The sequence below is a fragment of the Roseovarius sp. MMSF_3350 genome, assembly GCF_030733425.1.
In the GTDB taxonomy this organism is placed as follows: domain Bacteria; phylum Pseudomonadota; class Alphaproteobacteria; order Rhodobacterales; family Rhodobacteraceae; genus Roseovarius.
In genome coordinates, this window is record NZ_JASHIZ010000009.1 from 110,189 (window position 1) to 152,746 (window position 42,558).

Sequence of the window (42,558 nt, forward strand, 5' to 3'; positions counted from 1 at the left end):
GATAGCACGAAAAGCACGCGCTTCTTGTCGGCCTCGGGGCGGCGGGCGTCCTCGATGGCTGTCTGCATCTCGGCCTCGACCTTGGCGGCGAGCGCATCGGCCTGCTCAGGCACGTCGAGCGCCTCGCCCACGATGTCGATCTTGCGCAGGATGCCGTCGGTGGTCAGGGCGTCGGGTACTTCGACGAACGCGACATCTGCGGCGCGGATCACGTCCAGTGCTTCGGGCGGGCCGGCACCTTCGCCCGATATGATGAGCGTCGGGCCCACCGACAGGACGCCCTCGGGCGAGAGCGCGCGCATGTAGCCGACATCGGGCAGGTCCTGCATCGAGGGCGGGTAGGTCGATGTGGTGTCACGCGCCTTTAGCCGGTGGTCCTGCCCCAGCGCGGCGACGATCTCGGTCACCGCGCCGCCGATGGACAGCACCTCGGCATGTGGATTGGCGGGGGTCTCGGCCTGCTGCGCGCTGACGGCCAGCGCGACGAAGGCCCCGACCATCGAGGTGCAGAGCGCGGCAATCGCGGCGCCCGTCGATTTGCTGCACATCATGCCGGCACCTCTTCAAGCGAAGGCAGATCCGCGACGATCCGGCCCCATTCGGGCCGCGAATCGCGCCCTTCCTTGCCCAGCCCGAAGGTCTGGAAGATCAGGCCGCCCTCGGCATCGAATGCCTCGACCGAGATGGCGGGGCCGCGTTGGGTGGGTTTTTCGACCGCCCAGACTTCGGCCACCTTGTCGCGCCGCAGGTGCAGGTTGAATCCGGGGTCCATCACGTTCTGCCACGGCCCCATCGGGCGCAGGGTGCGGATCGGGCCGGAATGGATCTGGATGCAGCCGCGGTTGCCGACGAAGAGCATGATCTCGATCCCGGCATCGCGCACGGCGTGCAGCATCGCATCGACCGCGGTGGGATCGAGCTGTCGCACGAAGGGCGCGCCCGCGATGCGGTAGGCGCCGAGGCGGTTCATCTTCAGCTTGGAACACAGGCGCAGGAATTGGTGCGTGTCGGTCAGACGCGCCCATTCCTCGCGCAGGATGTCGAGCTTGTCGGGCCGCGATTTTGGCGCTTCGACGGGTTGGCGCGCGGTGACCGTCTGACCTTCGGTCTGGTTCTCGTGTGCAAGGTCGGCTGTGATGCCCGCCCAGGCGTCATGGTGCGAGGCCTCGCGCAGGTGGATCTTGTGCACGGCATCGCCGGCGGCGTCGAATACCTGGAGCGACCGGCGCGGGCCGTCATCCGACGGGGTTTCCACGGCGAAGGCGTGAACCCAGTGCGACTGGAAGATCCGCAGGTCGATATCCTCGGTCAGGGTCATCGCGGCATGTTCGCCGGGATGGTAGTTGCCGTATTCGCCCACCTTCTCGTGCACGCAGGCGTCGACCCGGGTCAGAGCCATGACCTCGCCCAGCTTCTCGGCGGCGGGAATGATCCGGTCGGGATGCGCGGCAATCCGCGTAGTGCCGCGACCGACATGGGCGGCGACAAGCTGAGCCTCGGAGATCCCGAGCGCGTCGGCCTGGTCGCGGGTCCGCATTTTGGGGTTCTCGGCCTGGAAGACACGAATCGTTTCGGGGGTCGGTTCAGATCGCTCGCTCATTGGGCATCCTCGGAATGACGTGGGGTCCGATGGCTTGGCTCGCAGAGTCGGGGAGCGTGGCTCTCGCAATTTACTTGACTGTTTTAGTCGGTTAAGAGTATCGGTGCAACCCATCGCGATGATGTGCATCGCAATCAATCAATCTACCGCGCCAGCCCTTCGCAAGCACCGGTGAAAAACGTGCAAGAAGGATGGCGTTCATGCTTACCACATTCATGCGTGGGACGACCGCGCTCGTCTGCCTGTCCCTGGCCGGAACGGCCATGGCGCAGGAAGAGCCCGGCTTTCTGGGGACCCTGGTCCTGACCCCCGGCAAACGGGACCTGACATTCGGCACGGCGCTGCCTCGGACCGTTGTCGACGAAGAGGAAATCAAGGACCGGCAGGCCAGCACGGTCGCGCAGCTGATCGACTCGGTTCCCGGCGTCACGCTGGTGAACGGTACCACGCCGCAGGGGTCGGGGATCAATATCCGCGGGTTCGGGGCCAATACCACTTACGGCTCGGATCAGAAGATCGCGGTGCAGATCGACGGCGCTTCGGTCGGGTCGGAAGAGATCTATCGGCTGGGAACGCAGCTGTTCACCGACCCGCTGCTCTACAAGGAAGTCGAGGTGATCCGTGGCACGATCGGCAGCTTCGCCTATGGGTCGGGCATCGTTGGCGGCGTCGTGAAGCTGGAGACCAAGGACGCGTCGGATTTCACCGGCGGGGTGCCCGGCTTTGGCGGGTCGCAGACGCTGGAGTTCAGCTCGAACGGACATGGCTTCACCAGTTCGACGAACCTTGCGTGGATGCCCGCCAAGGGAGCCGAGTTCCTGCTGAACTATACCTGGCGTGACCAAGGCACGCTGGAAGCCGGCGACGGCACGAAGATCGGAAACAGTTCCTTCAATACGCCGTCTTTCCTGGCCAAGGCCCGGTTCACTTTTGGGCAGGAAGACGCGCATTCGCTGATGTTCAGCCATTCGCGGACCGAGGCCGACGACAAGGACGTGCCCTATGATCAGTTCGAGACGACGGCGGGCAGCTTTGGCCGGGTCGATCGCATCACCGACACGAAACAGACGACCGTCGAATATCGCTTCAATCCGCTCAGCGACCTGATCGACCTGCGGGCGAACCTGTCCTATGCCGACCAGAAAATCGACACGACCTATATCGACGGAAGCTCGCCCTTCCAGGGCGGGCAGCCGGTGGACGTGTTCTGCGCCAGCCCGTTCTTTGGTGTGATCTGCGCAGACAACCGCTACGAGACGACCAAGCTGACGATTTCCAACCGGGCGCTTTTCACGACGGGGCAGGTCGAGCACGACATGCTGGCGGGGATCGAAGGCATTCACAAGAAGCGCCTGGATGCGGCCGCCGCGCCGGGCGGCACCGACGACCGCTTTGCCGCGTTCATGGTGAACGAGATGACGATCGGGCCGGTGACGGTAACGCCGGCGGTGCGCTATGAAAGCTCAAAGATCGAAAGCTCGACGCCGCTGGCCGGGGTGCCCGACAGCTACAGCAACGACGCGCTGATGGGGGGGCTGGCGCTGGCCTATGACTTCGGCAACGGGTTCTCGTTGTTCGGCAGCGCGGCTTATACCGAAGGTCTGCCGCTGATTGACGACCTTGATGCCACGCCCACCTCGCAGCGGCGGCTGGCCATGACGGAAAAGTCGCATACGTTCGAGATCGGCGCCGCCTATACCGGCACCGACGTGTTCGCGGCAGGTGACTCGTTCACCGTGCGCGGCAACCTCTACCAGACGAAACTGTGGGATATCACCACCTATACCGTACCCGGTGCGACCGGGACCGATCTTGACGGCGTAACGACCGAGGGGCTGGAACTGGAGGCGTCCTATGGCACCGCGGGCGGCTTTTACGTCGATTTGGCGGGGCATGTCGGCGAGGGGCGGGAATACAACCCCGACGGCACCTCCGATACCTGGCGCAACAGTGCGGCCGACCGGCTGCAGCTGACGGTCGGTCAGCGGGTCGGTGACGACCTGGACCTGAGCTGGGAGGTGGTGCACGCCGCCGATCGGTTCGACGCGCTTGGCGCGGATCTGGGCGACACCACGGTACACAACCTGCGCGCCACGTGGAGGCCCGAGACCAATTGGCTGGAAGGCACCGAGGTGCGGTTCGGGATCGAGAATGCGTTCGACAAGGATTATGTCGGGCACCTGTCCTCGCCCACGCGCAAGGCGCCGGGGCGGACGTTCAAGGTGTCGCTGACGCAAGCGTTCTGAGACGCGGCCTGCGTCTCGGGTCAGGCGGTTCGGCGGGGCTTGTGTGGCCAGCGCGCGCCATGCCGCGGTGACGGTCCTTGGTGGGATCGTCACCGTGTCTGGTGACACGGCTCTATCGGGGCATGGCGTCATTGCCGCGCGGGTTTCCGCTGCGCGGCTGGAAAGATATCCCTCTGTATATATGATCGCCCGGCCGAAACCCTGGTTCGGAGGTGACGCGCGCGGGGGATAATGCTACTCGGTAGCAGATGCGGTTGAAAAACCCTTGGAAACCGAGGGAAATCTTCGGGAACCACAGGAAATCACTGCCGGTGAGTTCAAGCTGAGATATGATTTAAGCATATGACGCCAAACGCAAAACATGCCTCTCGCCTCTCTGTCGCCCCGATGATGGACTGGACCGACCGTCACTGCCGGTTCCTGCATCGGCAATTGTCGAGAAACGCGTTGCTTTACACCGAGATGGTGACGGCGCCCGCGCTGGTACGCGGTGGGGCGCTGCACCTGTTGGATTATGCGCCGGAAGAGCATCCGGTGGCGCTCCAACTGGGAGGATCCGAGCCGGAAGAACTGGCGGCGGCCGCGCGACTGGGGGCGGAGGCCGGTTATGACGAGATCAACCTGAACGTAGGCTGTCCAAGCGACCGGGTGCAGTCGGGTACCTTCGGGGCGGTGCTGATGAAACAGCCGGAACTGGTGGCGGACTGCTGCGCCGCGATGAAGGCGGCGGTGGCTGTCGAGGTGACGGTGAAATGCCGGATCGGGGTGGACGACCAGGTGCCCGAGGCGGTGTTGCCGGCGTTCCTTGAAACGGTCAGCGCGGCGGGGGTGCAGCGGTTCGCCATTCATGCGCGCATGGCGTGGCTGCAGGGGCTGAGCCCCAAGGAAAACAGGGATGTTCCGCCCCTGGATTATGACCTTGTGGCGCGCATGAAGGAGCAGTTTCCGGAGTTGCATATTTCGCTGAATGGTGGGGTTGAGACGCTGGACGGGGCGGTGGCCCGTCTGGAGGCCGGGCTGGACGGTGTGATGCTGGGGCGGGCGGCCTATCACCGGCCGGTCGATATCCTGGGCGCGGTTGACCGGCGGGTGTTCGGCGAACCGGGGCCGGACCGGACGGGAGAAGAGGCAGTGAAGGCCATGCTGCCCTACATCGAAAACCATTTGATTTCAGGCGGTAAGCTGCATCAGGTGACGCGGCACATGCTGGGGCTTTTTGCCGGGCAGCCGGGGGCCCGGGCGTGGCGGCGGGTGCTGTCGGAACGCGCCACGAAACCGGGCGCCGGAACGGCGCTGGTCGAGGAGGCGCTGGCGCAGGTGACGGGGGTCGCCGCGTGAAGGAATTTCTTGAGAGGGGATGGGCGCGGTTCGCGTATGAACCGGCCGTGAAGGCCTGGGTCGAGGCGGCGTTTTCCGTTGCGAAAGAGAGGGTTAGAGCGCCTGAAGAACAACGCTGGATGTATTGCGAAGGGACGTGGTTCGTGGGGGTGGAGACCCTGCCCAATGCGCCTGACGGGGCCGTGGGCGAGGCCGGGTCGCTGACGGGACAGGCGTGGGAGGCGGTGTCGGCGCTTTATGGGCGGCTTCCGCTGCACCGGGGGCAGGTGTCGGTGATGTATCCGGGCTATCCCCGACCCAAGGCGGGCGAGGAGGACGCGGCATTCGGATACAGGCTGCGGCGGGACGCGGCGCATGTGGACGGGCTGTTGCTGGAAGGGCCGGACCGGCGGCGGTTCCTGAAGGAGCGGCACGCATATATCCTGGGGTTGCCGGTGACGGAGTGCGGCACTGGCGCCAGCCCGCTAAGTGTCTGGGAAGGCAGTCATAAAGTGATGCGAGCGGCCTTTGGCGAGGCGCTGGAAGGCGTGCCGCCGGAGGCGTGGGACAGGGTCGATCTGACGGATATCTACAAGGCCGCACGGCGGGAGGTGTTCGACACGTGCGAGAGGGTTCTGCTGCCGGCGAGACCGGGGGAGGCTTATGTCGTTCACCGGCTGGCCTTGCATGGCGTGGCACCGTGGGAGGACGGCGCGGAGGCACCGGACGAGGGGCGGATGATCGTCTATTTCAGGCCCGAATGGCCGATCCTGGGCCATCAGTGGCTGACTGCGCCCTGAGGGTCGGGCGACTCGACGGTTAACGCCGGGAAAACCGTGAATTCCGTGTCGGTATCGCGTCGGTATCCGGGTGGTATTCCGTCGGTGCCATTGGCCGAAGGGTGAAATGAACAGAGCGTACGGTGCGTTTGCCGGGGCGCAATAGTTGCGGCGTTATCCTGACGGGTTGCTTTGGGCGTGACGTCGGAGCGGGGTGCGGAATTTTGCAAAATTCCGGGCCGAAAAATTGCAATTTTTCGGTGCGCCGAGGGAAACCGTCCGTGCGGGCGGTTTCAGCCGCGCTTCAGCCGGGCGGCGCGGCCGCCGCGGCGCTTGGTGAGGGTGGCGGCGCGGTCGGGCAGGTCGGCCATGATCTCGCGGCGCTCGTCGGGCGTCATCCTGGACCAGCGGCCGATCTCGTCGATGGTGCGATAACAACCCGTGCAGATCCGCGCCTCGGGGTGGACCACGCAGATGCGCACGCAGGGGCTTTCGATCTCGTTGCGGTTCCAGACGGGGTTGTCGTTCATGTCTCGGCTTTCAGGTGGCGGATTCGGTCCAGCGCTCCTTGCAGGATATACGCGGCGGCCACGGCATCGATCACCTCTGCGCGACGCTTTCGGGTCAAATCGGCCTCGATCAGTGCTCTTTCTGCCGCAACGGTGGACAGGCGTTCGTCCCAGAAACCTATTGCGAGGTCGGTGCGCGCCGCCAAGTTGCGGGCGAAGGCGCGGGTGGATTGGCAGCGCGGACCCTCGGAGCCGTCCATGTTGCGGGGCAGGCCGAGGATGATCCCGGCGGCGGTGCGGTCGGCGGCAATGGCCAGCAGGCGGTCGGCATCGGCGGTGAACTTGGTGCGCTTGACGGTCTCGACCGGGTTGGCGGAGGACAGCAGCGCATCGGAGGCGGCGACGCCGATCGTCTTGGTGCCGAGGTCGAGCGCGAGCAGGGGCTGGAAGCCGGGCAGAGCGGCGGCGAATTCGGCGAAATCCTCGATGATCATTCGGAGTAACCGGCCTGCTTGGCGGCGTTGGTGATGGTGTCGATCACCATGGGGTCGTCGAAGCGGTCCTGTGCGCGGGCCAGCAAATCGCGCACCGCGTCGAAATCGCCCAGCACGGCGTAGGCGTTGGACAGGCGCACCCATTCGCCTTCGGTGCCGCCGGTCTCTTCGATGCGGGTGGCGAGGCGATCGACCATGCCGCGGATCATGGCGGCGCGGTCCTCGGCGCTCATGTCGCCGGCGGCGTCGATATCGCCCTGCGAGGGGCCGGGGGCGGCATTCTCTGCGGGAGGCTCGTACCGATTAATGCCGGCGCGCCAGGCCAGTTCCTCGATCCTGGGGCGGATGAGGGCGGTCCAGGGGGCGTCGGGAGCGCTTTCGCGCAAGAGGCGGTCCCAGGTGCGGAAGGCGATGTCGGGGCGGTCGACCTGGATCATGTAGAGACCCATGTAGTAGCGTGCGCGCGGCTCGGCCGGATCGTGGGCGAGGGCGGCGCGAATGGCCTCGGCGGCGTCGGCGGAGACGTAGCCCCCGGCGGCGGAGATCATCATGTCGGCCAGTTCGGCATAGTCGCCGGCGGTGGCGGCGTCGCCCTTCAGTTCGATGACCCGGCCCTTGGCCTTGGCGGCGGCGGAAAGGTTGCCGAGCGCGGCCTCGTTGCGGGCCAGCAAAACGTAGCCCTGAAGCTCGTCCGGGCGGCTTTCGACGGCTTCGCGCAGGCGCTCCATGAGTTCCAGATATTGCGGATCGACCTTGTCCATATCAGGGCTGACGGGCTGGGAGGCCTCGAAGCGCGCTTCGGCCTCGTCCTGGGGCAGGCGGTTGGCGCGGGCCGTGTCGGAGGCGGCGAGCCGCGCCGTGCGGGGCATGTCGGCATAGCCGGGCGCGCCCATTTGCGTGTAGAGCCAGCCGGCGCCTGCGACGAGGCCAAGAAGGGCGAGGGCGGCGAACAGCTTGCCCGGAAGGGCGGGCCGGGCGCCGGCCTGTCCGGTCGCCTGAAGTTGGGCGTCGGCGGCGAGGATGCGGCGGGAGACTTCCGAGCGGGTCCGCTCGGCATCCTCGGGTGTGATGACGCCGCGGGCGAGGTCGCGGTCGACCTCCTTGAGCTGGTCGCGGTAGACCTGAAGGTCATAGGCGGCAGGCGGCGCGTCGCCGACACGGCCACGGAACAGCACCAGCCCGAGAACGGCGGCACAGGCGAGGCCCAAGGCGATGGCGAGCACCCAGAATGTCATGTGAACTCCCTGTCTTCGGGGGTGATTTAACGATTGGGCGGCCAAACCGAAAGGGGCAAGTGGTCGCCCTTGGTGTCGCAGGGGCGGATGGGCGGCGGCATGTCGCAAACCGGGCCTTTCGTGCCGCATCAGGTGTCGGCGTTCTGGCCCGTCTGATACATACGGGGGCAATGATGCGGCGCGGGGGCGAATCTGTGCCGCGCCGGACCCATTCTGTGCCATGAGCGAGACCCGCCTGATGAAACGTTATTCCGCCTTTGCCGTCGCGAAAGAAGCGCTGAGATATCACATGGGCTGGGAGCGGGCCTGGGCCTCGCCGGAGCCGAAGAAGAAATACGACGCGATCATCATCGGCGCGGGCGGGCATGGCCTGGCGACGGCGTATTACCTGGGCAAGAACCACGGCATTAGGAATGTGGCGATCCTGGAAAAGGGCTGGCTGGGCGGTGGCAACACGGGCCGGAACACGACGATCATCCGGTCGAACTACCTGCAGGATGCCTCGGCCGCGATGTACGAGAAATCGCGCAGCCTCTATGAGACACTGAGCCAGGACCTGAACTACAACGTGATGTTCAGCCCGCGCGGCGTGATCATGCTGGCGCAGACCCAGCACGAGGTGCGGGGGTACGAGCGGACGGCGCATGCCAACGCACTGCAGGGCGTGAAGACCGAGTTCATCAGCCCCAGCCGCGTCAAGGAACTGTGCCCGATCATCAACCTGGAGGGTCCGCGCTATCCGGTGCTGGGCGGGCTGTGGCAGGCGCGGGGCGGCACGGCGCGGCACGATGCGGTGGCCTGGGGCTATGCGCGGGCGTGCTCGGCCATGGGCATGGACGTGATCCAGAAATGCGAAGTGACGGGTATCCGCAGTGAGGGCGGCAAGGTCACGCGCGTGAGCACCAACCGCGGCGACATCGCCTGCGACAAGCTGGGTATCGTCGTGGCGGGGCATTCGGGGCATCTGGCCGACATGGCCGGCTTCCGGTTGCCGATCGAGTCCGTCGCGCTGCAGGCGCTGGTGAGCGAGCCGATCAAGCCCTGCATGGACGTGGTAGTGATGGCCAACACGGTGCACGGCTACATGAGCCAGTCGGACAAGGGCGAGATGGTGATCGGCGGCGGTGCGGACAACTACAACAACTATACCCAGAGGGGCAGCTTTCACCATATCGAGGAAACGGTCAGGGCGCTGATCGAGACCTTCCCGATGATCAGCCGCCTGAAGATGCTGCGGCAGTGGGGCGGGATCGTTGACATGACCGGCGACCGCTCTCCGATCCTGTCGAAGACGCCGGTGGAGAACGTGTTCATCAACTGCGGCTGGGGCACCGGCGGGTTCAAGGCGATCCCGGGCTCGGGCTGGGGCTTTGCCGAGTTGATGGCGAAGGGGTATTCGCCGCTGACGGCCGAATTCGGGCTGGAGCGGTTCTACGAAGGGCGGTTCATTGATGAGAGCGTTGCCGCCGGGGTCGCGCACTGATGGGGAACCGCCGAGCCATATTGGGCGTTAGGGTGTCGGATTCCAGAAGGAACGGAGAACCGAGATGTCCGATTACAATACAAACAATACGACACCCCCGCCGCAGCATTCCGGTGGCGGAGGCGGCGGTGGCGGCGCAACCATGGCCTTTATCGTGGGCGGCCTTGTCATCGCTGTCGGCATCATCGCATGGATCATGTTCGGTGGCGACGGCGCCGACACCGCGGGCGACGGTGGCGAAGCGTCCGATGTCAATGTTTCGGTCGAAACGTCTGACGAGGCAGCCGACGGCGTCGCCGACGCGGCCAACGACGCCGCCGACGCTGTCGAAGGCGCGGCTGAAGAAGTCGAAGGCGCTGCCGAGAACGTCGAGGGCGCTGCCGAAAACGTGGAAGGCGAAACCCAGCAATAACGGTTTCGGGGCCGTAACCGGCCCCGACCAGTTTGCGTGGCTCGGCGCAGGGGTGTGTGACGCCCCTGTGTCGGTATGCCCACACTTGGCGGAAAGCGGCCCATCCCTTCCCGCGAAAGTTGCAGGAACCGGCCCAAACCCTGCGCGGGGTTTTGCCGGTGCTTCCGCGCATCACCTGACAGGCGCATGGTTGAACTCCGACCATGAGGAGTTCGAGAGATGTCTGACCACGAACAATGGCAGCAGAGGCGCGGATACGGCATGCCTGTCCATGACGCGGGCAGTGCAGGCCTCTTCTGGGTCCTCGTCGTCGTCGTCGCGCTGGGCGCGCTGGTCTTTGCCGGGTCGCTGGGCAACGGCACTGTGCCGGACCTGTCCGACGTGCCGGACGGCTTCATCGTGCCGGACACGCCGGCGGACGGCGTGGCAAGTACGGGCGCTGTCGCAGAATAACACGTTCCGCGTCGGCGGAACCGATTGCAATTGCTTGGGCGGGTGCCATGTGGTGCCCGCCTTTGTCGTGCCTGGCGCAGACAACATGGAAAGGTGGATGGCATGCTGATCCTGGAATGTCCCTATTGCGGGGTGAAGGGCGAGGAAACCGAGTTCGCAGGCGGCGGCGAGGCGCATCTGAAGCGGTTCGGTCCCGGTGCGAGTGACGACGATTTTCACGGCTACCTGTTCAAGCGCGAGAACCCCAAGGGCGTGCACCTGGAACGCTGGCGGCACAGCAACGGCTGCGGCAAGTGGTTTCACGCCGCGCGCAACACGGTGACGCTGGAGGTTTACGGGACCTATTCGGCGCAGACCACCGAGCCGCCGAAGGACATCAAGGACAAGATCTCGGCGAAGGTGCCGGGCTGGAGCTGGAGAGAGTTTTCATGAGCACGCGTCTGGCAACGGGCGGGCGTCTGGTCAACAAGGCGCACGCGATGGAATTCGCCTTCAACGGCAAGCGGTTGAAGGGCTTTGAGGGTGACACGCTGGCCTCGGCCTTGCTGGCCAACGACCAGATGCTGGTGGGCCGGTCCTTCAAGTATCACCGCCCGCGCGGGATCGTGGCGTCGGGCGGGGAAGAGCCCAACGGCCTGGTCAACATGGGCCGGGGCGAGACGTTCGAGCCGAACCAGCGGGTGACGACCACCGAGCTTTTCGACGGGCTGGAGGCGACGAGCCAGAACCACTGGCCGAGCCTGGAGTTCGATGTGGGGGCGGTGAACGCGAAGCTGTCGCGGTTCCTGCCTGCCGGGTTCTATTACAAGATGTTCATCCATCCGCGCCCGCTGTGGAAGCACGTCTACGAGCCGTTCATCCGGCAGTCCGCGGGCCTGGGAAAGGCGCCCAAGGACAAGGATGGCGACAAGTACGAGCATCTTTACGCGTTCTTCGACGTGGTGGTGATCGGCGGCGGTGTCGCGGGGCTGATGGCGGCCCGTGCGGCGGGGGCGTCGGGTGCCAAGGTGCTGCTGATGGAGCAGACCGCCGTCTGGGGCGGACGGACGCCGGTGGATGGTCCGCTTTACGACGCGACTGTCAACGATGGGCCTGTGGATAAGTTCGTGGATGAACTGCTCGCCGAGCTGGGCGAAATGTCCAACGTGACCATGCGGTTGCGCATGATGGGGGCCGGCGTTTACGACCACGGCTACCTTCTTGGCTATGAACGGGTGAACGATCACAAACCCAAAGCCAAGGGGCCGCGGCACCGTTTGTGGCGAATTCGTGCCGGCCGGATCGTGACGGCGACAGGGGCGATCGAGCGGCCCCTGAGCTTTGCCGGGAACGATGTGCCGGGGGTGATGCTGGCCTCGGCCGTGCGCGATTACGTCGTAAACTATGGGGTTTCCGTCGGGGACCGTACGGTCGTGGTGACCAACAACGACGACGCCTACCTGACCGCGCTGGCGCTGAAGGCGGCGGGCCTCGACGTGCCTGCAATCATTGACGCGCGGGCGGCGGGCGCGGGCGCGCTGGCCGAGAAGGCCAAGGCGGCGGGCATCCGCGTGGAGACCGGCAAGGGGATTGCATCGGTCAAGGGCGGCAAGCGCGTGACCGGCGTGGGTATCTGTGCACAAGCCGGCGAGGGCGCGGTCACGGAAGAGATCGCCTGCGATGCGGTGGCGATGTCCGGCGGCTGGTCTCCGGTGGTGCATTTGTGGTCGCATTGCGGCGGCAAGCTGTTGTGGGACGAGACACAGGCGATGTTCCGGCCCGACCCGGAAAAGGCCCCCACGGGGGCGGCGGGCGAGGCGTTCGTGTCGACCGCCGGTACCGCGAGTGGCGAGATGGAGTTGGGCGCGGTGCTAGCCGATGCCGAAGATGCGGGCCGTGCGGCGGCCAAGGCGGTGGGCAAGACCCCGAAGAAGGCCGAGAAACCGAAGGCGGAGGGCGTGCAGAGCAACGTCATTCAGCCGATCTGGATGATGCCGCAGGGCGCCAACGTGAAGCTGCGGATGAAGTCGTGGCTGGATTACCAGAACGACGTGAAGGTGTCGGACGTGCAGCTGGCGGCGCGCGAAGGGTATGAAAGCGTCGAGCACGCCAAGCGCTATACCACGCTGGGCATGGCGACGGACCAGGGCAAGCTGAGCAATATCAACGGCTTGGCGATCCTTTCTGATGCATTGAATCAACCGATTCCGCAGACCGGGACGACCACGTTCCGCCCGCCCTATACGCCGATTTCAATGGCGTCGATTGCGGGCGAGGCGCGGGGCGAGATCTTTCAGCCGCTGCGCAAGACGCCGATGCATGACTGGCACGAGGCGAACGGCGCCTACTGGGAGCCGGTGGGCCATTGGCGGCGTCCCTATACCTTCCGCCAGTCGCCGGGCGAGGAGATTGGTGCGGCCGTGAAGCGTGAGATCAACCAGACGCGGGGCAGCCTTGGGCTGCTGGATGCGTCCACGCTGGGCAAGCTCATTGTGAAGGGGCCGGATGCGGGCAGGTTCCTCGACATGCTCTATACCAACATGATGAGCACGCTGAAGCCGGGGCGCTGCCGCTATGGGCTGATGTGCAACGAGAACGGGTTCCTGATGGATGACGGCGTGGTGGCGCGGCTGGATGAGGACACGTTCCTGTGCCACACCACCACGGGCGGTGCCGACAGCATTCATGCGCATATGGAGGAGTGGTTGCAGACCGAGTGGTGGGACTGGAAGGTCTATGTCGCCAACGTGACCGAGCAGTATGCGCAGATTGGTGTGGTGGGCCCGAATGCCCGCAAGACGCTGGAAAAGCTGACCGATGCGGACCTCAGCGCCGAGGCGCTGCCGTTCATGGCGTGGCAGGATATCGAGTTTGGCGATGTGAAGGCGCGGGTGTTCCGGATCTCGTTCTCGGGCGAGCTGAGCTATGAGATCGCGGTGCCGGCGAGCCAGGGCCGGGCGTTCTGGGATCAGTTGCTGGAGGCCGGGAAAGAGTTCGGCGTGATGCCTTATGGCACCGAGGCGCTGCACGTGATGCGGGCCGAGAAGGGGTTCATCATGATCGGGGACGAGACGGATGGCACGGTCATTCCGCAGGACCTTGGCATGGACTGGGCAATCTCGAAGAAGAAGGACGACTATATCGGCAAGCGGGCGCAGCAGCGCAGCCATATGGCCGACCCCGAGCGGTGGCAGCTGGTGGGCTTGCAGACGGTGGACGGATCGGTTCTGCCCGATGGCGCCTATTGCGTGGCCGAGGGCGACAATGCCAACGGGCAGCGCAACGTGCAGGGGCGGGTGACCTCGACCTATTATTCGCCGACCTTGGATCGTGGGATTGCCATGGGTCTGGTCAAGCATGGCCCGGACCGTATGGGCGAGGTGATCGAGTTCGCCAAGGTGGACGGCACCACGGTGCCCACCAAGATCGTCAGCGCGGTCTTTTACGACCCTGAAGGGGAGAAGCAGAATGTCTAAGGCTGTCAGTGCTTTGCAAGGCGCAGTTTATCAAGGCTATGTCGAGGTCCGCGAGGTGGGCCTGGTGGGCATGATCACGCTGCGCGGGGATCTGTCCTCGGCCAAGATGAAGAAAGCCGTCAAGGATGCCTGTGGCGTGGACCTGCCGGGGCAGCGCGAGATCGCGGTCGCGGGCGACAAGGGCGCGGCGTGGATGTCGCCGGACGAGCTTTTGCTGATGGTGCCATACGAGGGCGTAGGCGACGCGCTGGCGGCGATCGAGGCGGCGCTGAGCGGCGAGCACTTCCTGGCCGTGAACGTGTCGGACGCGCGGGCGGTGTTCCAGGTGCAGGGCAAGGCGGCGCGCGAGATCATCGCCAAGCTGTGCCCGGTGGACATGGCACCCGGCGCGTTCGAGCCGGGGATGATCCGGCGCACGCGCATGGCGCAGATCGCGGCGGCATTCTGGATGGTGGATGCCGAGACGATCCGGGTGGTCTGCTTCCGCTCGGTGGCGGAGTACGCGTTCAACCTGCTCAAGGACGCGGCGGAACCGGGTGGCGAGACGGGGCTTTTCGCGTAAGGATTTGCACGGGATTCCAGCAACGCGCGCGTGGTTTCTGTTGTGCGGGGCGGTGGGTTGGAAACCCACCCTAGGTAGGTCTGACGATCGTGCGGTTTTTCCAGGCTCTGCGCCCGCGCACAGCCCGCCCGCAGCGCAGGAACAAAACAACAGCCTTGACGTTGATCCCCGAAGGCTACCATGTAGTCGCGCAATATCACCTCAAAGAACAGGGGGCCCCAAATGGCTTTTGAACTTCCCGATCTTCCTTATGCACATGACGCGCTGGCCAGCAAAGGCATGTCGAAGGAGACGCTGGAGTACCACCACGACATTCACCACAACGCCTATGTCACCAACGGCAACAAGGCGATCGAGGGGACCGAGTGGGACGGCAAGTCTCTGGAAGAGATCATCAAGGGCACCTATGACCCCAACGCTGTCGCGCAGTCGGGTATATTCAACAACATCAGCCAGTTGTGGAACCACAACCAGTTCTGGGAGATGATGACGCCCGAGGACAACAAGATGCCGGGCGAGTTGGAGAAGGCGATCAACGACAGCTTCGGGTCGGTCGACAAGTTCAAGGACGAGTTCAAGGCCGCCGGCGGCGGTCAGTTCGGCTCGGGCTGGGCATGGCTGGTCAAGGACACCGATGGCAGCCTGAAGGTCACGAAGACCGAGAATGGCGTGAACCCGGTCTGCTTCAACCAGACCGCGCTCTTGGGCTGTGACGTGTGGGAGCATTCCTACTATATCGACTTTCGCAACAAGCGGCCTGACTACCTGTCGAACTTCCTCGACAAGCTTGTGAACTGGGAAAACGTCGCCAGCCGCATGTAGGTGCCAGCGACCTCCAATCATCTGATTTCAGCCCCCGGCCGCTTGGCCGGGGGTTTTCTTGTCGGAGCCACCCTGCATGACCGAAACCGCCAAGGGCGTCGGCGCCATCATCCTGGCCTGTACCATCTGGGGACTTTCGGGCCTGTTCTACAAGCTGCTGGCGGGGCTGCCGGTGCTGGACATTCTGGCGCATCGCACGCTCTGGGGCGCGGTGTTCTTCCTGTTGGTCCTCGGTGTGCAGGGCCGGGTCGGTGCACCGCTGCGCGTGCTGCGCGGGCGCGGGACGTTTCGCATTCTGGCCGGAGCGTCGGTTCTGATCGCGCTCAACTGGATGCTGTTCGTCTGGGCCATCAAGTCGGGGCAGGCGCTGGAGGCGTCGCTGGGATACTACATCTTTCCGCTGGTGGCGGTGCTGTTCGGGCTTTTGTTTTTCGGCGAACGGCTGCGCCGGGCCGAAGCGCTGGCGGTGCTGCTGGCGGCGCTGGCCGTCGCCGTTCTGACCGCGGGCCTGGGTGTGGCGCCGTGGATCGCGCTGAGCATCGCGGCCAGTTTCGGCGCCTATGGCGCGTTGAAAAAGCACCTGGATGTGGGCCCGGTCGTATCCGTGACGGCGGAATCGCTGCTGCTGGCGACCCCGGCACTGGCATGGCTGGTTTGGTCGGCGGTGCAGGGCGGGGCGGTGATGGGGGGATCCTGGGCGCTGGCGCTGACCCTGATGCTTGCCGGGCCGATGACGGCCACGCCGCTGATCCTGTTCAGCTATGGCGCGCGGCGGATCGACCTGGCGAGCGTGGGCGTGCTGTCCTACCTCAATCCCAGCCTGCAATTCGCCGTCGCGGTTCTGATATTTGCCGAGGCTTTCACCGGCTGGCACATGGTCGCCTTCGCCATGATCTGGACCGCGCTGGCGCTCTACAGCCTGGCGCGCTGGCGTTACCGGCCGGTGGCACCAAGGCCCTCCATCAGGTCCTGAACGGTGTCGACGACGGTGGTGTAGTCGCGTAGGGAGGTGTCGGCGAAACCCTCATTAATGACGTGGTCGATAAGCTGGATGAGCTTTGTCCAGTAACCCTCGGTATTCAAAAGGAAAACCGGCTTTTCGTGCAGTCCGATCTGGCGCCATGTCAGGACCTCGAAATACTCGTCGAGCGAGCCTGCGCCGCCCGGCAGGACGACCACCGAGTCGCAGTTCATGAACATCACCTTCTTGCGCTCGTGCATGGTCTCGGTGACGATGTAGCGGGTGAGGTCGGTCTTGCCGACTTCCCATTTCACGAGGTGGTCGGGGATGACGCCAAAGGTTTCGCCCCCGGCGGCCTGGGCCGCGCGCGCCACGGCGCCCATCAGGCCCACGTCGCCTGCACCGTAGACCAGCCGCATGTCGTGTTCCGCAAGGGCGGTGCCAAGTTCCGTCGCCGCGGCCTCGTAGGCCGGGTTTTGCCCTTTGCGTGAGCCACAAAAGACACAGACGGAACGCTTGGACATGAAATCACCAATGGCTGGAGGGGCTTGTTTTGACCGTTCTAGCCGGTGTTGCTAAACTCCTGCAACCGCAGAGCTGTCGGCGCGGTCGGGGGATAACGGGATATGAGCAAGCAGTCTGGCATGGCCGGAGGATACGGTACCGCGATCGCGGGGGCGGTCGGGGCGTTGGTTGTCGTGGTCGGACTGTACGTTGCGGGCGTCTTCGATTCTGATCTGGACGCACCGGAGCGGGGGACGGGCGGCGCTGGCGACAGTTCCGACGCGCCCACGGCGGAGACCGCAACGGCGGAGAGCGGTGCGGGCAGGGCTCCTGAGACCGACGGGATGGCGCCGGCCGATAGCGCCGGGAGCCAGGCTGGGCAGACGGCGAAGACCGGAACCAGGGAGGCGGAGGACGCGGCAAAGGCCGAGGCCACAGATACAACAGAGGCTGACGCGGCAGAGCGCCCGGAGGCCGAGACCGCCGATACGGCGTCGGAGATGCCGGCGCCGCCCAAGGTCAACACCTTTCGGCTGGACCCGGATGGCCGGATGCTGGTGGCCGGGCGGGCCGAGCCGGGCTGGGAAACCGCGATCCGGCTGGACCGCGACGTGCTGCGCAGTTTCGTGCCCGAGGGCAATGGCGAGTTCGTGGAGTTCGTGACGGTCGACCCGAGCGAGGAGCCTCGGGTACTGTCGCTGAGCATGCGTTCGCCGGAGACGGGCGAAGATGTTGTCAGCGAAGGGGAAATCATCATCGCGCCGCTGCGGGCGCCGAGGCAGCCGGACGTGGCCGGCGGGGATGCGGTCGCGGCGCTGGAGGCCTCGGGGCCGGAGGGTGCGACGTCTGATGACGAGGCGCAGGCCGTGGCGCCTGCCGACACGACAACGCAGGCTGCCGAGCCGGTAGAGGCCGTGGAGCCGGACGGGACGAGCGCAGACACCGTGGCTGATGCTGTGGAGGAGGAGGAGGCTGCGCCCGAGATCGAGACGGCGGCGTTGTCTGACCCCGCGGCACCGGCGCGCGACGGTGAGACGTCGCAGGCCGCGCAGGAGACCGAGGCGCGGGCCGCTGCGCCGGAGGCAGAAGCCGAGGATGGAGAGACCGGGGCGCAGACCGGGACTGCGCCCGAGTTGCAGTCGGACACTGCGGCTGACGCGAGCGGGACTGCTGCTGCCACCGAGGCCGAAGGGGACGACGTGGCTGCGGACGAGGCCGGTACGGAGCAAGCCGCCACCACAGGCACAGGAGGTGACGCCACGGCGCCGGACAATGCGGGGACGGATCAGGCCGCCGTTGCCATGCAGACCGAAGACGGCGACGCGGCGACAGGCGCCGCCGGAGTGGATCAAGCCGCCGCCGCCACAGGGGGCGAAAGCGAAGACGCGGCCACGGGGGCGGCCGGCACGGAGCAAACCGACACCACGGGCGCCGGGGATGGCGAGACGGTGACGGCTGCGGTGACGGGGGAGGCCGGGACGAGGCAGGACAGCGATAAGGCGAACGAAAGCCCTGCCGCCGAAGGCACTGGCGATGGCGCGAGCGGCGTCAGCGATGATGCGCCGGGGGCGGCGGTGCTGATGTCCGACGCGGATGGCGTGCGCGTGATCCAACCCGCGCCGGGCGATGCCAGCCCCGACGTGATGTCTGTCGTGGCGCTGGACGCGATCAGCTATTCCGACACCGGCGAGGTTGAACTGTCCGGCCGGGGCGCCAAGGACGGGTTCGTGCGGGTCTACCTGGACAACACGCCGGTCACGACCTCGCGGATCGAGGCGGATGGCAGCTGGCAGTCGGACCTGCCGGAGGTGGATACCGGCGTCTATACGCTGCGGATCGACGAGGTGGATGCCGACGGCAACGTCACCAGCCGGGTCGAGACCCCGTTCAAGCGCGAGGACGAGACCCTGCTGGCCGAAGCCACGCAGGCGGGCAAGCTGGTGCAGGCGGTGACGGTGCAGCCGGGATACACGCTGTGGGGGATTTCGCGACGCAACTACGGCGAGGGGATCGAGTATGTGCGGATCTTCGAAGCCAACCGCGACCGCATCCGAGACCCCGACCTGATCTATCCGGGGCAGGTCTTTACCATACCCGACCATGCGGAGTAGGCCCGGCAAGGAAAAACCCCGACGCGGGATGCGCCGGGGCCTTTGTAACTTTCCTTGGCAAACGCCGTAATAAAGGTTGGATCGGGGATCACGACGCCACCTGAAAGAGGGCTCAATCGTTTTCTTCGGCCTCTTCCTCGATGCTGTCGCCGAGGTTGGACAGGTCGTGCCCGAACCCTTCGGTCGTCTCGCACGCGGCGAGGGCGAAAAGGGCAGTGAGAGCTGCGATGAAACGCATGTTCTTTCTCCGTTTACCGAGGCACGTTGCCTGCGCTTGGCACGGAAACGCGGGACGCCGGGTTTGGTTCCGGGGCAAATGCAAAAACTGCGACACTCCTGTGCGGCGGTGCGTCTGGCCTTGGGAACGGGCTTGGCCTATGTGACGCACAAGCGAAGGAGACCAGATGCGGCGAAGACCCACGACAGCGACGGAAATGCCTGAGAACGGCTTGCAGGTGATCCGGCGCGTGGCGCCGTACCTGTGGCCCGAGGGGCAGACCTGGGCCAAGCGCAAGGTGGTGCTTGCGATGATCGCGCTGGTCATGGCCAAGGTCGTGGCCGTGGGCACGCCCTTTTTCTACAAGGCGGCGGTGGACAAGCTGGCCGGGGAGGGCGAGACGGCGGCGTGGATGCTGGGCGCGGGCGCCATCGGTCTGACCGTGGCCTATGGCATGGCGCGGCTGATGAACGTCGGCTTCCAGCAGTTGCGCGACGCGATTTTCGCCCCTGTGGCGCAGCGCGGCCTGCGGCGGCTGGCGCTGGAGACGTTCGAGCATGTGCACCGGATGTCGATGCGCTTTCACATGACGCGCAAGACCGGCGGGTTGAGCCGGATCATCGAGCGCGGGGTGAAGAGCGTCGAATTCCTGCTGCGGTTCCTGCTGTTCTCGGTCGGGCCGCTGATCCTGGAGTTGTTGATGATTGGCGTCGTGCTGTGGACGCTGTTCGACTTTTCGTACCTTGCCGTGGTCATGGGGGTGATCGCGGCCTACACGATCTTTACCTTCAAGGTGACGGAGTGGCGGGTGAAGCTGCGTCGGCGGATGAACGAGCAGGACACCGACGCCAATCAGAAAGCCATCGACAGCCTGTTGAATTTCGAGACGGTGAAATATTTCGGCGCCGAGGGGCGCGAGGCGGCGCGGTATGACCGCGCGATGGAAGGCTACGAGACGGCGGCGCTGAAGACATCCTATTCGCTGGCCTTCCTGAATGTCGGGCAAAGCTTTCTGATAACCGGCGGGCTGGTGGCGGTGATGGTGATGGCCGCGATGGGGGTGCAGAGCGGCGCGTTGACGGTGGGCGATTTCGTGATGGTCAACGCCTACATGATCCAGATCACCATGCCGCTGAACTTTCTGGGCACGGTATACCGCGAGATTCGGCAGAGCCTGGTCGATATGGCGGAAATGTTCGATTTGTTAGAGAAAACGCCGGATGTGACCGACGATCCGGATGCAAAAGGTTTGAAAATCGAAGGCGGGGCAGTGCGATTTCGGGGCGTTTCGTTTGGTTATGACCCCGAAAGACCGATCCTGCACGGCATCTCTCTGACCGTGGCGGCGGGCGAGACCGTGGCGCTGGTGGGGCCCTCGGGGTCGGGCAAGTCCACGATCGGGCGGCTGCTGTTCCGGTTCTATGACGTGAGCGGCGGGGCGCTGGAGATCGACGGGCAGGACGTGCGCGGCGTGACACAGGAAAGCCTGCACGCGGCCATCGGCGTGGTGCCGCAGGACACGGTGCTGTTCAACGACACGATCGGTTACAACATCGCCTATGGCCGCGAGGGGGCCACGCAGGCCGATATCGAGGCGGCGGCGAAGGCGGCGCAGATCCACGAATTCATCGAGAGCTTGCCCAAGGGGTACGAGACGCAGGTGGGCGAGCGCGGGCTGAAGCTGTCGGGTGGCGAGAAGCAGCGGGTTGGCATTGCGCGCACGCTGCTGAAGGACCCGCCGATCCTGCTGCTGGACGAGGCCACGTCGGCACTGGACACAGAGACCGAGCGCGAGATCCAGGACGCGCTGCGCCGGGCCGGCGAGGGGCGCACGGTGATCACCATTGCGCACCGGCTGTCGACGGTGGCCGATGCCGACCGGATCGTGGTGCTGGAAGACGGACGGATCGTCGAGGAAGGCACCCATGCCGAGCTGTTGGCGCGTGAGGGTCGCTATGCCGGCCTGTGGGCGCGGCAGGCCAGCGAGCGGGAGCGGGCGGCCTGAGTCGCCAAAGAGAGCACGGGCCGGGCGCATGAGGCGCGTCGTGGAGGACAAGGCGGCCCGCACCGGCGAAAAACCGCGCGTCGCGCCCCGGTCCGGCGGACGAATTTCCCTTGTTTGAAGGCTTGGATTTTCTTTGCTGGATACGTCGCGTCATCCGGCTATTTTCCTGTGGAACAGTTTGGGCGACATGCGGTAGAGCGCGAGTCCCTGGCCGCGTTTTTACGAGTTACTTCTGGTTTTGGTGCGAACGGCCGACGCTGACGGCGCGCTGAGCAAGAGGTGACATGTACCGCGGGACGATTCTGTATTTTTCGGAAGATGGAGATGTCGCGCATATCTGGTGCGCGACGGCCGCAAATCCCCTGTTCCGGGCGAGGAAGTCCGATTTTCCCGGGCTTCGGCTGGCATTGCAGGTTGGCAAGGAAGTGGTCTTTGATGGCGAGACGTCTGACGGACAATGGGTCGTGTCGCTGCACCTGGCGTCGGCGCATGAAGCGTGAGGGGACGTGGGTTTTCACCCACCCTACGCAGGGTCACTCGGCGGCACGGAGGGATTTGTCCTTGGGCGTGTCGTCCTGGTAGGCGACATCGGAAACGCTTTCCGTCCAGATGATCTCGGGCGCGCGGACGCGGGCGGCCTGGCGCGAGAGGGCCCAGTCGCGTGCGGCGCGGCTGGTGCGGCCGAAGGAGAGCTTGGCCAGAAGCTGGGCGCCCCAGAGGACGTAGGTGGTGGCCCAGATGCGCAGGGCCAGCATGGAGGGGGTGAAGACCAGCGTCAGCACCGTGGCGATGCCGAGGCCGAAGACCACCGCGGTCGCCAGCTGTTTCCACCAGAGCGCGGTGGGGCTGTTGAACGTGTAGCCGCCGGCGAAGAAATCGAGGCTGAGGCCGAACATCATCGGGGCAAGGCCCGCCATGGTGGTGATCGTGGTCAACAGGACGGGGCGGATGCGCGCCTCGGCCGTGCGGGTGATCGCCTCAATCCGCGGCATGTAGCGGGAATATTCCTGGTAGGTGTCGATCAGCACGATGTTGTTGTTCACTACGATGCCCGCGAGCGCCACGATTCCGGTGCCGGTCATGATGATGGAAAACGGCTGGTTCATGACGAGCATCCCGATCAGGACGCCGGTGGTCGAAAGCACCACCGCGAGAAGCACGAGAATGGCGTTGTAGACCGAGTTGAACTGCGCCAGCAGGATGATGAACATCAGCCCCAGGGCGCCGAGGAAAGCCTGTTGCAGGAAGGCGCCTGATTCCTCCTGGTCCTCGGCGTCGCCGGTCCATTCATAGGAAATGCTGCGCGGCATGTCGGTGGTTTCGAGCCACTGGGTGAGGGTCTCGATCCGCTCGTTGGCGGTGAGGGGGACCTGGGTTTCCTCGCCGTTTTCGCCGGTGGTGGTGACGGTCAGGCCGTCCGTCACGGCGGCCTTGACGTCGAAATAGCGGGTCTGGTCGACGCGGTCGATCTGGGCCAGTTTCGGCACCGGCTGGCGGGTGATGAAGTTCGACAGCGGCACGAGGCCGTCATTGGTGCGGACCTTGAGCGTGTCGAGGGTTGAGAGCACACGGTCCTCCTCGGGGAGGCGGACGCGGATGTCGATTTCCTCGTCCGAGGAGGGCACGCGCATGGTGTCGAGCAGGATGCCGCGGGTCACCAGCTGGACCATCGCGCCCACGGTGGCCACGTCGGCGCCGAAGCGGCCCGCCTTTTCCACGTCGACGTCGATCTGCCAGTCGATGCCGGGCAGGGGAAGCGTGTCCTCGATCAGTTCCAGCCCGCGGGTGCCCTCGAACTTCTCACGGGCCGCGGCGGTGAAGGCTTGCAGTTCTTCCCAGTTGTCGCCCTTGAGGCGCAGGTGCACGGGCTTGGCCGAGGCGGGGCCCTGTTCGAGCGACAGGATCTCGACCTTCATGCCGGGGATCTGTTCAAGCTGCGCGGTCAGCTGGTCGATGGTGCGTTCGCCGTCCGCCACGGGGTCGTTGACGCGGCGCTGCACGTCATAGTCGAGGACCGGGATGGTGAACCACGTCTCATAGGTGGTCGGACGGTCCTCCCACTTGATCAGCTCGAACTGGACCTGGCCGATGGTGTCGAGCGGGGGCTGCGCGCCGCCGGTGTTGTTGTTGAGCCCGCCATCGCCGGCGAAGGAGAAGGCCGACAGGACGTTGGGATGGGCCAGCACGACCGCTTCGGCCTCGCGGACCAGCGCGTCTTTCTGGCCGATCGAGAGGTTGCCGCGGGCGCGGACGTAGACGATGGCGTTCTCGGGCTCTGATTCCACGAAGAACTCGGTGCCGTTGTTGTTGTTCACGTAGTACATCAGCACCGAGCCGACGAGTACGAAGATCGCGCAGAAGGCCACCAGCGGCATGATCGGGTTGGCGGCGATGGCATGGATCACCCAGCCGAAGGGCGAGCGGCGGTAGCCCGCGTCGACGCGCCGGGCGCGGTGCAGTCGGGTGTATTGCCCGATGGCGATGGCGCCAAAGACGATCAGGGCGACGACAATCGCGGCGGTCCAGCCGATGCCCGAGGCCCAGGCGACGCCGATGGCGGCGGCCGCGAAGATCAGGCCACGGGCCACCGGGAAGGGCAGCTTGCGCGCCTGCCAGGTGTCGAGGCTTTGCCACAGCAGCGACAGGCGGCGGAAGAAAGCCAGCACGCACAGGAGCGCGGTCAGCGCGCCGGCGAGGGCCACGCCGCCCGCGATGACCATGCCCAGACCCAGCCCGAATGCGGTGAGCAGCGACGGGATGACCGAGCCGAGAATGTTGCCGCCGTCCATGCCCGCGAACTGTGCCCCGGCCTGCTGGGCGAGGGGGCCAATGGCCTGACCGGCCAGCATCAGGCCGCCCAGGGCGAGCACGGCGAGCGCGATATGGAGATACCAGCGTGTGGTGGCGATGGAGTCGATCCGCTGGGTGAACCAGCGTTCGATGCGGCCCGTGACGCCGCCCATGACGGGCAGGTAGACCAGCGCCACCAACAGCGAGGCCGACAGCACGAAGATGAGCGTGACGGGCAGCATCATCATGAACTGCCCCGGCACTCCGGGCCAGAAGAGCATCGGCAGGAAGGCGCAGAGCGTGGTGGCGGTGGAACTGACCACGGGCCAGAACATGCGCTTGGCGGCGGCCACGTAGGCGTGCATCGGGCCTTCGCCCTCGGCGATGCGCTTGTCGGCGTATTCGACCACGACGATGGCGCCGTCCACCAGCATGCCCACGGCGAGGATCAGGCCGAACATGACGATGTTCGAGACCGGCACGCCCATCACGGCAAGCAAGGCAAAGCAGAGCAGGAACGAGGTGGGGATGGCGAACCCCACCAGAAGGGCGGGGCGGATGCCGAGAGCGGCCAGAGTGACGATCATCACCAGCGCGATGGCGGTCAGCACCGAGCCTTCGAGTTGCGAAACCATCGAGGCGATGATGCGCGATTGGTCGTTGGACGTGTCGACCTGTACCGCGACCTGGAGTTCGCTGGGCCAGTTGTCCTCGGCCTCGGCCACGACCTCGCGCACCAGCGCGGCGGTGTCGATGATGTTGAAGCCCTTGCGCTTGACGACTTGCAGGGCAATGGCCGTCTCGCCGTTGAAGCGGGCGGTGCCGGCGCGGTCCTCGAAGGTGAGGTTGATACGGGCAAGATCGCCCAGCGTCACGACGCGGTCGCCGTTCGTCTTGACCGGCAGGTCGTAGATGTCGCGCGTGTCGTCGAAAGAGGAGGGGATCTTGACCGAGAAGGCACCCTGGGCGCTGTCGACCTCGCCCGCGGCAATGAGCTGGTTGTTGTTCTGGACGACGTTCAGAAGCTCGTTCGCGGTGACGTTGTAGGCTTCGAGCCGCAGAGGGTCGATGACCACTTCGACCATCTCGTCGCGGTTGCCGGCGATGCCGGCCTCGAGCACGGGCTCGAGCCCTTCGAGCCGGTCCTGAAGGTCCTTGGCGATGCGCGCCAGCGTGCGTTCGGGCACCGGCCCGGAGAGAGACACGATGATGATGGGGAATTCGGAGAAGTTGATTTCGTTGATCGTGTATTGCTCGGCGCCTTCGGGAAAATCGGCCTCGGCGGCGTTCATGGCGTCGCGCACGTCGGCCATGATCTGGGTCTTGTCCCAGCCGAATTCGAATTCCAGCGCGACACCGGCGTAGTTCTCGGCCGCCGTGCCGGTCATTTCCTTGAGACCGTCGAGGTCTGAAAGCTCGGTTTCCATGACCTTGACCAGCAGTTTCTCGGAATCCTCGGCCGAGATGCCGGGAAAGTTGACCGAGACGAAGAGGGCCGGGATCTCGATATCCGGTTCGCCTTCCTTGGGCAGGGATATGTAGGCTGTGGTCCCGGCGACGATCGACAGGATGATGAAGGCGATCACCATCCGGGCGCGCTGCGAGGCCCAGTCGACGATTCCGGTCATTGGATCGCCTCGCGGTAGGCGGGTTTCACCGGCACGCCGTCGGCGACGAATTCCTGACCGATGATGATGACGTCGGAGGTGTCGTCGAGGCCGGTGACGAAGACACCGGTGGGGCTGTCGCGCAGCAGGGTCACGGGCTTGAACCGGGCCGTCTTGTCCGGGGTCACGATGCGGACCCCGAGAGCGCCGTCATCGTCGAGCGTGAGGGCCGATTGCGGCAGGAGATGCGCCTTGACGCCTGCGGAGTCGATGCGGATCTCGGCGGTCTGGCCGTCGCGCAGGGAGAGATCCTCGTTCGGGACGCGGATATCGACGCGGAAGGTGCGGGTGGTGGGATCGGCGGCGCGGGAGATGAAGGTAACGGTGCCTTCGACGGTGCCACCCGAGGCCAGCCGGGCGGTGGCGGGGGCGTCGAGGCTGACCTTGCCGATCTCGGTTTCGGGGACGTAGCCCACCAGCATGATCGGATCGAGCTGGATCACGGTGGCGCAGAGCGTGCCGGCCTGAAGGAAGCTGCCAAGCTCGGCGGTGTCGGACTCCAGCAGGCCGGAGAAGGGCGCCTTGATGGTCAGCCGGTCGATTTCCTTGCGGGCGGAGGCCACGGCGGCCTCGGCGCTTTGTACGCCGGAGCGGGCCGCCTCGATGCCGGCGGCGGCGGTTTCCTGTCGGGATTGTGCCGCCTTGAGTGCGGCCTCGGCGCTGGTGATCTGGGCCTTGGCGCCTTCGACGGCGGCCTTGGTCTGGGCCACGCGGGTCTGCGAGGCGAAGCCGTCGGTAGAGAGTTTGTCGGCGGCGTTGGCATTTATCTCTGCCTCGCTGAGCACGGCGCGGGCCTCGACCAGGCGGGCGCGGCTTTCCTCGATGCGGGCCTCGGCCTCGGGTACGGCGGCCTCGGCTTCGGGGATGCGGGACTTGGCCTCGGCCAGGCGGGCCAGCGCCTCGGCCAGGTTGGCCTCGCGCGTACCGGGGTCGAGCTGGCAGAGGGTCTGGCCTTCGTCCACGAAGGCGCCCTTGCGGATCGGGTCCGAGACGATCTGGCCGGCGGTTTCGGCGCGCAGTTCGACCTGGCGGGCGGCCTCGGTCTGGCCTCTTACAGTGACGGCGCTGTCGATGGTACGGGCGGTGGAGCGCAGGGCCACGACGCCGACGGTGCCATCGCGCTCTTCCTCGGTTTCGGCCAGCGGGTCGGCCTCTTCGGTGCCCGGCGTGACCGCCTCGGTCTGTTCGGTATCCCCCTCTGCGGCGAAAAGTGCCGCAATGCGCTCGCGTTCCATCACGAGGGCATAGATCATTGCGCTGACCAGAATGGCGGCGAGAATGGGAAACAGTCGCATGAAAAGGCTTTCTGAGCGTCGTCTACATGTGTTTACAGGCACTTGGCCCGCAAGGCCATGCGTCTTGGTGCGTTATGCGCTGAACTATCGAGTTCAGATTAGTTCTTTTCAGCGGAATGATCAAGCCGGTCTAGGTGTCCGTGCGGGCGCTGGCCGGCAGAGCGTGCCGCGCGCCCCTTGGCAGGGCCGGAACGACACGGTAAGAGGGGCGAAATCGCAAGGAAAGGCAGCCCGGAGTGAGCCAGTCTGACAGTTTCATCGACGAGGTGACCGAAGAGGTCCGCCGCGACCGCCTGTACCGGAATTTCAAGCGGTACGGATGGATCGGCATTCTGGCGGTCCTGTTGCTGGTGGGCGGCGCGGCCTACAACGAATGGCGCAAGGCGCAGGAGCGGGCCGAGGCGCAGGCGCTGGGCGATGCGATCATCGCGGCGCTGGGCGAGGAGGACCGCGCGGCCCGCACCGCGGCGCTGGACGCCATCCAGCCCGAAACCGGCGGGGCGAAGGCCATTGTCGGCCTGCTGGCAGCGGGTGAGAGCGGGGCGGAGATCGCCCCGGAGTCGGTCGAGCAGCTGTTGACGCTGGCGGATTCGCCCGATGTGCCGCTGGTCTATCGCCAGATCGCGACCCTCAAGGCCGTGGCCCTGCCCGGGTCGGGCCTGAGCAACGAAGACAAGCGCGCCCGGCTGGAAGGCATGGCGGCGAGCGGCGGGATCGTTCGTCTGCTGGCCGAGGAGCAGCTTGCGCTGGTCGATCTGGAGGCCGGCGACCGGGACGCTGCGCTGGAGCGGCTGCGCGGGATCTACGAGAGTGCGGAAGCCACAGCGGGCTTGCGTCGGCGTGCCGAGCAGTTGATTGTTGCGCTGGACGGTGACATTGAAGAGGAGCCGGGCGGCACGACCGACGGCAACTAGGCGTGACCCAGGCCCGGACCCGGGCCGACGCGAGGACAAGTACGGGGGCGACAGCGGTGAAGACGTTAGCGGGAGTGATTGGCCTGAGTGCGCTGTGCCTCGTCGCGGCCTGTACCAAGAAGGAAAACATCCTGACCGGCGAACGCCAGGAGATCAGCGAGATCCTTCAGACCGAGCAGGGCGAGCCGGATCTGGCGGCGCAGACGGTGACGGGCAGCGTCCCGCCTCTGGCCCTGCCGGCGGCCCGTAGCAACGCCAGCTGGGCCCAGAGTATTTCCAACGCCCGCACCCGCGTGGCGCATCCGGCGCTGCTCGGCACGCCGCAATTGGCCTGGACGGCCAATATCGGGCAGGGCGACGGGCGCAAGTCGCGCATCACCGCCGACCCGGTGGTGGGCGGTGGCATGGTTTACACGCTCGATGCACGAGCGCAGGTCTCGGCCTTTACCACCGCGGGCCAGCAGGTCTGGACCCGCGACCTGGTGCCCGCGAACGACAGCAGCATCGATGGCAGCGGCGGCGGTCTGGCCTATGACAACGGGCAGCTTTTCGTGTCGTCCGGCTTTGGCCTGCTGACCGCGCTGGATGCTTCGACCGGCACCCAGCAATGGCAGCAGAACCTGCGCGCGACCGGATCGGGCAGCCCCACGGTGGCGGGCGACCTGGTTTACGTGGTGGCGGGCGACGAGCTGGCCTGGGCGCTGGACCGCACCGACGGCCGCATCGCCTGGCAGCTGGAGGCGACGCCGGACATCCAGAACGTTCTGGGCGCGCCGTCGCCTGCGGTGACGGACAAGTACGTGGTCTTCGGTTTCGGCTCGGGCGAGGTGCAGGGCGCGTTCCTGAAAGGCGGGCTGCGGCGCTGGACGGCGCAGATCGCGGGCAGGCGGCAGGGCTATTCCAGCGGGCAGATCGCCGATGTCACCGGCGACCCGGTGATCGACGGCAACACGATCTTTGCGGGCAATCATACCGGGCGGACCGTGGCACTGAACCTGGGCAATGGCGAGCGACTGTGGACTGCAGCGGACGGACCGCTGAACCGGGTGTGGCCGGCGGGTGATTCCATTTTCATGGTGTCGGACCGAAACGAATTGTTGCGGCTGGCCAAGTCCGACGGGCGGCGGCTGTGGGGCGTGAAACTGCCGTTCTTCACCAAGTCGAAGCCCAAGAAGCAGGCGCGGATATTTGCCCATCACGGGCCGATCATTGCCGGTGGCCGCCTGATCATCGCGTCGAGCGACGGGTTGATGCGGTTCTATGACCCCACGAACGGCGCGGCGCTGGGACAGGTGCAGATGCCGGGCGGGGCGACGACCAACCCGGTTGTGGCCGGAGGCACGCTTTATGTCGTGTCGTCCAAGGGCCAGTTGATGGCTTTCCGTTAAGCCGGACATGGTGTAACTGGGCGGCCTCAAGGGCCCTGATGCGCAGGGCGCGGTTCATCCGATCCGGAGCCTGACAAGATGAGTTTCACACTGGCAATCGTGGGCCGCCCCAACGTGGGCAAATCCACGCTGTTCAACCGGCTTGTGGGCAAGCGGCTGGCGCTGGTCGACGACCAGCCCGGCGTGACGCGCGATCTGCGGGAAGGGGATGCACGGCTGGCCGACCTGCGCTTCACGGTGATCGACACCGCCGGGCTGGAGGATGCCACCGACGACAGCCTCGAGGGCCGGATGCGCAAGCTGACCGAGCGGGCGGTGGACATGGCCGATGTGTGCCTGTTCCTGATCGACGCGCGGGCCGGGGTGACGGCGCTGGACGAGATGTTCGCCGAGATCCTGCGCAAGCGGGCGGATCACGTCTTTGTCGCCGCCAACAAGTCCGAGGGCAGCGCCGCCGATGCCGGTGTGCTGGAGGCCTATTCTCTGGGCCTGGGCGAGCCGATCCGCCTGTCGGCCGAGCATGGCGAGGGGATGCACGACCTTTACACCGCGCTTTTGCCGCTGGCCGACGGCTATGCCGAGCGGGCCGAGGCGGAAGCCCCCGAGGTGGACGTGGCCGTGGACGAGGATGGCGAGGCCGATCCCGACGGTGTGCGCAAGCCCACCAAGGCGCGGCCTTTGCAGGTGGCGGTTGTGGGGCGGCCCAACGCGGGCAAGTCCACGCTGATAAACAGGATCCTGGGCGAAGATCGGCTGCTGACCGGACCCGAGGCGGGGATCACCCGGGATGCGATTTCGTTGCAGACGGACTGGGACGGGCTGCCGATGCGGGTATTCGATACGGCGGGGATGCGCAAGAAGGCCAAGGTACAGGAAAAGCTGGAAAAACTGTCGGTGAGCGACGGGCTGCGGGCGGTGAAGTTCGCCGAGGTCGTGGTGGTTCTGCTGGACGCCGCCATTCCGTTCGAGCAGCAGGATCTGCGTATCGCCGACCTGGCCGAGCGCGAGGGTCGGGCGGTGGTCGTGGCGGTGAACAAGTGGGATATCGAGGACGACAAGCAGGGCAAGCTGCGCGACCTGCGCGAGGCGTTCGAGCGGCTGTTGCCGCAGCTGCGCGGCGCGCCGCTGGTGACGGTCTCGGCCAAGACGGGCAAGGGGCTGGACCGGTTGCGTGCCGCGGTCGAGAAGGCCTATGACGTGTGGAACCGGAGGGTCAGCACCGCGCGGCTCAACCGCTGGCTGACGGGGATGCTGGAGGCGCACCCTCCCCCCGCGCCGGGCGGGCGGCGGATCAAGCTGCGCTACATGACCCAGGCCAAGACACGGCCGCCCGGGTTCGTGGTGATGTGCAGCCATCCCGACAAGATGCCGGCGAGCTATTCGCGCTATCTGGTGAACGGGTTGCGCGACGATTTCGACATGCCGGGCACGCCCATCCGCCTGACCCTGCGGTCACAGTCGGACAAGAACCCCTACAAGGCAAAGAAAAAGGCCGGGCCGTCGAAGCTGCGCAAGCACATCAAGGGGCGCGGGCAGGGCTAGGCGCGGGACGTGCGCAGGGCCAGCACCGACAGTGCGACGAGGCCCGCGGCGCAGAGCGCCAGCACCGGCCAGTTGACGGGGTCGACATTGGCGACACCGATGCCGATCAGGGCCCAGACGACCGCGACGGCGTATTCCGGCGTGTCGGGGCGCAGCGTCAGCAGAATGGCGGCCAGCACGAGGGCAAGCGCGATCATGGCGAGGGCGGCGGTCTGTTCAGAGATATAGCCATAGCCCGCCAGAAAGAGGCCGAGCGCCACGCAGGATGCCGCCGTGAGCCAGCCGGTATAGAGGGCTATCGGCGCGCGCAGCCAGATCCGGTCGCGGTGCCCCATGCGCAGGAAGGCCAGCGCTGCGGTGGCCCACATGATCCAGATCAGGACCGTCGCCCAGGCGGGATTGATATTGGCCACCGGGATCCAGGCCGCGCCGATGACAAGGCTGGCGATATAGGGCCAGCGCATGGTGTCCCAGGCGGGATCGTCGTGGCGGTTCAAGAGCCCGAAGAGCGCCCCGGCCAGAAGCCAGATATAGATCAGCCCCCAGATCGAGAAAGCATAGCCCGCGGGCTGCACCGGGGGGGTGTCCTGCGGGATCGGGAACTGGTCGGCGCTGAACCCGTTGAAGCCGGCGCTGTAAACCGGGGACAGGGCGAAGAGGATGGCGGCGACGAGCGCGAAGACGGCCTTGACCTTGAACATGATGCCTCTCATTTTTCGCTGCGGGAGGCGGCCTGACGGAATTTCGCTGCCGACTCTTGCAAATGACTGAAATAGTTTCAAATTGAACCTGTAAAGGGTGTTTCTGGTTACGTTTTTTGACGGATTTCCTGCCTGTGGAGGCGTTTCGCCATGACAATCCGCGATTATCTGAGGGATTACACGCGCAAGTCCGATGCGATGGGCGCGCTGAGCTATGGCGCGAGTTTCGCGGCCTATTTCGCCGCCTTGGGCCTGGGCGCGTGGGCATGGCCTGCATGGTGGGCGGTGCTGCCCTGCGTGGTCATCCTGGCCTTCGCGTCGGTGCGGCTTTACGTGTTGCAGCATGATTGCGGGCATTACTCGCTCTTCGCGACGCGGTGGCTGAACGACGTGGCGGGGCATGTGTTGTCGGTGTTTTCGCTGACGCCCTACCGGGTGATGCAGTTCAATCACAACCAGCACCATGCCTATCTCGGCAACCTGGAGCACCGCGAGACCACCGAGGTCTATACCATGACCTTGCAGGAATGGCGCGAGGCGGGGGTCTGGACGCGGACGTGGTACCGGATCTATCGCAATCCGGTCGTGATGCTGAGCCTGGGCGGCATCTACGCTTATTTCATCGCCTATCGCTGGCCGGTGAACACCATGAAGGTGGGTCCGTGGGGCGTGGTTGCGCACAACCTGGCCGTCGCCGCATATGTCGCCATTGTCTGGACGTTCTTGGGCGTGCCAGGGCTGGTGGTGCTGGGCACGAGCGCATTGCTGGCCGGCGTGATCGGGGTGTTCCTGGTCTACTTGCAGCACAATTTCGAGGACACCTACTGGGACCGCAAGCCCGACCTCGATTTCCGCAAGGCGACGCTGGAAGGCTCGTCGAGCCTGGACCTGGGGCATTGGTGGGATATCGGGACGGGCAACATCGCCTATCACGATCTGCATCACTACAACCCGCAGATCCCGTCCTATAACCTGCGCCGGGCACAGAAGAACCTGCCCGACGAGTTGCGGGTGCATGACGAGATCCGCTGGCGCGAGGCGCTGGCGAGTTTCCGGCTCAAGCTGTGGGATGAAGAGAGCGAGAAGCTGGTGCCGTTCCCCTGCCGACGAGCGCGGCGCGGTATGGTCGCGGGGGCCTGAAATTCTTCGTACGAAGAATTTCAGGTAAGATTATTCGTACGAATAATCTGGCGCGTCAGACCTTTTCCACCGTCACGTCATCGGAAGAGTAGAAGGCGAGGTGGTCCTTTATGCGGGCCACGTCGGACTTGGGGTCCTCGTAGCTCCAGGCGGCGTTTTCCAAAGTCTTGCTTTTGGTGACGATCGAGAAATAGCGGGCCTCGCCCTTGTGCGGGCAGGTCGTGCGGTGGTCGCTTTCGTCGAGGAAGGCCATTGCGATGTCTTCGCGGGGGAAATAGATGACATCGTTCAGGCCATCCTCGGCCAGAACCAGTGCGTTCCTGCTTTCGACCAGCACCGCGCCGCCTGCGCGGACCGTCCATGTGCCCTCTGCCTTGTGGATCGTGATCGCTGCCATGTCTTTTCTTCCTTCCCTCGTGTTGTGTCATAGGCACCGGGACGCGGCCCGGTGTCAACCCGTTGGCCCGCGCTTGTGTGACCCGTCCGTGTGACAGGGGGATGTCACAGCGGGGCGGTCACCTGTTCCAGCCAGTGGCGCGCGGTGGTGTCGAGGCGCGGCCCGATCCGGGTGCGGCAGGTGGCGTGGTAGTCGTTCAGCCACTCGAGTTCCGTGCCGGTGAGCGTGTCCGCATCGATGAGGCGGCGGTCGATGGGTACGTAGTTGAGTGTGGTGAAGTGCAGCATTTCACGCGTGTGGTCGCCATCGGGCAGGGCGGGCGCGGGGGTGACGACAACGAGGTTCTCGATGCGGATGCCGAAGGCGCCCTCGCGGTAGTAGCCCGGCTCGTTCGACAGGATCATGCCGGGTTTGAGCGGCTCGGTCGAGGCGCGCGACAGGCGCTGCGGGCCCTCGTGGACGCACAGATGCACGCCGACGCCGTGGCCGGTGCCATGGTCGTAATCCTGCCCGGCCAGCCATAGAGGATAGCGCGCGATGGCGTCGAGGTCGCGGCCCGAAAGGCCCCTGGGCCAGCGCGCGCGGCTCATGGCGATCATGCCTTGAAGCACGCGGGTGAAGGCAGCGCGTTCGGTGTCGCCGGGCTGGCCCACGGCGAGCGTACGGGTAATGTCGGTTGTGCCATCCTGATATTGCCCACCACTGTCGAGCACCAGCAGGTCGCCCTCTTGCAGGGTGCGGTTGGTTGCCTCCGAGACGCGATAATGCGGCAGGGCGCCGTGCGGGCCGGAGCCGGCGATGGTGTCGAAGGAGATGTCGAGCAGGGCGCCGGTGGCGCGGCGGCAGGCCTCGAGCTTTTTCACCAGGTCGATCTCGGTGATCGTGCCGGGCGATTGTGCGTCGTACCATGCAAGGAAAGTGCACATGGCGGCGGCGTCGCGCAGATGCGCCTCGGTCGTGGCGGCGATCTCGGCGTCGGTCTTGCAGGCCTTGGGCAAGATGCAGGGGTCGCCGTCATAGGCGATTTCGGTTCCTGCGTCCTCGAGCAGCGACACGATGCGAAGGGGCACCGAACCGCGGTCGAGCCGGACGGGGCCGGAGAGGGCGCTGATGGCCGGGGTGAAATCCTGCGGCATGGCGAGGGTGACATCGTCGCCCAGATGGGTGCGCACGGCGTTGTCGAGCTTGGCGGGGTCAATGTAGAGGTCGACTTTCGCATCGTCGTGCAGGATGGCGAAAGCGTGCGGGATCGGGTTGCGGGGGATGTCGCTGCCCCGGATGTTCAGAAGCCACGCGATGGAATCGGGCAGGGTGAGGATGGCGGCGCGGTGGCCGTCCTCGCGCAGGGTTGCGGCAAGCTCGCTGCGCTTGTCGGCATGGGATTTGCCGGCGAGGTCGTCGGGGTAGACGCGCACGGCGCCGGTGGGCGGGGCGGGGCGGTCGGGCCAGGTGCGGTCGATGAGGTTGTCGGTGGGTTTGAGCGTGATTTGCGTGCCCTTGAGGCCCTCTTCGATCGCCGTGATCTGCTCGGGCGTGTAGAGCCACGGGTCATAGGCCACGGTGCCGCCCCGAGGCAGGTGGGTCTTTAGCCAGCCTGCGGGCCGCGTGTCGGGCCAGTCGACGGGGGTGAAGTGATCGGTGTCGACCTGGGCGCGGACCTGACCCCGGTAGCGGCCGTCGACGAAGATGCCGGCGATATCCCGCAGCACGATGCAGAAGCCCGCGGAGCCGGTGAAGCCGGTGAGCCACGCCAGACGCTCGTCGCCGGGCGCCACGTACTCGCCCTGATGCGCGTCGGCGCGGGGGATCATGAAGCCGTCGATGCCGTCACGCTCCAATTCAGCGCGCAGGAGTTTCAGGCGCGGTGGGCCCTGGTCGGGCGAGGAGGATCCGGAAAAGGACTGGAAGACGGTGTCGGGCAAATCTGTCATGGGCAAAGTGCTAGGGCCGCGCGGGGTGAAGTGCAAGTGCGGCTGTGACAGGGGCCGATTTCTTGCAAGAAATCGGTTTGGAAAATTGGAATTTTCCAGCGCGGAATTTTGCAAAATTCCGCATGCACGATGCCGAGTATTTCTGGATCCTTCAGGGGCCTAGCTGGCGCGGCGCATGCCCATCACGCGGGCGCGGGCGCGCGGGTCGCTGTCGAAAAGCGCGGCGAGCTGTTCGGTCATCACCCCGGCCAGTTGATCGGCGTCGGTGATGGTGACGGCGCGGTTGTAGTAGCGCGTGACGTCATGGCCGATGCCGATGGCCAGAAGTTCCACCTGCTTGCGGCGCTCGACCATGGCAATCACGTCGCGCAGGTGCTTTTCGAGGTAGTTCGCCGGGTTCACCGACAGGGTGGAATCGTCCACCGGCGCGCCGTCGGAGATGACCATCAGGATCTTGCGCGCCTCGCGCCGGCCCGCAAGGCGGCGATGCGCCCATTCCAGCGCCTCGCCGTCGATGTTTTCCTTCAGCAGGCCCTCTTTCATCATCAGGCCCAGATGGGCGCGGGTGCGGCGCATCGGGGCGTCGGCGGACTTGTAGATGATGTGCCGCAGGTCGTTGAGGCGGCCGGGCAGTTGCGGGCGGCCTTCGTTCAGCCATGCCTCGCGGCTCTGGCCGCCTTTCCAGGCGCGGGTGGTGAAGCCGAGGATCTCGACCTTGACGTTGCAGCGTTCCAGCGTGCGGGCGAGGACGTCGGCGCAGATGGCGGCAATCGAGATAGGACGGCCCCGCATGGAGCCGGAATTGTCCAGCAGGAGCGTGACGACCGTGTCGCGGAACTCGGTGTCCTTCTCGACCTTGAAGCTGAGCGGCGTGGTGGGGTTGGCCACCACGCGGGCGAGGCGGCCGGCATCAAGGATGCCTTCCTCGCGGTCGAATTCCCAGGAGCGGTTCTGTTGCGCCTGAAGGCGGCGTTGCAGCTTGTTGGCGAGCCGGCTGACGGCGCCCTTGAGCGGCTCCAACTGCTGATCGAGGAAGGCGCGGAGGCGTTCGAGCTCGATCGGCTCGGCGAGGTCCTCGGCGTGGATTTCCTCGTCGAAGTTGGAATTGTAGACGGCGTAGTTCGGGTCGGCGTCCGAGAAGGGCTGGGGCGCGGGGGGATCGAGCGGCGCCTCGCCTTCGGGCATCTCGGTTTCATCGCCCATTTCCTGGTCGGCCATGTCGTCCATGCTGACCTGGGCCTGCGCCTCGTCCTGCTGCTGGTCCTGGGATTGCTCGGGATCGGCGTCGGCCTCGGCCTCGTCGCTGTCATCCTCGCCGGTGCTGTCGGGCTGTTCCTCTTCGTCCTGGTCCGTTTCGGCCTCCTGCTCCTGCTCGTCGTCGTCGAGCGCGTCGGGGTCGTCGCCCAGCTGATCGCCATAGCCCAGGTCGTCGATGATCTGGCGGGCGAAGCGGGCGAATTCGGACTGGTCGGAGAGCTTGGCCTGGAGGTTTTCGAGCGTGCCGCCGGCCTGTTCCTCGATGAAGCCCTTCCAGAGTTCCATGACGTTGCGCGCGCCGTCGGGCAGCTCGCGCCCGGTGGCGAGGTGGCGGATGAGGTAGCCCGCGGCATTGGCCAGCGGCGCCTCGGCGGGGTCGGTGATCTGGTCATAGCCGCGGCGGCGGGCCTCGGCGCCGATCTTGGCGTCGATATTGCCGGCGGTGCCGGGCATGTGGCGGGCGCCCATCGCCTCGCAGCGGGCGGTTTCCATCGCCTCGTAAAGGTCGCGGGCCATGTTGCCGGGCGGGCAGTAGCGGGTGTGGGTGGCCGCGTCGTGATACTTGTGGCGCAGGGCCAGCGCGTCGGCGGTGCCTCGGGCCTGCAGCACCTCGTCGCGGGTCATGCGGCGGCTGATCTGGGGCAGGCGCATGGAATCGCCCGAAACGCCGGCGGGATCGACCGAGTAGGAGACGTTCAGTTCCGGGTCGTCGGCCAGCACCTTCGTGGCTTCTGCCAGCGCCTTTTTGAAGGGGTCGGCGGGGTTGTCGGATTGCGCCATTCTGCGGGGCCCTGTCACGCTGCGGTTTCAGGAATGCAACCTAGGCTGACGGGCGCGGAATGACCAGTGGGCGCGGCGCGGAAATTGCCGCGTCAGAGGATGAGCTGGCGGCAGGTGGAGAGGCGGCGGCGCATGTCGCGGGCGGCGCGGTCGGCATGGGTGGCGTCGGCGCTGCGTTGTTGCAGGCGCATGAGGTGGGCCATTTCGGACCAGCCCGAGGCCTGCCAGCTGCGGGCGCGGCGCGGGTCTATGCCGGCCTCGGCGGCATGGGGCAGGGTGGCCTCCAACAGGGATTCGAAGCTGGTTTGCAACTGCCGGGTCGCGTCGCTGTCGGGATTGTGGGTCGCGCTTTGGCGGGTGGCCATGGCGGAGTAGCGCCCGGCGCAGGTGGCGAAGGCCTGTGCCTGCTCGGCGAGGGACAGGGCGTTCGATGGAGCGGCCAGCGTGCTCGTTATCAGAAAAGCCGCCGCCGCGAGGGTGTGCTTTTCAGTTTTCATGTAACGAATTTATGACGCGTGTATATTTTGCGTCAATACGGCGTATATACAAAATTTGTTTCACGGCGGTAAGGATGCCGCGGGACGGTTAAGGATTGGTCAATGTGGCGGGCGGTGGGCATCGCACGTGAAAGAAGAGGTCCCGGGTCAAGCCCGGGACGCGTGGGGACGCCGGAAGCGTTCGGGGGCGGCTTAGCCCAGCGAGCCGTCCGCCAGAAGCCGGGTCTTGCCGCGCAGGTAGGGGTGCAGCGCCTCGGGCAGGTCGACCGAGCCGTCCGCCTGCTGGCCGTTTTCCAGTACCGCGATCAGGCAGCGGCCCACGGCGAGGCCCGAGCCGTTGAGCGTGTGCACGAATTGCGGCTTGCCGCCATCCGCGGGCTTGAACCGGCCATTCATGCGTCGGGCCTGGAAATCGCCGCAAACGGAGACCGAGCTGATCTCGCGATAGGTGCCCTGACCGGGCAGCCAGACCTCGATGTCATGGGTCTTGCGCGCGCCGAAGCCCATGTCGCCGGTGCAAAGGACGATTGTACGGTAGGGCAGGCCGAGGCGTTCGAGAATGCCTTCTGCGCAGTTCGTCATACGCTCGTGCTCTTCGAGGGAGGTGTCGGGATGGGTGACCGAGACCATCTCGACCTTCTCGAACTGGTGCTGGCGCAGCATGCCGGCGGTGTCCTTGCCCGCGCTGCCCGCTTCGGAGCGGAAGCATTGCGTGTGCGCGACGTAGCGGCGGGGCAAGGTAACCTCGTCCACCACGCGGCCATTGACGATATTGGTCAGCGTTACCTCGGCGGTGGGCACCAGCCACCAGCCATTGGTGGTCTCGTAGCTGTCCTCGCCGAACTTGGGCAACTGCCCGGTGCCGTACATCATCTCGGGGCGGACCAGTACGGGGGTCCAGGTCTCGGAGAGGCCGTTTTCCTCGACATGGGTGTCGATCATGAACTGCGCCAGAGCCCGGTGGATGCGGGCGACTGCGCCCGAGAGCACCACGAAGCGGGAGCCGGAGAGTTTCGCGGCCAGCTCGAAATCCATGCCGGGCTTGACGCCGGCGAGGTCGTAATGCTCGACCGGGGCAAAGTCGAACTCGCGGGGGGTGCCCCAGCGTTTCAGCTCGACATTGTCGTCCTCGTCCTCGCCCTCGGGCACGTCGTCGAGCGCGAGGTTGGGGAGGGTCATCAAAAGGTCGGTGAGCTTCTGGTCCAGCGCCTTGGCCTCGGATTGCATCGCGGCGACCTCGGCCTTTTTCTCGGACACTAGCGCGCGCAGGCGCTCGAACTCGGCCTCGTCGCCCTTGGCCTTGGCGGCACCGACCTCCTTGGAGGCCTTGTTCTGATCGGCCTGTGCGGTCTCGGCGGCCTGGATCTTGGCGCGGCGGTCCTCGTCCAGCGCGAGGATCTCGGACGACGCGCTCGACACCCCGCGACGGGCCATGGCGGCGTCGAACTGGGCGGGGTTTTCGCGGATGGCGCGGATGTCGTGCATCGTCTTGGTCCTTGCGTCAGGTTGAGTCGTGGGGTGGGTTGTAGCAAGTAACGCGCGAGGGATAATAGCCGATTTATTCCATATACAGGCGTTTGCGGCGCCCCTGCGACATTGCCGCAGGCCCCCCGGTTCGCGCCTTGCAAAACGCAAAAGCCGGACTTAGGTTCGCGCAAACGCGGGCCGGGGTGCTCGCAAAGCCCGAAAAGGAATAAGATTCGCATGGAAGCCATTGGCCAATTCATCCCGCTCATCCTGATCTTCGCGATCATGTGGTTCCTTCTAATCCGTCCGCAGCAGAAGAAGATGAAAGAGCACCAGGCGATGGTGGCCGCACTGCGCAAGGGTGACCAGATCGTCACGCAGGGGGGGATGATCGGCAAGGTGACCCGCGTGAAGGAAGGTGAGGAGATCGAGGTGGAGATCGCCGAGGGCGTGAAGGTGCGCATCGTGCGCAACACCGTGGCGCAGGTTCTGTCCAAGACCGAGCCCGCCGACTGATTTCGGGGCGCTCAGCCCGGCCGACAGACCCTCTAGAGACATAAAAGGCACTACAGATGCTTCAGATCGACCTTTGGAAACGTGTGGTGATTTGGGGCGTCGTGGCCTTGGGCTTGGCTTTGGCGATGCCCAACGCGTTCTATTCCCGGGTCGAGACCCATAACGACGCCACCATGGCGCTTGAGATGGGCGGCGAAGGCGAGGGGCTGCAGGAACAGGCCGAGATGTGGCCCGACTGGCTGCCTTCGGGGCTGGTGAACCTTGGTCTCGACCTGCGGGGCGGGGCGCATCTGCTGGCGGAAGTGCAGGTCGAGGACGTCTATGACGCGCGGATCGAGGCGATGTGGCCGGAGATCCGCGATTTGCTGCGCGAGGAGCGCGACCGGGTGGGGCCGATCCGCCTGCAGGACACCGACGCGCCGGAATTGCGTATACGGCTGGTCGAGAATCCCGGCGAGGCGGAGCACGCCGCGAGCCTTGTGCGCGGGCTGGCGCGTCCGGTGGCCAGTGTCACTGGGGCGGGGCAGAACGACATCGCGGTCAATGTCGAGGGCGACGCGATTGTCGTCACGCTGAGCGAGGCCGAACGGCAGGCCAGCGATGAGCAGACCGTGCGCACCGCGCGCGAGATCATCGAACGCCGCATCAACGAGATGGGCACGCGCGAGCCCACGATCCAGCGGCAGGGAGCCGACCGCATCCTGATCCAGGTGCCCGGCGTGGGCAGTGCGGCGGAGTTGAAGGACATCATCGGCACCACGGCGCAGCTGACATTCCAGCCGGTTGTGAGCCGCACGACGAACGGCAACGAGAACCCGGGCGGCGGAAACGAGATCCTGCCGTCGGTGGACGAGGAGGGCGTGTTCTACATCCTCGAACGTGCGCCGGTGGTGACGGGCGAACAGTTGGTGGATGCGCAGCCCGATTTCGACCAGAACGGGCGGCCGGCGGTTTCCTTCCGCTTCAACCCCACGGGTGCGCGGCAGTTCGGGGACTATACCGCCGAGAACATCGGCAACCCCTTTGCCATCGTGCTGGACAACGAGGTGATCAGCGCGCCGGTGATCCAGGCGCATATCCCCGGCGGCACCGGCATCATCACCGGGCAGTTCACGGTAGAGGACAGCACGAACCTTGCCGTGTTGCTGCGCGCGGGTGCGCTGCCCGCAGAGCTTGAATTCCTCGAAGAGCGCACGATCGGGCCGGAACTGGGCGCCGACAGCATCGCGGCAGGTCAGATCGCGTGCATCGTGGCCTTCGTGATGGTGCTGGTTTTCATGTGGGCGAGCTATGGCGTGTTCGGTCTGTTTGCCAATATCGCGCTGATCATCAACGTGGGGCTGATATTCGGCCTGCTGAGCCTGATCGGGGCCACGCTGACATTGCCCGGCATCGCGGGGATCGTGCTGACCATCGGGATGGCCGTGGACGCCAACGTGCTGGTGTTCGAGCGTATCCGGGAAGAGATGAAGACCGCCAAGGGCGCGTCGCGGGCGATCCAGCTTGGCTACGAAAGAGCGCTGAGCGCGATCACGGACGCGAACATCACCACCTTCATCACCGCGCTGATACTGTACGCCATGGGCTCCGGCCCTGTGCGGGGCTTTGCCATAACGCTGGGGCTGGGGATCATCACCTCGGTCTTTACGGCGATCTTCGTCACGCGCCTGATCGCGGTCATGTGGTTCGAGCGCAAGCGGCCCAAGACCGTGTTGCAGGGACGGTCGCTGAAGCTGGTGCCGACGTTCACCGACTGGAATTTCTTCAAGCGCTGGAAGCTTTCGCTGGGCCTGTCGGGGGTCCTGATCGTGGTCGCTCTGGTCTCGTTCCTGTTGCAGGGGCTGAACTTCGGCATCGATTTCCGCGGCGGAACGACGATCCGCACACAGAGCGCCGAGACGGTGGACGTGGGGCAGTACCGCGACGCCATCACGCCGCTGGAGCTGGGCGACGTGAGCATCACCGAGGTGTTCGACCCGACCTTTGGTCCGGACGAGAACGTGACCATGATCCGCATCCAAGCTCAGGATGATCAGGAAAGCGTGTCGGCGGCCACCATAGCGGAGGTCGAGGCGGCGTTGCAGGAGGTGGTGCCCGACCTGACCTTTACCTCGGTCGAGAGCGTCGGACCGAAAGTGTCGGGCGAACTGATCCAGACGGCGGTGATCGCGGTGCTTTTGGCCATCGGCGCGGTGCTGGTCTATATCTGGCTGAGGTTCGAGTGGCAGTTCGCGTTGGGCGCGGTCATAGCATTGGTACATGACGTGGTGCTGACCATCGGCATCTTCTCGGAGGTGCAGATCCAGTTCGACCTTGCGATCATCGCGGCACTGCTGACCATCGTGGGCTATTCGCTGAACGACACGGTGGTTGTTTTTGACCGGGTGCGCGAGAACCTGCGAAAATACAAGAAGAAGCCGCTGAAGGAAGTGCTGAACATCTCGATCAACGAGACGCTGAGCCGAACGATGATGACCTCTGTCACCACGCTGCTGGCGCTGCTGGCACTGTTCATTCTGGGCGGCGACGTGATCCGTGGCTTCGTCTTCGCGATGATCTGGGGCGTGATCGTAGGCACTTACAGTTCGGTTTTCGTGGCCAGCACGGTACTGCTGTGGCTGGGGGTCAAACGCGACTGGTCGAAGCCCGACGCAAATGCCGGGACGCAGTTCGCGAATATAGATGCCTGAGGTCCTGAGCGGGGTGCTGGCCACCCCGGGGCTGGTCTGGTTGTGTTTCGCCATCGGTGTCGCGGGGCTGGTGCGCGGGTTCACCGGCTTTGGCACGGCGCTGATCGTGGTGCCGGTGGCCAATATCTTCCTCACGCCCAAGGAAGTGATCGTGGTGATCATGCTGACGGGCATCGCAAGCAACGCGGTGATCCTGCGCCGGGCGTGGCAGCAGGGGGAGCCGAAGGAGGTCGGTGTCCTGGTGCTGGCGGCCCTTGTTACGGTGCCGCTGGGCCTGGCGCTGCTGGACCTGCTGGACAATGACACGGTACGTTGGATCATCACCGGCGTTGCGGCGGGGATGCTGGCGGCGCTGATCGCTGGCTGGCGGTATACGCGCCGCATCACCAAGCCGGGTCTGTTGGCGATAGGGGCCGCGGCG

General features: G+C 65.6%; 36 protein-coding genes (1 of these 36 running past the window's edge). 21 read left to right on the forward strand and 15 right to left on the reverse strand.

Translation table 11 applies throughout. From position 1 onward, the window contains the following. Both RBB31_RS10700 and RBB31_RS10705 read right to left on the reverse strand, forming a co-directional pair. Positions 1-548 carry the 5' portion of a hemin ABC transporter substrate-binding protein gene (locus tag RBB31_RS10700; RefSeq protein ID WP_371931319.1) on the reverse strand. 346 nt of this gene lie to the left of the window's left edge, so 548 of the gene's 894 nt are visible here — the first part of the coding sequence; it begins with the start codon at positions 546-548; the stop codon falls past the left edge of the window. Next, complete coding sequence (locus RBB31_RS10705) at positions 548-1,600, reverse strand: hemin-degrading factor (protein ID WP_306129281.1); 1,053 nt, start codon at positions 1,598-1,600, stop codon at positions 548-550. Before RBB31_RS10705 ends, RBB31_RS10700 begins: the two co-directional genes overlap by 1 nt. A 200-nt stretch (positions 1,601-1,800) precedes the next feature. Between RBB31_RS10705 and RBB31_RS10710 the strand changes: the two genes are divergently transcribed. The 3 genes from RBB31_RS10710 (at position 1,801) to RBB31_RS10720 (ending at position 5,963) form a co-directional block, all read left to right on the forward strand. Next, entirely contained in the window at positions 1,801-3,846 is a 2,046-nt protein-coding gene (locus RBB31_RS10710; protein ID WP_306129282.1) for a TonB-dependent receptor domain-containing protein, read from the forward strand. A gap of 342 nt (positions 3,847-4,188) precedes the next feature. Then, positions 4,189-5,184 carry a tRNA dihydrouridine(20/20a) synthase DusA gene (gene dusA / locus RBB31_RS10715; protein WP_306129283.1) on the forward strand — a complete coding sequence of 332 codons (996 nt, stop codon included), beginning with the start codon at positions 4,189-4,191 and terminating at the stop codon, positions 5,182-5,184. Beyond that, complete coding sequence (locus RBB31_RS10720; protein WP_306129284.1) at positions 5,181-5,963, forward strand: hypothetical protein; 783 nt, start codon at positions 5,181-5,183, stop codon at positions 5,961-5,963. Before dusA ends, RBB31_RS10720 begins: the two co-directional genes overlap by 4 nt. A gap of 272 nt (positions 5,964-6,235) precedes the next feature. Here RBB31_RS10720 and RBB31_RS10725 read toward each other — a convergent pair whose 3' ends face one another. Genes RBB31_RS10725 through ccmI form a run of 3 tightly spaced genes read right to left on the reverse strand, consistent with a single transcriptional unit; the run spans position 6,236 to position 8,180 of the window. Next, the gene (locus tag RBB31_RS10725; RefSeq protein ID WP_306129285.1) at positions 6,236-6,472 is read right to left on the reverse strand and encodes a DUF1289 domain-containing protein; all 237 of its coding nucleotides are present in this window, start codon (positions 6,470-6,472) and stop codon (positions 6,236-6,238) included. Beyond that, positions 6,469-6,945, reverse strand: a complete 477-nt coding sequence (gene ruvX / locus RBB31_RS10730; RefSeq protein ID WP_306129286.1) for a Holliday junction resolvase RuvX — start codon at positions 6,943-6,945, stop codon at positions 6,469-6,471. Before ruvX ends, RBB31_RS10725 begins: the two co-directional genes overlap by 4 nt. Then, positions 6,942-8,180 (reverse strand): c-type cytochrome biogenesis protein CcmI, encoded by a 1,239-nt coding sequence (ccmI, locus tag RBB31_RS10735; RefSeq protein WP_306129287.1) that lies wholly within the window; start codon positions 8,178-8,180, stop codon positions 6,942-6,944. The genes ruvX and ccmI overlap by 4 nt, the downstream gene beginning before the upstream one ends. 238 nt (positions 8,181-8,418) lie before the next feature. Between ccmI and RBB31_RS10740 the strand changes: the two genes are divergently transcribed. The 8 genes from RBB31_RS10740 to rarD all read left to right on the forward strand — a co-directional run bounded on the left by RBB31_RS10740 (position 8,419) and on the right by rarD (position 16,340). Then, complete coding sequence (locus RBB31_RS10740; RefSeq protein ID WP_306129318.1) at positions 8,419-9,663, forward strand: sarcosine oxidase subunit beta family protein; 1,245 nt, start codon at positions 8,419-8,421, stop codon at positions 9,661-9,663. A gap of 64 nt (positions 9,664-9,727) precedes the next feature. Next, a complete protein-coding gene (locus RBB31_RS10745; RefSeq protein WP_306129288.1) occupies positions 9,728-10,075 on the forward strand; it encodes a hypothetical protein in 348 nt (115 codons plus the stop codon). Positions 10,076-10,294: 219 nt separating this feature from the next. Next, positions 10,295-10,528, forward strand: a complete 234-nt coding sequence (locus RBB31_RS10750; RefSeq protein ID WP_306129289.1) for a hypothetical protein — start codon at positions 10,295-10,297, stop codon at positions 10,526-10,528. 102 nt (positions 10,529-10,630) lie between these two features. Beyond that, a complete protein-coding gene (locus tag RBB31_RS10755) occupies positions 10,631-10,960 on the forward strand; it encodes a sarcosine oxidase subunit delta (protein WP_306129290.1) in 330 nt (109 codons plus the stop codon). Beyond that, complete coding sequence (locus tag RBB31_RS10760) at positions 10,957-13,983, forward strand: sarcosine oxidase subunit alpha family protein (protein WP_306129291.1); 3,027 nt, start codon at positions 10,957-10,959, stop codon at positions 13,981-13,983. The genes RBB31_RS10755 and RBB31_RS10760 overlap by 4 nt, the downstream gene beginning before the upstream one ends. Then, positions 13,976-14,545 (forward strand): sarcosine oxidase subunit gamma, encoded by a 570-nt coding sequence (locus tag RBB31_RS10765; protein WP_306129292.1) that lies wholly within the window; start codon positions 13,976-13,978, stop codon positions 14,543-14,545. The genes RBB31_RS10760 and RBB31_RS10765 overlap by 8 nt, the downstream gene beginning before the upstream one ends. 222 nt (positions 14,546-14,767) lie before the next feature. Beyond that, on the forward strand, positions 14,768-15,367 hold the full coding sequence (locus RBB31_RS10770; RefSeq protein ID WP_306129293.1) for a superoxide dismutase: 600 nt from the start codon (positions 14,768-14,770) through the stop codon (positions 15,365-15,367). 76 nt (positions 15,368-15,443) lie between these two features. Beyond that, complete coding sequence (gene rarD / locus RBB31_RS10775) at positions 15,444-16,340, forward strand: EamA family transporter RarD (RefSeq protein ID WP_306129294.1); 897 nt, start codon at positions 15,444-15,446, stop codon at positions 16,338-16,340. On the opposite strand, the gene RBB31_RS10780 is transcribed toward rarD, so the two are convergent. Next, positions 16,301-16,852, reverse strand: coding sequence for a TIGR00730 family Rossman fold protein (locus tag RBB31_RS10780; RefSeq protein WP_306129295.1), 552 nt, complete (start codon positions 16,850-16,852; stop codon positions 16,301-16,303). The two genes, rarD and RBB31_RS10780, sit on opposite strands and share 40 nt — an antisense overlap. Positions 16,853-16,954: 102 nt before the next feature. Between RBB31_RS10780 and RBB31_RS10785 the strand changes: the two genes are divergently transcribed. Then, a complete protein-coding gene (locus tag RBB31_RS10785) occupies positions 16,955-18,943 on the forward strand; it encodes a LysM peptidoglycan-binding domain-containing protein (RefSeq protein ID WP_306129296.1) in 1,989 nt (662 codons plus the stop codon). A gap of 112 nt (positions 18,944-19,055) precedes the next feature. On the opposite strand, the gene RBB31_RS10790 is transcribed toward RBB31_RS10785, so the two are convergent. Then, on the reverse strand, positions 19,056-19,181 hold the full coding sequence (locus RBB31_RS10790; RefSeq protein ID WP_306129297.1) for an entericidin: 126 nt from the start codon (positions 19,179-19,181) through the stop codon (positions 19,056-19,058). A gap of 166 nt (positions 19,182-19,347) precedes the next feature. Between RBB31_RS10790 and RBB31_RS10795 the strand changes: the two genes are divergently transcribed. After that, positions 19,348-21,165: an ABC transporter ATP-binding protein/permease gene (locus RBB31_RS10795; protein WP_306129298.1), complete on the forward strand. Its 1,818-nt coding sequence runs from the start codon at positions 19,348-19,350 to the stop codon at positions 21,163-21,165. Positions 21,166-21,449: 284 nt separating this feature from the next. After that, positions 21,450-21,665, forward strand: a complete 216-nt coding sequence (locus RBB31_RS10800) for a hypothetical protein (protein WP_306129299.1) — start codon at positions 21,450-21,452, stop codon at positions 21,663-21,665. A gap of 33 nt (positions 21,666-21,698) precedes the next feature. On the opposite strand, the gene RBB31_RS10805 is transcribed toward RBB31_RS10800, so the two are convergent. After that, entirely contained in the window at positions 21,699-25,583 is a 3,885-nt protein-coding gene (locus RBB31_RS10805; protein WP_306129300.1) for an efflux RND transporter permease subunit, read from the reverse strand. Continuing rightward, on the reverse strand, positions 25,580-26,917 hold the full coding sequence (locus RBB31_RS10810; protein WP_306129301.1) for an efflux RND transporter periplasmic adaptor subunit: 1,338 nt from the start codon (positions 26,915-26,917) through the stop codon (positions 25,580-25,582). The genes RBB31_RS10805 and RBB31_RS10810 overlap by 4 nt, the downstream gene beginning before the upstream one ends. A gap of 236 nt (positions 26,918-27,153) precedes the next feature. On the opposite strand from RBB31_RS10810, the gene RBB31_RS10815 reads away from it, so the two are divergent. The 3 genes from RBB31_RS10815 (at position 27,154) to der (ending at position 30,761) form a co-directional block, all read left to right on the forward strand. Further along, the gene (locus RBB31_RS10815; protein WP_306129302.1) at positions 27,154-27,831 is read left to right on the forward strand and encodes a hypothetical protein; all 678 of its coding nucleotides are present in this window, start codon (positions 27,154-27,156) and stop codon (positions 27,829-27,831) included. Between the two features lie 56 nt (positions 27,832-27,887). Next, complete coding sequence (locus tag RBB31_RS10820) at positions 27,888-29,219, forward strand: PQQ-like beta-propeller repeat protein (protein ID WP_306129303.1); 1,332 nt, start codon at positions 27,888-27,890, stop codon at positions 29,217-29,219. Between the two features lie 78 nt (positions 29,220-29,297). Then, on the forward strand, positions 29,298-30,761 hold the full coding sequence (der, locus tag RBB31_RS10825) for a ribosome biogenesis GTPase Der (protein ID WP_306129304.1): 1,464 nt from the start codon (positions 29,298-29,300) through the stop codon (positions 30,759-30,761). Here the strand turns inward: der and RBB31_RS10830 are convergent. After that, positions 30,758-31,462 (reverse strand): hypothetical protein, encoded by a 705-nt coding sequence (locus RBB31_RS10830; protein ID WP_306129305.1) that lies wholly within the window; start codon positions 31,460-31,462, stop codon positions 30,758-30,760. The genes der and RBB31_RS10830 overlap by 4 nt on opposite strands. A gap of 150 nt (positions 31,463-31,612) precedes the next feature. Here RBB31_RS10830 and RBB31_RS10835 point away from each other — a divergent pair, with 150 nt between their 5' ends. Then, a complete protein-coding gene (locus RBB31_RS10835; protein ID WP_306129306.1) occupies positions 31,613-32,602 on the forward strand; it encodes a fatty acid desaturase in 990 nt (329 codons plus the stop codon). Between the two features lie 55 nt (positions 32,603-32,657). Here the strand turns inward: RBB31_RS10835 and RBB31_RS10840 are convergent, their stop codons facing one another. The 5 genes from RBB31_RS10840 to serS all read right to left on the reverse strand — a co-directional run bounded on the left by RBB31_RS10840 (position 32,658) and on the right by serS (position 38,949). Then, positions 32,658-32,999 (reverse strand): DUF427 domain-containing protein, encoded by a 342-nt coding sequence (locus tag RBB31_RS10840; RefSeq protein ID WP_306129307.1) that lies wholly within the window; start codon positions 32,997-32,999, stop codon positions 32,658-32,660. 104 nt (positions 33,000-33,103) lie between these two features. Beyond that, positions 33,104-34,930 (reverse strand): aminopeptidase P family protein, encoded by a 1,827-nt coding sequence (locus RBB31_RS10845; protein WP_306129308.1) that lies wholly within the window; start codon positions 34,928-34,930, stop codon positions 33,104-33,106. Positions 34,931-35,089: 159 nt separating this feature from the next. Beyond that, a complete protein-coding gene (gene cobT / locus RBB31_RS10850) occupies positions 35,090-36,967 on the reverse strand; it encodes a cobaltochelatase subunit CobT (protein ID WP_306129309.1) in 1,878 nt (625 codons plus the stop codon). Positions 36,968-37,059: 92 nt separating this feature from the next. Next, a complete protein-coding gene (locus RBB31_RS10855) occupies positions 37,060-37,464 on the reverse strand; it encodes a hypothetical protein (protein ID WP_306129310.1) in 405 nt (134 codons plus the stop codon). 192 nt (positions 37,465-37,656) lie between these two features. Continuing rightward, on the reverse strand, positions 37,657-38,949 hold the full coding sequence (gene serS, locus RBB31_RS10860) for a serine--tRNA ligase (RefSeq protein WP_306129311.1): 1,293 nt from the start codon (positions 38,947-38,949) through the stop codon (positions 37,657-37,659). 219 nt (positions 38,950-39,168) lie between these two features. Here serS and yajC point away from each other — a divergent pair, with 219 nt between their 5' ends. The 3 genes from yajC to RBB31_RS10875 all read left to right on the forward strand — a co-directional run. Next, the gene (gene yajC / locus RBB31_RS10865) at positions 39,169-39,447 is read left to right on the forward strand and encodes a preprotein translocase subunit YajC (RefSeq protein WP_306129312.1); all 279 of its coding nucleotides are present in this window, start codon (positions 39,169-39,171) and stop codon (positions 39,445-39,447) included. A 56-nt stretch (positions 39,448-39,503) separates the two neighbouring features. Next, positions 39,504-42,137, forward strand: coding sequence for a protein translocase subunit SecD (gene secD / locus RBB31_RS10870; protein WP_306129313.1), 2,634 nt, complete (start codon positions 39,504-39,506; stop codon positions 42,135-42,137). After that, the coding region (locus RBB31_RS10875; RefSeq protein WP_306129314.1) for a TSUP family transporter at positions 42,130-42,558 on the forward strand (429 nt) is incomplete at its 3' end. The genes secD and RBB31_RS10875, both read left to right, overlap by 8 nt.

Bases quoted from the DNA above. Each gene is read 5' to 3' on its own strand.
- RBB31_RS10705 (WP_306129281.1), bottom strand. From the start codon at position 1,600: ATGAGCGAGCGATCTGAACCGACCCCCGAAACGATTCGTGTCTTCCAG.
- RBB31_RS10710 (WP_306129282.1), top strand. From the start codon at position 1,801: ATGCTTACCACATTCATGCGTGGGACGACCGCGCTCGTCTGCCTGTCC.
- dusA (WP_306129283.1), top strand. From the start codon at position 4,189: ATGACGCCAAACGCAAAACATGCCTCTCGCCTCTCTGTCGCCCCGATG.
- RBB31_RS10725 (WP_306129285.1), bottom strand. From the start codon at position 6,472: ATGAACGACAACCCCGTCTGGAACCGCAACGAGATCGAAAGCCCCTGC.
- ruvX (WP_306129286.1), bottom strand. From the start codon at position 6,945: ATGATCATCGAGGATTTCGCCGAATTCGCCGCCGCTCTGCCCGGCTTC.
- ccmI (WP_306129287.1), bottom strand. From the start codon at position 8,180: ATGACATTCTGGGTGCTCGCCATCGCCTTGGGCCTCGCCTGTGCCGCC.
- RBB31_RS10740 (WP_306129318.1), top strand. From the start codon at position 8,419: ATGAAACGTTATTCCGCCTTTGCCGTCGCGAAAGAAGCGCTGAGATAT.
- RBB31_RS10745 (WP_306129288.1), top strand. From the start codon at position 9,728: ATGTCCGATTACAATACAAACAATACGACACCCCCGCCGCAGCATTCC.
- RBB31_RS10750 (WP_306129289.1), top strand. From the start codon at position 10,295: ATGTCTGACCACGAACAATGGCAGCAGAGGCGCGGATACGGCATGCCT.
- RBB31_RS10755 (WP_306129290.1), top strand. From the start codon at position 10,631: ATGCTGATCCTGGAATGTCCCTATTGCGGGGTGAAGGGCGAGGAAACC.
- RBB31_RS10760 (WP_306129291.1), top strand. From the start codon at position 10,957: ATGAGCACGCGTCTGGCAACGGGCGGGCGTCTGGTCAACAAGGCGCAC.
- RBB31_RS10765 (WP_306129292.1), top strand. From the start codon at position 13,976: ATGTCTAAGGCTGTCAGTGCTTTGCAAGGCGCAGTTTATCAAGGCTAT.
- RBB31_RS10770 (WP_306129293.1), top strand. From the start codon at position 14,768: ATGGCTTTTGAACTTCCCGATCTTCCTTATGCACATGACGCGCTGGCC.
- rarD (WP_306129294.1), top strand. From the start codon at position 15,444: ATGACCGAAACCGCCAAGGGCGTCGGCGCCATCATCCTGGCCTGTACC.
- RBB31_RS10780 (WP_306129295.1), bottom strand. From the start codon at position 16,852: ATGTCCAAGCGTTCCGTCTGTGTCTTTTGTGGCTCACGCAAAGGGCAA.
- RBB31_RS10785 (WP_306129296.1), top strand. From the start codon at position 16,955: ATGAGCAAGCAGTCTGGCATGGCCGGAGGATACGGTACCGCGATCGCG.
- RBB31_RS10790 (WP_306129297.1), bottom strand. From the start codon at position 19,181: ATGCGTTTCATCGCAGCTCTCACTGCCCTTTTCGCCCTCGCCGCGTGC.
- RBB31_RS10795 (WP_306129298.1), top strand. From the start codon at position 19,348: ATGCGGCGAAGACCCACGACAGCGACGGAAATGCCTGAGAACGGCTTG.
- RBB31_RS10800 (WP_306129299.1), top strand. From the start codon at position 21,450: ATGTACCGCGGGACGATTCTGTATTTTTCGGAAGATGGAGATGTCGCG.
- RBB31_RS10805 (WP_306129300.1), bottom strand. From the start codon at position 25,583: ATGACCGGAATCGTCGACTGGGCCTCGCAGCGCGCCCGGATGGTGATC.
- RBB31_RS10810 (WP_306129301.1), bottom strand. From the start codon at position 26,917: ATGCGACTGTTTCCCATTCTCGCCGCCATTCTGGTCAGCGCAATGATC.
- der (WP_306129304.1), top strand. From the start codon at position 29,298: ATGAGTTTCACACTGGCAATCGTGGGCCGCCCCAACGTGGGCAAATCC.
- RBB31_RS10830 (WP_306129305.1), bottom strand. From the start codon at position 31,462: ATGTTCAAGGTCAAGGCCGTCTTCGCGCTCGTCGCCGCCATCCTCTTC.
- RBB31_RS10835 (WP_306129306.1), top strand. From the start codon at position 31,613: ATGACAATCCGCGATTATCTGAGGGATTACACGCGCAAGTCCGATGCG.
- RBB31_RS10840 (WP_306129307.1), bottom strand. From the start codon at position 32,999: ATGGCAGCGATCACGATCCACAAGGCAGAGGGCACATGGACGGTCCGC.
- RBB31_RS10845 (WP_306129308.1), bottom strand. From the start codon at position 34,930: ATGACAGATTTGCCCGACACCGTCTTCCAGTCCTTTTCCGGATCCTCC.
- cobT (WP_306129309.1), bottom strand. From the start codon at position 36,967: ATGGCGCAATCCGACAACCCCGCCGACCCCTTCAAAAAGGCGCTGGCA.
- RBB31_RS10855 (WP_306129310.1), bottom strand. From the start codon at position 37,464: ATGAAAACTGAAAAGCACACCCTCGCGGCGGCGGCTTTTCTGATAACG.
- serS (WP_306129311.1), bottom strand. From the start codon at position 38,949: ATGCACGACATCCGCGCCATCCGCGAAAACCCCGCCCAGTTCGACGCC.
- yajC (WP_306129312.1), top strand. From the start codon at position 39,169: ATGGAAGCCATTGGCCAATTCATCCCGCTCATCCTGATCTTCGCGATC.
- secD (WP_306129313.1), top strand. From the start codon at position 39,504: ATGCTTCAGATCGACCTTTGGAAACGTGTGGTGATTTGGGGCGTCGTG.